Source organism: Sphingomonas sp. GW821-FHT10F11 (assembly GCF_058809095.1).
Window position 1 is genome coordinate 109,857 of record NZ_JBXASH010000007.1, and the last position, 56,191, is coordinate 166,047.

The 56,191-nt window shown below is 66.3% G+C and carries 56 protein-coding genes (1 of these 56 running past the window's edge); 29 read left to right on the forward strand and 27 right to left on the reverse strand.

What is annotated here, in order from left to right; genetic code table 11:
- From AC1RT8_RS19120 to AC1RT8_RS19155, 8 genes are all read left to right on the forward strand, one after another.
- Positions 1–712: the 3' portion of an acyl-CoA dehydrogenase family protein gene (locus tag AC1RT8_RS19120; protein WP_493077487.1), read on the forward strand. 461 nt of this gene lie to the left of the window's left edge; 712 of the gene's 1,173 nt are visible here — the last part of the coding sequence; its start codon lies beyond the left edge, outside the window; its stop codon occupies positions 710–712.
- Positions 713–725: 13 nt separating this feature from the next.
- Positions 726–1,493, forward strand: a complete 768-nt coding sequence (locus AC1RT8_RS19125) for an SDR family NAD(P)-dependent oxidoreductase (RefSeq protein ID WP_493077488.1) — start codon at positions 726–728, stop codon at positions 1,491–1,493.
- Positions 1,494–1,777: 284 nt separating this feature from the next.
- Entirely contained in the window at positions 1,778–2,329 is a 552-nt protein-coding gene (locus tag AC1RT8_RS19130; protein ID WP_493077489.1) for an RNA polymerase sigma factor, read from the forward strand.
- Between the two features lie 9 nt (positions 2,330–2,338).
- On the forward strand, positions 2,339–2,968 hold the full coding sequence (locus AC1RT8_RS19135; protein WP_493077490.1) for an anti-sigma factor family protein: 630 nt from the start codon (positions 2,339–2,341) through the stop codon (positions 2,966–2,968).
- Positions 2,965–4,239, forward strand: a complete 1,275-nt coding sequence (locus AC1RT8_RS19140; RefSeq protein ID WP_493077492.1) for a S8 family peptidase — start codon at positions 2,965–2,967, stop codon at positions 4,237–4,239. Before AC1RT8_RS19135 ends, AC1RT8_RS19140 begins: the two co-directional genes overlap by 4 nt.
- A 7-nt stretch (positions 4,240–4,246) precedes the next feature.
- Complete coding sequence (locus tag AC1RT8_RS19145; protein ID WP_493077494.1) at positions 4,247–4,954, forward strand: TorF family putative porin; 708 nt, start codon at positions 4,247–4,249, stop codon at positions 4,952–4,954.
- Between the two features lie 114 nt (positions 4,955–5,068).
- The gene (locus AC1RT8_RS19150) at positions 5,069–6,355 is read left to right on the forward strand and encodes a nucleotidyltransferase family protein (protein WP_493077496.1); all 1,287 of its coding nucleotides are present in this window, start codon (positions 5,069–5,071) and stop codon (positions 6,353–6,355) included.
- 16 nt (positions 6,356–6,371) lie between these two features.
- The gene (locus AC1RT8_RS19155) at positions 6,372–6,722 is read left to right on the forward strand and encodes a cupredoxin domain-containing protein (RefSeq protein ID WP_493077498.1); all 351 of its coding nucleotides are present in this window, start codon (positions 6,372–6,374) and stop codon (positions 6,720–6,722) included.
- Positions 6,723–6,729: 7 nt separating this feature from the next.
- Here the strand turns inward: AC1RT8_RS19155 and AC1RT8_RS19160 are convergent, their stop codons facing one another.
- Genes AC1RT8_RS19160 through AC1RT8_RS19195 form a run of 8 tightly spaced genes read right to left on the reverse strand, consistent with a single transcriptional unit; the run spans position 6,730 to position 15,164 of the window.
- Positions 6,730–7,473, reverse strand: coding sequence for a TylF/MycF/NovP-related O-methyltransferase (locus AC1RT8_RS19160; RefSeq protein ID WP_493077499.1), 744 nt, complete (start codon positions 7,471–7,473; stop codon positions 6,730–6,732).
- Positions 7,470–8,858: a hypothetical protein gene (locus AC1RT8_RS19165; protein WP_493077500.1), complete on the reverse strand. Its 1,389-nt coding sequence runs from the start codon at positions 8,856–8,858 to the stop codon at positions 7,470–7,472. Before AC1RT8_RS19165 ends, AC1RT8_RS19160 begins: the two co-directional genes overlap by 4 nt.
- A 15-nt stretch (positions 8,859–8,873) precedes the next feature.
- On the reverse strand, positions 8,874–9,974 hold the full coding sequence (locus AC1RT8_RS19170; RefSeq protein ID WP_493077502.1) for an amidohydrolase family protein: 1,101 nt from the start codon (positions 9,972–9,974) through the stop codon (positions 8,874–8,876).
- Position 9,975: 1 nt separating this feature from the next.
- The gene (locus tag AC1RT8_RS19175) at positions 9,976–10,647 is read right to left on the reverse strand and encodes a class I SAM-dependent methyltransferase (protein WP_493077503.1); all 672 of its coding nucleotides are present in this window, start codon (positions 10,645–10,647) and stop codon (positions 9,976–9,978) included.
- A complete protein-coding gene (locus tag AC1RT8_RS19180; RefSeq protein ID WP_493077504.1) occupies positions 10,644–12,152 on the reverse strand; it encodes a B12-binding domain-containing radical SAM protein in 1,509 nt (502 codons plus the stop codon). The genes AC1RT8_RS19175 and AC1RT8_RS19180 overlap by 4 nt, the downstream gene beginning before the upstream one ends.
- Positions 12,149–12,955, reverse strand: a complete 807-nt coding sequence (locus AC1RT8_RS19185) for a class I SAM-dependent methyltransferase (RefSeq protein ID WP_493077506.1) — start codon at positions 12,953–12,955, stop codon at positions 12,149–12,151. Before AC1RT8_RS19185 ends, AC1RT8_RS19180 begins: the two co-directional genes overlap by 4 nt.
- Positions 12,952–13,767, reverse strand: a complete 816-nt coding sequence (locus tag AC1RT8_RS19190) for a class I SAM-dependent DNA methyltransferase (RefSeq protein WP_493077507.1) — start codon at positions 13,765–13,767, stop codon at positions 12,952–12,954. The genes AC1RT8_RS19185 and AC1RT8_RS19190 overlap by 4 nt, the downstream gene beginning before the upstream one ends.
- The gene (locus tag AC1RT8_RS19195) at positions 13,764–15,164 is read right to left on the reverse strand and encodes a B12-binding domain-containing radical SAM protein (protein ID WP_493077509.1); all 1,401 of its coding nucleotides are present in this window, start codon (positions 15,162–15,164) and stop codon (positions 13,764–13,766) included. The genes AC1RT8_RS19190 and AC1RT8_RS19195 overlap by 4 nt, the downstream gene beginning before the upstream one ends.
- A 146-nt stretch (positions 15,165–15,310) precedes the next feature.
- On the opposite strand from AC1RT8_RS19195, the gene AC1RT8_RS19200 reads away from it, so the two are divergent.
- The 16 genes from AC1RT8_RS19200 to AC1RT8_RS19275 all read left to right on the forward strand — a co-directional run bounded on the left by AC1RT8_RS19200 (position 15,311) and on the right by AC1RT8_RS19275 (position 33,529).
- On the forward strand, positions 15,311–16,381 hold the full coding sequence (locus AC1RT8_RS19200) for a hypothetical protein (protein WP_493077511.1): 1,071 nt from the start codon (positions 15,311–15,313) through the stop codon (positions 16,379–16,381).
- Positions 16,378–17,511, forward strand: a complete 1,134-nt coding sequence (locus tag AC1RT8_RS19205) for a glycosyltransferase family 4 protein (RefSeq protein ID WP_493077512.1) — start codon at positions 16,378–16,380, stop codon at positions 17,509–17,511. The genes AC1RT8_RS19200 and AC1RT8_RS19205 overlap by 4 nt, the downstream gene beginning before the upstream one ends.
- Complete coding sequence (locus AC1RT8_RS19210) at positions 17,508–18,668, forward strand: glycosyltransferase family 4 protein (RefSeq protein ID WP_493077513.1); 1,161 nt, start codon at positions 17,508–17,510, stop codon at positions 18,666–18,668. The genes AC1RT8_RS19205 and AC1RT8_RS19210 overlap by 4 nt, the downstream gene beginning before the upstream one ends.
- Positions 18,665–20,065 (forward strand): sugar transferase, encoded by a 1,401-nt coding sequence (locus AC1RT8_RS19215; RefSeq protein WP_493077514.1) that lies wholly within the window; start codon positions 18,665–18,667, stop codon positions 20,063–20,065. The genes AC1RT8_RS19210 and AC1RT8_RS19215 overlap by 4 nt, the downstream gene beginning before the upstream one ends.
- Positions 20,066–20,220: 155 nt before the next feature.
- Positions 20,221–20,478 (forward strand): hypothetical protein, encoded by a 258-nt coding sequence (locus tag AC1RT8_RS19220; RefSeq protein WP_493077515.1) that lies wholly within the window; start codon positions 20,221–20,223, stop codon positions 20,476–20,478.
- A 97-nt stretch (positions 20,479–20,575) separates the two neighbouring features.
- The gene (locus AC1RT8_RS19225) at positions 20,576–22,000 is read left to right on the forward strand and encodes an O-antigen ligase family protein (RefSeq protein WP_493077701.1); all 1,425 of its coding nucleotides are present in this window, start codon (positions 20,576–20,578) and stop codon (positions 21,998–22,000) included.
- Complete coding sequence (locus AC1RT8_RS19230; RefSeq protein WP_493077516.1) at positions 21,997–22,689, forward strand: polysaccharide biosynthesis/export family protein; 693 nt, start codon at positions 21,997–21,999, stop codon at positions 22,687–22,689. Before AC1RT8_RS19225 ends, AC1RT8_RS19230 begins: the two co-directional genes overlap by 4 nt.
- A 45-nt stretch (positions 22,690–22,734) precedes the next feature.
- Positions 22,735–24,939: a GumC family protein gene (locus tag AC1RT8_RS19235; RefSeq protein WP_493077517.1), complete on the forward strand. Its 2,205-nt coding sequence runs from the start codon at positions 22,735–22,737 to the stop codon at positions 24,937–24,939.
- Between the two features lies 1 nt (position 24,940).
- Positions 24,941–26,164: a hypothetical protein gene (locus AC1RT8_RS19240; RefSeq protein ID WP_493077518.1), complete on the forward strand. Its 1,224-nt coding sequence runs from the start codon at positions 24,941–24,943 to the stop codon at positions 26,162–26,164.
- Positions 26,165–26,213: 49 nt separating this feature from the next.
- Positions 26,214–27,335 (forward strand): glycosyltransferase family 4 protein, encoded by a 1,122-nt coding sequence (locus AC1RT8_RS19245; RefSeq protein ID WP_493077520.1) that lies wholly within the window; start codon positions 26,214–26,216, stop codon positions 27,333–27,335.
- The gene (locus AC1RT8_RS19250; protein ID WP_493077522.1) at positions 27,332–28,222 is read left to right on the forward strand and encodes an O-fucosyltransferase family protein; all 891 of its coding nucleotides are present in this window, start codon (positions 27,332–27,334) and stop codon (positions 28,220–28,222) included. The genes AC1RT8_RS19245 and AC1RT8_RS19250 overlap by 4 nt, the downstream gene beginning before the upstream one ends.
- The gene (locus AC1RT8_RS19255; protein ID WP_493077523.1) at positions 28,219–29,484 is read left to right on the forward strand and encodes a hypothetical protein; all 1,266 of its coding nucleotides are present in this window, start codon (positions 28,219–28,221) and stop codon (positions 29,482–29,484) included. Before AC1RT8_RS19250 ends, AC1RT8_RS19255 begins: the two co-directional genes overlap by 4 nt.
- A complete protein-coding gene (locus tag AC1RT8_RS19260; protein ID WP_493077525.1) occupies positions 29,481–30,230 on the forward strand; it encodes a WecB/TagA/CpsF family glycosyltransferase in 750 nt (249 codons plus the stop codon). The genes AC1RT8_RS19255 and AC1RT8_RS19260 overlap by 4 nt, the downstream gene beginning before the upstream one ends.
- Positions 30,227–31,408, forward strand: a complete 1,182-nt coding sequence (locus AC1RT8_RS19265; RefSeq protein WP_493077526.1) for a hypothetical protein — start codon at positions 30,227–30,229, stop codon at positions 31,406–31,408. The genes AC1RT8_RS19260 and AC1RT8_RS19265 overlap by 4 nt, the downstream gene beginning before the upstream one ends.
- Position 31,409: 1 nt before the next feature.
- Entirely contained in the window at positions 31,410–32,576 is a 1,167-nt protein-coding gene (locus AC1RT8_RS19270; RefSeq protein WP_493077527.1) for a glycosyltransferase family 4 protein, read from the forward strand.
- Positions 32,573–33,529, forward strand: a complete 957-nt coding sequence (locus AC1RT8_RS19275) for a PDZ domain-containing protein (protein ID WP_493077529.1) — start codon at positions 32,573–32,575, stop codon at positions 33,527–33,529. The genes AC1RT8_RS19270 and AC1RT8_RS19275 overlap by 4 nt, the downstream gene beginning before the upstream one ends.
- On the opposite strand, the gene AC1RT8_RS19280 is transcribed toward AC1RT8_RS19275, so the two are convergent.
- From AC1RT8_RS19280 to AC1RT8_RS19310, 7 genes are all read right to left on the reverse strand, one after another.
- Positions 33,526–34,242 carry a hypothetical protein gene (locus tag AC1RT8_RS19280; protein WP_493077531.1) on the reverse strand — a complete coding sequence of 239 codons (717 nt, stop codon included), beginning with the start codon at positions 34,240–34,242 and terminating at the stop codon, positions 33,526–33,528. The two genes, AC1RT8_RS19275 and AC1RT8_RS19280, sit on opposite strands and share 4 nt — an antisense overlap.
- Positions 34,243–34,445: 203 nt before the next feature.
- A complete protein-coding gene (locus tag AC1RT8_RS19285) occupies positions 34,446–35,066 on the reverse strand; it encodes a hypothetical protein (protein ID WP_493077532.1) in 621 nt (206 codons plus the stop codon).
- A gap of 17 nt (positions 35,067–35,083) precedes the next feature.
- Complete coding sequence (locus AC1RT8_RS19290; RefSeq protein ID WP_493077534.1) at positions 35,084–36,790, reverse strand: toll/interleukin-1 receptor domain-containing protein; 1,707 nt, start codon at positions 36,788–36,790, stop codon at positions 35,084–35,086.
- Positions 36,791–36,939: 149 nt separating this feature from the next.
- Complete coding sequence (locus AC1RT8_RS19295; protein ID WP_493077535.1) at positions 36,940–37,251, reverse strand: hypothetical protein; 312 nt, start codon at positions 37,249–37,251, stop codon at positions 36,940–36,942.
- 9 nt (positions 37,252–37,260) lie between these two features.
- Positions 37,261–38,673 (reverse strand): MBOAT family O-acyltransferase, encoded by a 1,413-nt coding sequence (locus AC1RT8_RS19300; protein WP_493077536.1) that lies wholly within the window; start codon positions 38,671–38,673, stop codon positions 37,261–37,263.
- A gap of 2 nt (positions 38,674–38,675) precedes the next feature.
- Positions 38,676–39,908, reverse strand: coding sequence for a GDSL-type esterase/lipase family protein (locus tag AC1RT8_RS19305; protein WP_493077537.1), 1,233 nt, complete (start codon positions 39,906–39,908; stop codon positions 38,676–38,678).
- The gene (locus AC1RT8_RS19310; RefSeq protein WP_493077538.1) at positions 39,905–40,873 is read right to left on the reverse strand and encodes an SGNH/GDSL hydrolase family protein; all 969 of its coding nucleotides are present in this window, start codon (positions 40,871–40,873) and stop codon (positions 39,905–39,907) included. The genes AC1RT8_RS19305 and AC1RT8_RS19310 overlap by 4 nt, the downstream gene beginning before the upstream one ends.
- Before the next feature lie 551 nt (positions 40,874–41,424).
- On the opposite strand from AC1RT8_RS19310, the gene AC1RT8_RS19315 reads away from it, so the two are divergent.
- Genes AC1RT8_RS19315 through AC1RT8_RS19325 form a run of 3 tightly spaced genes read left to right on the forward strand, consistent with a single transcriptional unit; the run spans position 41,425 to position 44,810 of the window.
- Positions 41,425–42,930, forward strand: coding sequence for a peptide ABC transporter substrate-binding protein (locus AC1RT8_RS19315; RefSeq protein WP_493077539.1), 1,506 nt, complete (start codon positions 41,425–41,427; stop codon positions 42,928–42,930).
- Positions 42,927–44,372, forward strand: coding sequence for an ABC transporter substrate-binding protein (locus AC1RT8_RS19320; protein WP_493077540.1), 1,446 nt, complete (start codon positions 42,927–42,929; stop codon positions 44,370–44,372). The genes AC1RT8_RS19315 and AC1RT8_RS19320 overlap by 4 nt, the downstream gene beginning before the upstream one ends.
- 27 nt (positions 44,373–44,399) lie before the next feature.
- Positions 44,400–44,810 carry a DUF4112 domain-containing protein gene (locus AC1RT8_RS19325; RefSeq protein WP_493077541.1) on the forward strand — a complete coding sequence of 137 codons (411 nt, stop codon included), beginning with the start codon at positions 44,400–44,402 and terminating at the stop codon, positions 44,808–44,810.
- A gap of 45 nt (positions 44,811–44,855) precedes the next feature.
- Here the strand turns inward: AC1RT8_RS19325 and AC1RT8_RS19330 are convergent, their stop codons facing one another.
- From AC1RT8_RS19330 to nadC, 4 genes are all read right to left on the reverse strand, one after another.
- Positions 44,856–45,566, reverse strand: coding sequence for a ribonuclease T2 family protein (locus AC1RT8_RS19330; protein ID WP_493077542.1), 711 nt, complete (start codon positions 45,564–45,566; stop codon positions 44,856–44,858).
- Positions 45,563–45,979, reverse strand: a complete 417-nt coding sequence (locus AC1RT8_RS19335) for a hypothetical protein (protein WP_493077544.1) — start codon at positions 45,977–45,979, stop codon at positions 45,563–45,565. The genes AC1RT8_RS19330 and AC1RT8_RS19335 overlap by 4 nt, the downstream gene beginning before the upstream one ends.
- Before the next feature lie 53 nt (positions 45,980–46,032).
- The gene (locus tag AC1RT8_RS19340; RefSeq protein ID WP_493077545.1) at positions 46,033–46,413 is read right to left on the reverse strand and encodes a hypothetical protein; all 381 of its coding nucleotides are present in this window, start codon (positions 46,411–46,413) and stop codon (positions 46,033–46,035) included.
- 80 nt (positions 46,414–46,493) lie between these two features.
- Positions 46,494–47,381 carry a carboxylating nicotinate-nucleotide diphosphorylase gene (nadC, locus tag AC1RT8_RS19345; RefSeq protein ID WP_493077703.1) on the reverse strand — a complete coding sequence of 296 codons (888 nt, stop codon included), beginning with the start codon at positions 47,379–47,381 and terminating at the stop codon, positions 46,494–46,496.
- Between the two features lie 144 nt (positions 47,382–47,525).
- Between nadC and AC1RT8_RS19350 the strand changes: the two genes are divergently transcribed.
- On the forward strand, positions 47,526–48,395 hold the full coding sequence (locus AC1RT8_RS19350) for a class I SAM-dependent methyltransferase (protein ID WP_493077547.1): 870 nt from the start codon (positions 47,526–47,528) through the stop codon (positions 48,393–48,395).
- 13 nt (positions 48,396–48,408) lie between these two features.
- Here the strand turns inward: AC1RT8_RS19350 and AC1RT8_RS19355 are convergent, their stop codons facing one another.
- The 6 genes from AC1RT8_RS19355 to AC1RT8_RS19380 all read right to left on the reverse strand — a co-directional run bounded on the left by AC1RT8_RS19355 (position 48,409) and on the right by AC1RT8_RS19380 (position 53,737).
- Positions 48,409–48,924, reverse strand: coding sequence for a cupin domain-containing protein (locus AC1RT8_RS19355; RefSeq protein ID WP_493077549.1), 516 nt, complete (start codon positions 48,922–48,924; stop codon positions 48,409–48,411).
- Between the two features lie 29 nt (positions 48,925–48,953).
- Positions 48,954–49,964: a quinolinate synthase NadA gene (gene nadA / locus AC1RT8_RS19360; protein ID WP_493077551.1), complete on the reverse strand. Its 1,011-nt coding sequence runs from the start codon at positions 49,962–49,964 to the stop codon at positions 48,954–48,956.
- 66 nt (positions 49,965–50,030) lie between these two features.
- Entirely contained in the window at positions 50,031–50,714 is a 684-nt protein-coding gene (locus AC1RT8_RS19365) for a DUF4230 domain-containing protein (protein ID WP_493077553.1), read from the reverse strand.
- The gene (locus AC1RT8_RS19370; protein WP_493077555.1) at positions 50,711–51,568 is read right to left on the reverse strand and encodes an MBL fold metallo-hydrolase; all 858 of its coding nucleotides are present in this window, start codon (positions 51,566–51,568) and stop codon (positions 50,711–50,713) included. The genes AC1RT8_RS19365 and AC1RT8_RS19370 overlap by 4 nt, the downstream gene beginning before the upstream one ends.
- A 193-nt stretch (positions 51,569–51,761) precedes the next feature.
- Positions 51,762–53,372, reverse strand: coding sequence for a M56 family metallopeptidase (locus tag AC1RT8_RS19375; RefSeq protein WP_493077557.1), 1,611 nt, complete (start codon positions 53,370–53,372; stop codon positions 51,762–51,764).
- A complete protein-coding gene (locus AC1RT8_RS19380) occupies positions 53,369–53,737 on the reverse strand; it encodes a BlaI/MecI/CopY family transcriptional regulator (RefSeq protein ID WP_372852358.1) in 369 nt (122 codons plus the stop codon). The genes AC1RT8_RS19375 and AC1RT8_RS19380 overlap by 4 nt, the downstream gene beginning before the upstream one ends.
- A gap of 136 nt (positions 53,738–53,873) precedes the next feature.
- Between AC1RT8_RS19380 and AC1RT8_RS19385 the strand changes: the two genes are divergently transcribed.
- Positions 53,874–54,788, forward strand: a complete 915-nt coding sequence (locus tag AC1RT8_RS19385) for an SMP-30/gluconolactonase/LRE family protein (protein ID WP_493077559.1) — start codon at positions 53,874–53,876, stop codon at positions 54,786–54,788.
- Position 54,789: 1 nt separating this feature from the next.
- Here AC1RT8_RS19385 and AC1RT8_RS19390 read toward each other — a convergent pair whose 3' ends face one another.
- Positions 54,790–55,701 (reverse strand): glycoside hydrolase family 25 protein, encoded by a 912-nt coding sequence (locus tag AC1RT8_RS19390; protein ID WP_493077561.1) that lies wholly within the window; start codon positions 55,699–55,701, stop codon positions 54,790–54,792.
- A 2-nt stretch (positions 55,702–55,703) separates the two neighbouring features.
- On the reverse strand, positions 55,704–56,114 hold the full coding sequence (locus AC1RT8_RS19395; RefSeq protein ID WP_493077562.1) for a hypothetical protein: 411 nt from the start codon (positions 56,112–56,114) through the stop codon (positions 55,704–55,706).
- Positions 56,115–56,191: the final 77 nt, after the last annotated feature.

Here is a 56,191-nt window from a genome sequence, read left to right on the forward strand (position 1 = left end):
TCACTGGGTGATCCACGGCCGCAAGGCCTTCATCACCGGCGCCGACGGCGCGGCGGTCGGCATCGTCATGGCGAAGACCGAGCATGGCGCGACCCTGTTCCTGGTCGACCTGCCCGATCCCGCGATCCGCATCGAACGCGTGCTCGATACGATCGACAGCTCGATGCCCGGTGGCCATTCGATCGTCGCGATCCATGGACTGCGCGTGCCCGCCGATCAGATATTGGGCGAGCCCGACCAGGGGTTCCGCTATGCTCAGGTCCGGCTGGCGCCCGCACGGCTGACTCATTGCATGCGCTGGCATGGCGGTGCCTCCCGCGCCAACGAGATCGCCACGGCCTATGCCTGTCGGCGCCAGGCCTTTGGCAAACCGCTGATCGATCATGAGGGCGTCGGCTTCATGCTGGCCGAGAATCTGATCGACCTGAAACAGGCCGAGTTGATGATCGACTGGTGCGCCGGCGTGCTCGACGGCGGCGCGCCCGGCACGACCGAAAGCTCGATGACCAAGGTCGCCGTCTCGGAAGCGCTGATGCGCGTCGCCGATCGCTGCGTCCAGGTGATGGGCGGCACGGGGGTCTCGGGCGATACGATCGTCGAGCAGATCTTCCGCGAGATCCGCGCCTTCCGCATCTATGACGGCCCGACCGAGGTGCATAAATGGAGCCTCGCCAAAAAGATCAAGCGCGACGCCACCGCGGCGCAGGGCTGACGGGAGGATGGAGATGGGCAGGTTGAGCGGACGCGTCGCTTTGGTCACCGGAGCGTCGTCCGGGCTCGGCGCCCGCTTCGCCCGAATTCTCGCCGGCGCCGGTGCCAGGGTCGTGCTCGGCGCGCGGCGCGCGGCCCAGCTCGCCGATGTCGTGCAGGCGATCGAAGCGGCCGGCGGCGAGGCACTGGCGGTGCCGATGGATGTCACCGACGAGGCCTCGGTCATCGCCGCTTATGACGCCGCCGCCGCCCGGTTCGGCCCGGTCGACACCGCGATCGCCAATGCCGGGATGAATGTCGCGGGCCCGGCACTCGATATCGATGCCGGTGCAATCGATGCGGTGATGGGGGTCAACGTTCGAGGCGTGTTCCTGACGGCGCGCGAGGGCGCGCGGCGGATGATCGCGGCGGGATCGTCCGATACGGGGCGCGGCCGGATCGTGATTATTTCCTCGATCACTGCCACCATGATCTCGCCCGGACTCGGGCTTTATGCCGCCTCCAAGGCGGCATCGCTCCAGCTCGGGCGGACGCTGGCGCGCGATTGGGCGCGCAGCGGCGTCAACGTCAACATCCTCTGCCCAGGCTATATCGAAACCGATCTCAACGGAGACTGGTTCCGCACCGATGCCGGCGCCCGCCAGATCGCCAAATGGCCGCGACGGCGGCTGATGGGAGAAGATTCGCTGGACAGCGCACTGATCTATCTTTGCTCGGATCAGTGCGCCTTTGTCACCGGGTCAGTGATCACCGTCGACGACGGCCAGTCGCTCGCCACATGAGCGCCGGACCCAGGCAAATCGATTGAATCGGACGGATCCGATTGCTTCGCTGGCGCCACTGGGAGGTGTTGCCCACAGGGCAGGCTTCATTCCAAGTGCCGGATCAAGACGACTTTCCCATCTCAATTCAGGCAAACGGATGCCCGGCAAATAGCACGAGCCGTCAGAGCTTGTGGACAGCATGAACCTCGCGGCGGATATGGAGCACTAACGCGCGTCGGGAAATGGAAAAGTAGGTCTTGAACGGGCGGGGTACAGCGGCAAACCCGACGGGATCGGGGAACTTGGCAGACCAGGCGGAATTGCGGCTGCTGGCGCTCGTCCGCGCCGGCGATGTCGCGGCCTTCGAAGAGCTTTACCGGGTCTATCATCCGCGGCTGACGCGTTTCCTGCTGCGTTTCATCCGGCGGCCACAGCTGGCCGAAGAGGTGTTGAACGACACGATGATGGTGGTGTGGGAACGGGCCGACTCGTTCCACGGCGCCAGCAAGCTGTCGACATGGATTTTCGGCATCGCCTATCGCAAGGCGATGAAAGGGGTGCATCGTCAGGACGAGCCGGTCGAGGATCGCGATCTCGACGCGCTCGCCAGCGAGGCGGACAGCCCCGAGGACGTGATGGGCCAGAACAGGGCGCAGATACTGCTCAAACTGGCCATGAAGGAATTGTCGCCCGATCACCGGACGGTTCTCGATCTCACTTATTACCACGAAATGGGATATCGTGAGATCGCACAGATCATGGATTGTCCGGTCGACACGGTGAAGACGCGGATGTTTCACGCGCGCCGCCATCTCAAACGACGGCTGGCGGGCGAATTGGCGGATTGGGTCTAGGACAGGATCATGGGCGAGATCATTCGATTGCAGGACGAACTGCATGCCAAGACACAGGGGCTGCTGCCCTGGTACGTCAACGGCACACTCGACGCGGCCGAGCGTGAGGCGGTCGACGCGCATCTTGCGCAATGCGCCGAGTGCGCCGCCGACCTGCAGCGTGAGCACGCGCTTTCGGCGCAGATCGCCGAACTGGGTATCGACACCGATCATGGCTGGAGCGCAATGCGTGAACGGATGACGCGGTTGCCGCCGCGTGCCAGCGCGCCGGTCAGGTTGTTGCGCCGCCCGGTGTCGTTCGGGTGGGCGATCGGCGCGCAACTCGCCGCCGCGGCGCTGATCGTCGCGGTGCTGTTGCCGGCCCGGCACGAGGCTCCGGCCCCGGCCTATCAGGTGCTCGGCGCGGCTCCGACGGCCAAAGCCGGCAACATCATCGTCCAGTTCGAGCCAGAGGTCACCACCAGCCAGGTGCAGGCAGCACTCGCCAGCGCCGATGCGCGGATCGTCGACGGGCCGACCGTGACGGGCGCTTATGTACTGCACGTCGCCGAGGCGCAGCGCACCGCCGCGCTGACGCGGCTGCGCGGCACGTCAGGCATGGTACTGGCCGAGCCGATCGACGAGAACCCACGGCCATGAGCCATCGCGCAATCCCCCATGCACTCATCGCAGCCCTGCTCCTGCCCTGTTGCGCGCTGGCATTGTCGCCGGCGCGAGCACAACAGGCCCCGCCGCCGGCCGTGTCGGCCGACGCGCGGCAGATCCTCGTCATGCTGCGGCTATCGCCCCCCCATATCCGCCCCAATTCCGGCTATGGCGGCACTTATGGGGACAGCATGTCGCGCGCCGCGCGACGCCGCACCGCACAACGCATCGCCCGTCGCGAGGGCTTCGAACTTATCGATGGCTGGCCGATGCCGCTGGTCGGCGTCGATTGCTACGTGATGCGCGTGCCGGCGTCGATCAGCGTCGAGGCTGCGGTCGCCCGCGTGTCGAAGGACCGTGCAGTGGTCTGGTCGCAACCGATGCAGATCTATCAGACGCGTGGCGGCGGCGCGGTGCATGGCGGCGACCCGCTTGCCGCCGCGCAACCTGCGACGCTGGCCTGGCGGCTCGGCGATCTGCACCGCGTCGCCACCGGGCGTGGCGTGACCGTCGCGGTGATCGACAGCAAGATCGAGACCAGCCACCCCGACCTCGCGGGGCAGTTCGTCACGACGCAGGATTTCGTCGTCAACGGCCCCTTGCCGTCCGAGCAGCACGGGACCGGCGTCGCCGGCGTGATCGCGGCGAGGGCGGACAATGGTGTTGGCATCGCCGGCGTCGCGCCTGGCGCAAGGCTGATGGCGTTACGCGCCTGCTGGCAGACGGGAAGCGCTGCTGCCGGCCCGACCCTGTGCGACACGCTGAGCCTCGCCAAGGCGCTGCAATATGCCATCGACCATAATGCCCAGGTCATCAACCTCAGCCTCAGCGGCCCGCCTGACATACTGCTCGCCAAGCTTGTCGACCTCGCGCTGGCGCGCAAGGCGATCGTCGTCGCCGCCTATGATCCTGCTCTCGCGCGCGGTGGTTTCCCGGCACTCGAAGCGGGCGTGATCGCGGTCGGTGACGAATCTTTGCAGTCGCTCCCGGCGTTGGTCTACGGTGCGCCGGGCCGCGACATCCCGACGACGCAGCCCGGAGGGAAATGGTATCTCGTCAATGGCAGCTCCTATTCGGCGGCTCATGTCAGCGGGCTCGTTGCCCTGCTTCGCGAGCGGCGCCGAGCGGCTAGTCCCCAGTCGCTGGCGGCATCGCGCCCGCATGGTGGCACGATCGACGCCTGCGCCTCGCTGCTGGGTCCCTTCAACGGCTGCGACTGCTCCTGCACCCTGGCCCGTGAATTGGGGCACAGCGCGCGCAAATAGGGCGGATGTGGCGACTCGCCCGACATGGCCTGCGCTCGTCGCTGCGCTGGGCATCTTCCTTGGCCCTGCCGCCCATGGACAGGTCGCGGGAAACATATCGGTCGAGAGCGACGATCGTTTCCGCGGCCGCTCGCTCAGCAACGGCCAGCCGGTGGCGACGTTCAGCATCGGCTATGATCACCCCAGCGGCATCTATGTCGACGCCGCGGCGGTCGCGCAGCTCGTCGGCGACGAGGCCGGCCTGACGCGGTTGCAGGGCGATATCGGCTATGCGGTACGGCTCGATCCCGCGCTGTCGCTAGATGTCGGCGTGCAGCGCACGCAGTTCACCTCGCGCTATTCCGGCGCACGCACTGCCCACTATACCGAGATCTTCGTCGGGCTGACCCGCCACCGCGTCTCCGCGCGAGTCTATTATGCGCCCGACTATTTCCGGCCCGGCACGAGAACGCTGTACGGCGAGGTCGATGTGGCGATCGTCCGCAGCGAGAAATGGCATCTTTCGGCCCATGCCGGCCGACTCTTCTACCTCGAGCTCGCCCCCGCCTATTCGCGCTTTCGCGATCAATACGACTGGCGGCTGAGCCTGGCGCGCGAGCTTCACGGGTTCGAACTGCACGCCGCGCTGTCCGGCGGAGGCCCGAGCGCCGATTTCTACGACGGCGACGCGCATGCGCGCACGGCATTGGTCGTTGGGGTCAGCCACGTTTTCTGACGGTTGAACCGGAACGGCCGGCAACGGGACCTACGCAGGTTACCGCCAGCCGCACCGGGAGATCATCCGCATGCCCCGCCCGATCGCCGCGCGCTCGTTCGCCGATCACGACGCGTGATCGCGGGCTTGGCATCCCTGGTGGAAGCGTCCGGGCCGGTCGGGCTGGAGTTGGACGCGTTCGACCTGCCGCGCGATGCGGTGCGCGAGCGCTTGGCTCTCGCCGCACGGCGGGGCCATCCGGCATGGCTATGGCCGGAGCTAGCCGTCGCCGACTGGCAGGTCGGCGTCGCCAGCATCGCGGACGCGATCACTGCGGTCCTCGCCGGGCGAAAAGCAAGGATCATGGGCGCACCGATGGCGATCGGCATCGCGGCCTACAGCTCCGGGACGGGGCCGCTGCTCGGCCTATGGCTCGAACGCGGGTTGCTCGCTGCCGACGAGGGCGTCGCCGCCTTGTTGTGGCTGCACCTGAGTCACAACCGGCTGCGCATGGCCACTCTGACCGACGAAACCGGGCGCTTGACGACAGCGCTGGTCGCGCGGGGCGTACGACCGACCTTGCTCAAGGGACTGCACACCGCGCGATGCTATTTCCCCGAGGCGGGCGCACGGCCGATGTCCGATGTGGATCTGCTTGTCGCACCGGTGGAAGAGGCCGAAACAGCAGCGGTTCTAGCGCAGCTCGGCTATGTTGCCGGACCGCCCGGCCGGGGCATCCCGGCACAGCGCGATTGGCGCAGGCCCGAGACGAACGACCTGCCGCAATCGTTGAGCGTCGTACATTATCGCGACCCCTGGTCGGTCGACGTGCAGACATCGCTCAACCGGCGCTATGCGCCCGGCGCGCAGATTGCCCGGCTCGATGACGTATGGAACCCCATGCCCGGCGGCGCGGCGGCGCTGCCGCAGCCCCTGCTGCTGCTGCATCTCGCGGTCCATGCCGGTTGCGGGTTCCAGAATCTCAACCTCATTCGACTGATCGAGCTCATCCTGGTCATTCGCCACGATACGGGAAGCGGTGCGCTGAGCTGGCCCGCCTTTGTCGACACCGCACGATCGGCCGGCGCGCTCGGCATGGCTTATGCGGCGTTGCAGATGTGCGACCGCCTTGCCCCGGAGACGGTGCCGGCCAACGTCCTCACCGCCTGCAACGAGGAGGCGCCTATGCGCTTGCGCAAGCTGGTTGCGCGCCTGACCCCGGCGACGGCCCATCGGGTCGCGCGCCAGTCCTATGCCGAGAAGTTCATCTGGCAACGCTCGGGCATTGGGTTGGCGCGGCAGCTGCTCGTCGAGATCGTTCCTACCAATGCCGGGACCTTGGGCGACATCGCCAGAATCTATCGCGCGCGGGCGATGAAACTGCTGCGCCGCGTATCGCCCTCATCCGCCATCCCCAACTGACAAACTGGAGCTCAACATGAAGACGATGTTCAAGGTTGCCGCCGGCCACGCTGCATTCGCCGCCGTCGCGCTCTCCTCGCTCGCGCTGGCCGGCACCGCGCCGGCCGCACCGGCGGCCCAGTCCTATACCATCACCATGGCCAATATGAGCTATGGCCGGATTCCCACCGGCCTGAAGGTCGGCGACACGATCATCTGGGTCAATCGCGACACCGTGCTGCATACCGCCACGGCGCGCGATCACAGTTTCGACCTGCGGATCGCACCGGGCAAGAGCGCAAAGCTGACGCTGCAAAAGCCGGGCAACATCGCCTTTTTCTGCACCTTGCACGTGGCGATGCGTGGCACGCTGATCGTCGCGCCCTAAGCGGCGATCAGTCGCCCTGCCTGATCGCCATGACCTGATTCCAGGGCAGCACGAAGATCGTGTCGCGCCGGCCGGCGAACCAGGCCTGGACGGTGCGCCGGACGGCGGCATCGGCATAGTCATCAATGAGAAGGATGCCGCCGGCGACCATGCGGAGATGAAAGAAATCCAGCGCATCGGTGATGCCGCGCGGCAAATCGAGATCGACATGCACGAAGGCGAAACGCTCGCCTTCGGAGCCTTGGGTCGACGCGGGAAACACACCGGGGTGGAATGAAACGCCACGATAGCCGGCGAGCAGGCGCGCTACCTGGTCCTGGCGGGCGTGCAGTGCCCCGAAGTGACGGCGCACCTCACTCTCGTCCGGCGCGGGTTCGCCACTTGCCGGTTGCTGCAGCGTCTCGAACGCATCAAACAGATGAAGCGGCGTATCACCCTTGGCCGCGCAGATCAGCCGCGCGCTGCCGCCCATGAACACCCCGGCCTCGGCCATCACACCACCCATTGCCGCAGCCGCACGGACGCACAGCATGAGATGCAATGCAGTGGCATCGTGCATCAACAGCGGAACGAGCGCCCGCGTGGCGTGGATCGTCGCAAGATCGGCCCGGCCACCGGCATCGAGATTGGCCAGCATCGCGCCGCGCCGCGCCAGCAACGCACGGACCGCCTGTGCCCATGTCCGATAATAAAGCAGCGGGCGCGGAATCTGCGCGAGTCCGCCGGCCGCCACCTTTGCGCTCGATTTCACCAGAGCCTGAAGCGCAGGCCGAACTGCACGACGTTCTGATGCTCGGTCGCCGGAAGGCCGATGTCCGTGCGTACGCCGCGATCGCTGCGCACGTGCAGCGCCTCCGCAAAGCCGGTCACATTGTTGCTGATCGTCCAGCGCGCGGCGGCGGTCAGCGCCCAGCCATTCTCGCTTTCACGCGGCGACATCTCGCTGCCCATCTCATGCGTGCCGAACGCCTCGATCCGGCCAGTGATGGCGACCTTGTCGATCTGGTGCGTGACCAGAATATAGGCCGACTGGAAGCGGGTATGTACCCACACCTGCCCGTTGGTCTTGAAGCCCATCTGAGTCGCACCGGTCATGCCCTGCATCAGCACGCGAGTCCTGGAATCGAGTTCAGCGGTCAGGCCTGCGTTCAAGAAGCGTGTGCGCCAGCCCCATTGGCCGGTCGGCTCGAACGCCTGCGGGTCGCCGCGATTGTCGTAATAGAAGACGTTGACCGTGAACGGCGTTGGTGGACGCCACTCGAGCCGCGCGTAATAGCCGACGCGATGATCGATATCGATCAGCGAGCGCGTCTCCGATTGCTGCAGCAGCCGGATGAACGGGTTGAGCGGCGGCAGTTGGAAGTGGCCGAACGCGGTCGCCTTCACGTCGTGCAACGCCCAGCCGCGAAACGACAGCAGGGTGCCCGAGGTATCGTTGAAGCCGAACAGGCCGGCGGTCGCCGAAACCTGATGCTCACCGAGACTGAGCGACGCCGTCGCCTCGGTGCCGATCACCTTGACCTCCTCGCCGACCCAGCTGTTAATTGCGGAAGGAGTGATGGTGTACACGGTGCTCCACGCGCCGCCGGTCGCATGTTCGAGCGAGATCTCCGGCCAGTAGAGTCCAGCCTTGGCCGAGAATCGCAGCTTGCCGCTACTCGGCGGATTGAAGGTGACGAAGGATTCGAGCAGGTCGAAGTCATTCTCCTGGTCGCGTTGCCACGCGCCCGACACGGTCGCGCTGAGCGAATTGGTGAAGCGTGGCTGCCAGATCAGATCTGCTTCCACGGGTAGCGGCCGGACGCGGAAATCGCCATTCGACCCGCCGGAAAATCGCGTCTTGCCGAGCCCGCCATCGACAAATGAACGTGAGCCGTCCGCCCCGACCAGCCGGGCATCGAGCAGGACCGTGATCGTGTTCTTCGAGAAGATATCGGTGCCTGAGTCCGACGGCGAATCCGGCGGACTGCCATCCGGTGCCGGCGGCGTGGCCGATGCCGGCGGTTGCGCCTGATCAACCGGCCCGGCCGGGGCGGTTTCAGGGGCTGGCGTGGTTTGCGACCATGCCGGTACTGCCCAGGCGGCACTCAGCGCGAGGCAAGAGGCGTGGACGATATGGCGGCGATCTTTTCGCATGTCTCGATCCCTTGTTCAGTGCAGGTGGCCGCTGGTTGCGGCCAGCGTGCCCGTTTCATTGTCGTCGTGAGCGGCTTCGCTCTCGTCATGGGCTTCGCCCCAAACCCACCGGCGCAGTGCGTCGCGTCGCAACGGACGGCAGCCCGGGAAAAGCGGCGCGAGAATCTCGGCGAAAGCGGTGCTGGCAACACGCGGCTGACCGCCGATCATCACCAACTGGACATCGGCGGCACTCGCCGTACCGAGCGGCCGCGACATTATAAGCAGGTCGGCCGCGCTGTCTGGTGCGAGATCGGGTGCCGGCAGACCCAGCCGCCGCGCCGCAGTCGCCCCGACCGCAGCGGCGAGCCCGCTATCGCCCAGCAAACCAAGGCGGCGTGCGATACGGAGTTCGTCGAGCAGATCGCCTGCGCCGGTCAGCAGCGCGTCGCTGCCGAGCAGCACATCGACACCGCCAGCGAATAATTCCGCCGGCGCGGTGCGGCCGAACAGGAAGAGATTGGAGGACGGGCACCAGCACAACGCCGCGCCGGCCGCCCGCCAGCGCGCGATCCCGTCGGCGTCCGTGCCGACTCCGTGCACGCCGATCAGGTCGGCACCGAGCACGCCGGCGCGATCGAGCGTGCGGACTTCATCCGCGGCTGCGGCGTCGACGCCCTCAGCGACATGCAGGCAAAAGGTCGCATCCCTGGAGGCGTCGGGAAGACCGGACATGCCGAGTGAATCCGCGTTGGCGATGCGGGCGACGCGGATCGGGAAATCCGCATCGAAATCGCCTTCCCAGCGATCGTGATGGACGACGGTCGTGACCCCGGCGAACAGGTTCTTCCAGGCACCTTCGAGCAAGGCGGCACGCCGCGGCCACAGCCGGCCGAGCGCGATCTCTCGGGCGTGGCGGCGCTGGATGTCCTCCGCCCAGCGATAGGCATTGGCATAGGGCGGGTTGCCGAGCCGGCCATAGTGGTTGCGATGGAGATGGTCGTGCGCGTTGATCAGCCCGGGGCGGACGATCGCGTCGCGGCAATCGAGCGTTGCGTCGAAGCGGCCCTCGGCTTCCACGATCACGCCGCCCTCGATCGCGACACGGCGATGGTCGTCGATGAGCAGCAGGCGCATCTCAACCCTCCCGCAGAAAGGCGAGCGCGAGCACAACCGGCAAGCCGACATGCTCATCGTATAGAGCGAGGCGATCGGCGCGGTCGTAGAAAGGCCGCACCGCCAGGCCGATGGCTGCCTCGCGAATTTCCACCAGATGAAGGCCGGCCATGGCCGCCGCCGCGCGGTGGTCGGTCAGCGCATGTACATGATGCTCGACCTCATGAACCACGCCATCGCTGCGGAACGTGCGGCGGTGGCCCGCGTCATGGGCGCGGGGGTGGAAGTCGCTGACGATCGCCATACCGCCGGGCACGGTAACGCGCGCCAGTTCGGCATAGACCGGGACGCAATCGGGCAGGTGGCCAATCACCAGCCGGCACCAAGTGATGTCGAACGCCGCGCCGGGGAGTGGCAGTGCGCGCACGTCGCCGACCAGCAAGCTGATCGCCGGATCGTTTGCGACATCGCCCGCGTCGAGCATTTCCGGCGACAGATCGACGCCGACCATCGACGCCGCACCGGTGCCGCGCAGGCGCCGCCCGGTGCCGCATCCCGCATCGAGCAATCGCCGGCCGCGCAATGGCGGTGTCATCGCGTCGACGAGCCCGCACTCCAGCGCGGTGATCGCCGTCTCCGAAACATAGGTCGGCGCCCACAGCCGATAGGCCTCACGGGCAGCAAGCGCGGTCATGCGGCACCGGCCGGGCGCAAATGGCCATAGGCCTGGCGGTCGTCGGGCGTGTGCTGCGCCAGCCGCCGCACATGGCGCAGCAGTTGCGGGTCGGCATAGTCCCCCGCCGCCCATCGCCGGCGCGCGAGCCATTGGCCAACCAGCTTGCCCCAGGGCCGGGTGCGGCGATCATGGACCGAGGGGAAACGGCTCTTGAGGATCAGCTCGAAATTCTCGACCTGTGCCTTCAGCCGCCGGTCCATCCAAGGCGTGTCGGGATTTTCATGGGTCATCCAGTCGACCCATTCCGGTGTGATCCAGTCCTCGAGCGATGCGGGCGTGCCAGTCAGCGGATCGACATTGCCGTAGGTCGCGTCGCGCTGCGGCGTGGGCGTGTAGAAATAGCTGATCAGTTCCATCGCCGGATTGATCGCCTTCAACTCACGGATGAAGTTCAGCGTCCTGGCGATCTCCGCTTCCGGCGAATCCGGATCGCCGAACACGAAGGAGAATTCCGGGATGATGCCATGGACGCGAGTGCGCGCGGCGACGGTCCTGATCTGATCGGTGGTGATGCCCTTGTTCATCTTGCGCAGCACCTCGTCGGAACCCGATTCCGCGCCGCAGAAGATCATCGTCAGGCCGGCCGCCTTGAGCGCACGCCAGGTGTCGTCGGAAAAACGCACCAGCGCGTCGACCCGCGCCTCGCACCACCAGCGGATGCCGAGCGGCAAAAACGCGGTCGCGATCTCGCGCGCCTGCGTCTCGCTCAGGAAGAAGTTGTTGTCGTAGAAATGGACCGAATCCATCCCGTGATGGCGCACGAGATGCGCGAGATGCTCGGCGGTACGCGCCGGCGGCTGAACCTTTTCGCGGCGCCCGAAAACCGAGATAACGCCGCAGAAGCTGCACGCATAGGGACAGCCAATCGACGCTTGATAGACCCCCGAGCGCCGGCCGAGAAAGGTCGGGTGGAGATAATCGTCGACGTCGATCTTGTGATAGGGCGGGTCGGGTAGCTCGGCCGGGCCGAGCCATTGGCGCTCCGGGCCGATATGATGTGTTCCGTCTGCCTCGCGGAAAGCAAGGCCGGGAACGTCATGCGGATCAAGCGTGCCATCGAGCACCGCGAGCAGCTCGACGAAGGTCTGCTCACCCTGACCACGGATCAGCCAGTCGATATAAGGCGCGTTGAGCACCGGCGCGGGATAGAGGCTGCCGAAATTGCCGCCCCACACGATCGCGATGTCGGGATGCCGTTGCTTGAGCGCCCGCGACAGCGGCACGGCGCTGACCAGTTGCGGCCCGGGCATCGCCGTCAACGCAATGAGCCGCACCGGATCGGGGCCGTCGGCATGCGCGGCGACGATCGCACCGATTTCGGCCAACGGATCGATCCCCGGGCGGTTACCGTCGACGATCGCCCATTCGATCTCGCTGGGCAAAGCGGCACCGACTGCCATCAGGCTGAGCGGAAAGCGGCGATTCCCGGGTCGCGTGGCGCGCGGATTGACGAAGACGATCATGCGACGCGCGCCGTCCACAGGTCGAAGCGCGATGGGCGTCGCTGGCCGCGTAGCCGCGCGAGCAGCGGACGCGCCTCGTACCACAAGGGGTAACGGACGCGCCGGCGATGCCAGGTCAGGCCCAGCGAAGACGAGGCGGCGGCAAGCCGCTCGGCGGTGAGATATTCGATGAACGGCAAGGCCAGCAGCGAATCGGCACGGGCGCCGAAGCGGTTCGCCGCCTGGGCATGTTTTTCGGCGACCATCGCCATGCCGTCCGCAGCCCTGGCATAAAAGGGCGAGTCGAGGATGGCGATTTCGCCGCCGGGTCGCACCGCGCGCACCGCCTCGCGCAAGGCCGCCGCGAGATCTGTCGCATAATGCAGCGCGGCGTTGAACACCGCGAGGTCGGCAGCGCCGTCGGCGACCGGCAGCATATCGAACGAGGCGGACACGCAAGCGAACTGGGCGCGCCGTTGCAATGCCACCGCCGCGCCGAGCCCGTCGACGTCGTCGTCGCGGATATCGATCGCGACGCAGTTGTCCCCTGCGAGCGCAAGACGGTAGCTGAGCCAGCCATTGCCGGCGCCGAGATCGAGCACATGGAGCGACCGCCCGGCAGCGCGGCGCAGCGGCACAACCACTCGCGCGACGAACGCATCGAAACTGCGTGCCCGCACCGACCATTGCCTGGCCCAGCGCCCGCGCGTCACATAAGGCAGGCCGATCAGGTCGTCGCCACTATAGCCGCGCCCTTCGGCAGCGCGGTGCGCGCCATAATCATGGCGGAAGCGGTCGAGCGCCTCGGATTGCGCCGCGCTCATGGCGCCGCGACTTCAGGACGACGCTCGAACGCGTACAGCACATGGTCGCCGAAAACCCACATGGGCCTGGCGATCACACGATCGATCCGTTCGAGGAAGGCGACCAGGCGGGGGTGCGAGGAAATCCATGGTTCAGCGGCGCTGGGCGGCACCAGCACGCCGATGCCGGTCGTGCGGACCAGCCGGAACCACGGGTCGAGCGCACGCACCACGTCACGTCGACGATGGTAGCGCACCGTGAAATGTCGCCCGCCCAGCGTTGCCGGCACGGCACTACGGCGACGGCGGCGCAGCATGTTGGCAAAACGACCGCGCAGCCCCTCGGCCAATATTTCGCCCGGGCAGCTGCAACCGAACACCACCAGAAGCGCCTTGCCGCCCGGTTCAACCAGGCGCGCGAGCGCCTGCCCGACCGGTGCGAGATCGGTGACACAATTGAGCGCAGCGAAATTGGAAAAGGCGCCATCGAAGCGTTCGCCCCGCGCTGCGAGCTGGTCGAGTTGCTCGGCGGCGAAGGTTTCCGCCGCCGCATCTCCAAGCTTCGCCTGCGCCGCGCGTACCATTGCTGGCGAGGCATCGGTCAGCAGCACGTTACGGCGCCGCGCCGTCAGCCAGGCGGCATCGACACCGGTGCCGCCGCCGATGTCCAGCAGCCGGGCACCAGTCGGAAAGGCGTCGATCAGCGCGGCACGCACGGCACTGCGTTGCGCTGCGACGCTCAGCCAGTTGCCGAAGCGCGTGTCGAAGCTCTCCGCGATCGCGTCGAACGCCGCGCCGGCCGGGGTCAGCTCGATACTGGCGAGGCTGGTCATGCCGGCATCGTCACACGCAGCGGCGTTGGCGAGCGATATGCTGTCGCCTGCCGTGCAAGGTCTCGCCACACGCCCTCGTCGATCCCACCGTTCGCGGCGTCGGCGTGCAACGCGTCGCGCACCATCCGGTAGAAGGTGGTGACGAAGGTGCCCTGGAACAGCATTGCCAGCTCTTCGGTGTCGCGCCAGTTGCGCCGCGTGCCGAGCTCGGCGACGACGCGATCGTGGAACAAGGTGCCGGGCAGCGGGTAGGAAACCGACACGCCGATATCGTCCGGCGCTTCATCCCGGACGAGATCGCGGGTCAGCACGATATCGTCCCACTCCTCGCCAGGATAACCAAGCTGCAGGAACCAGCCCACACGGATGCCGTGCTGGCGTAGCGTGCGCGTGGCGAGCCGCGCGGTTTCGACGCGCGTGCCCTTGTCCATCGCATCCAGGATACGCTGCGAGCCCGATTCAATGCCGAGCCAGACCTCTTCCGCTCCGGCCGCTCGCAGCGCCTCGGCGACCGGCGGATCGATCAGATTGGCGCGCGACTGCATCATGAACGGGATGCGCGCATCGCGCCGCTTCAGTTCGCCGGCAAAGTCAGCGATCCACTGCACGGTCATGCCGAAAATGTCGTCGGCGAACCAGATATGATCGGGCGCGACTTCGGCCTTGAGTCGCTCCAGCTCGGTCGCGACGGCAGCCGGGGAACGTTGGGTATAACGCCGCCCGAAGGTCGGTTTGGCGCACCAGTTGCATTGATAGGGGCAGCCACGCGAAGCGGCGACATTCCATGACAGATAGCCATGGGCGGCATTCCAGCAGGTGCGATAGGCAGCGACATCGGTGAGGTCCCAGGCCGGCAACGGCAGGGCATCGAGATTCTCCAACCGCGCGCGCGGGCGGGTCGCGCGGTGGCCGGTGACCGGGTCCGCGATCGTCAGGCCGGTCACCTGATCGAGTGAGTCGTCGCCGCGCTGGAAACAGGCGACGAGATCGGTGACGCCGAGTTCGCCTTCGCCCGCAATCACGGCGTCGGCACCGGCGGCGAGATAAAGCTCGGGATGATCCGAGGCGTCGGGTCCATTGACCGCCACGCGGCAGCCGTGACGCCGCGCGGTCGCGATCATGTCGAGCGCATCACCGCGTCGCACCTCGGTGCACATCTTGGTGAGGAAGTTGAAATTGTCCTCGATCAGCAGGACGATCGCCGGCTGGACGCGATCGAGCGCAGCGGCAAACGCGGCGGTGTCCGGTTCGAACGTGGCGTCGAACAACGCGACCGCATGACCTTCCTCGCGCAGGATCGCGGCCGCCAGCAACGTCGCAAGCGGCGGATAGGGTTTCTGCCGACCGGACTGTTTCGGATCCCGTTGCAGGAAGAAGGAATGAGCAATGAGGATCACGTTGCACCCCGCCTGCGTCGCCAGCCGCGCCCGGCGCCAGACTCGACGAGCGCCCAGTCGGCAGCAGGCCGACCCCGGTTAGTGCGGAGCGGCCACGGCGTGGTTCAAAGGCGATGGCTTTTTTCACACCAGGCCGGGTTCTTCCGATGAACCTTTCATCCGTGGCGCGCCACCAACGGGAGGAATGGCCGCGCATGGAGGGCGTCATCGAGGCAGCGTGGACAGGGGAGCGTATCGTTACCGGCGCGCTCGACCGCGCGCCGGTCGGGGCGCTGCGGCCGACGGTGCATGCCCGGCCCAAGGCCGACGCCGAACAGATCGCGCATTTCTCCTTGTTCGGCGTCTCGTTCGCGGTGCGCAGCAACACGTGCGCCTTGCTCGACACCCTGGCCGGGCTGTGCGACGCGCCGCCGGTATCGAACGGCCACGAAGCCCGGCAACTCGACTTGACACTCACCGTCGACCCGGCACTGACCCGATCGGCAATATCATCACCGCCGCGCGTCGATACCGCGCGCCTGGAGATCGACGGTGCAGACTTCGTGGTGCGCGCCGACGCGGCACTCGGCCGGGGATCGTGCCGCGTCTCGCCTCTCCTGTGTAATGACGTCGACCGGCTGTGCGGCGCGGTGCTCGAGCCGCTCCTGCTGTTTCTGGTCGCGCGGCGTGGCCGAGCACCGCTGCATGCGGCAGGTTTCGTTGCGGGCGACCTCGCACTGCTGCTCGCCGGCCCGAGCGGCGCGGGCAAGAGCTGCCTGACGCTCGCCGCGCAGCGCGCCGGTTTCGCGCCGCTATCCGATGACATCGTGTTCGTCGAGGCCGGTCCGGACCCGCGCGTGTGGGGCCTGCCACGCCCGATCCATCTGTTTCCCTACGATGCGCCTTCATCCGAAGGCCCCGTCCGCCTGCGCAATGGCAAGCTGAAAACTGCGGTCGTGCTCGGTGGCAATCCGGCGCCGCGCCATGCCGACAAAGCCGCATTGTGCCTGCTGCATTTCGGTGAGGCAGCCGCATTGCAACGGCTCGACTCCGTGGAAGCGGTGCGCGCCTTCTCCGCGCTCGAGCCCGGCTTCGATTTGCTCGCCGACGAGATCGCCGCCGCCGTCGCGGCACTGACGCAGAATGGCGGCTGGTCGCTGACCCTGTCCGACCGGCCCGACGACGCGATCGCGCTGCTCGCCGACAATCTCCCCTTGTTGCGCGGGGCGACACGGTGACCTTGCGGATCGTCCAGGTGAATTGCGTAATCGATGAGAGCAGGCGCGCGCCAGCCGACCTGCTCGCCGCATGGCCGACCCTGTCCGCCTCGGCGGATGCGGCCGCGCACGCCGGTGCCGATGTCACCGTTCTCCAGGCGAGCCGAGTCCCAGGTGAATATCGCGAACGCGGCGTTACCTACCGATTCGTCGCAGAGCCGCGGTGGCAGCGTGGCAATGGCTCGGGGATCATGCCCTGGCGCATCGGCGCGGCGATCCGCCGCGTGCGGCCCGATGTGGTGCATTTCAACGGGCTCGATTTCCCCTTCCACGTCCGCGCTGCCTGTTCGGCGGGTGCGCCGGTGCTGGTACAGGACCATGCCAGTCGGGCTGAGGGGCGCAGCGCACGCTTGCGCGCCTGGGGGCATGAGAAGATCGCCGGTGTCGCCTTCACCTCGCGCGCGCAGGCCGAACCCTTTCTGCGCCGGCGCCAATTGCCCAGTTCGGCCCAGCTGTTCGAAGTGCCCGAATCGTCGAGCCATTTCACACCGGGCGACCGCGACGCGGCGCGGGGCGCCTGCGGGATATATGGCGCGCCGGCGCTGCTGTGGATCGGGCATCTCGACGCCAACAAGGATCCGTTGACGATGCTGCACGGGGTGCGCACCGCCCTCGCTACTCTCCCCGATCTGCATGTGTGGTGCGCCTTTACCGGTATCGGCCTGTTCGGCGAAATCGAGGCGTTGCTACGCGCGGACCCAAGGCTCGCGGGGCATATCCATCTCCTCGGCACGGTGCCGCACCCCGCGATCGAAACCTTGTGTCGAGCGGCCGATCTGTTCGTTTCAACCAGCCGGCGCGAAGGCTCGGGCTATGCGCTGATCGAGGCACTGGCGTGCGGCATGACGCCGGTGCTCAGCGACATCCCCTCCTTTCGCACGCTGACCGGCGACGGTGCGCTCGGCGCGCTGGTGCCGGTTGGCGATGCCGACGCGCTGGCCGCAGCGATCATCGACCAGGCGCAACGCCCACGCGATGCCGCGCGTGCGGCGGTGCGCGCCCATTTCCAGCGACATCTCGCCTTCGACGCGATCGGCGCGCAACTGATGGCCGCCTATCGCGCGATCGCAACATCGACGACGCGGCCATGAAGATCGCGATCCTCACCCCGGGCGGAGTCGACCGAAGCGGCACCGAGCGAGTCATCCCCTGTCTGCTGTGGCTGATCGAGCGCCTCGTGCGCGCGGGCGACGAAGTTCACGTCTTCGCGTTCGGCCAGGAAGCGACCCCCGGTAGCTGGCCGTTGCTCGGCGCGACGGTGCACAATGCCGGAAGCAGTCGTTCGTATCGGACGCTGCTGTCGGCACTGCGCGACGAACATCGGCACGGGTGCTTCGACATGCTGCACGCCTTCTGGGCGGTACCGTCAGGCTTTGTCGGGGCGCTCGCGTCGCGCTTGCTCGGCGTGCCGATGATCCTGACATTACCCGGCCAGGACATTGGCCATCTCGGCCATGGTCCGGATCGCACGCGCGCGACGCTTGCCGCTCGCCTCAAACTGCGCGTCGCGCTCCGGGCAGCCAGCGCGATCACCGTGCCAAGCGTCGCGATGAGCCGCCAGGCCGTCGCCGCCGGCATCACCGCGGAGCCGGTAACGCTCGGCGTCGCGCTCGACCGCTGGCCGCTGCGACCGCCGCGTCGCCGCGACCGGGCCAGCCCGATCCGTTTGCTGCACGTCGCCAGCCTCAATGCGGTGAAGGATCAGGCGACCTTGCTCGGCGCGATGACCAGACTGCGAGATCTCGGCGTGCCGTTTGAACTCGACATCATCGGCTGCGACACATTGGGCGGCACGATCCAGCAACGGAGCGCAGCGCAAGGGCTCGCAGCACAAGTGCGCTTTCATGACGCCCTCCCCCATGATCGGCTGCGTCCATGGTTCGAGCGCGCCGATCTCCTGGTGATGAGCTCGCGTCACGAAGCAGGGCCGATGGTCACACTGGAAGCGGCGATTGCCGGCGTGCCGACGGTCGGCACCACGGTCGGCCATATCGCCGACTACGCGCCCGACGCGGCGCGCGCCGTGCCGGTCGGCGACGTCGTCACCCTGGCCGATGCGATCGTGGGGCTGAGTGAAGACGAGAGCCAAAGGATTGGCCTCGCCCGCGCCGCGCAGGGCCGCGCCCTCAACCAGGATGCCGATTACACGGCAGCACGATTCCGTGCGCTTTATGCCGGCGCTGCGAAGCCCTACCCACGCGAGGCTCCAGCCACACGCCACCGCGCCATCGCGGGAGGCGTGGTATGAACTATTTGTCGTTTGCCGCTCATGAGCAGAATGCGCTGCACGCTGACGCCCCGGTCATCAATGACAAGCGTCCACTGCGACTGCGCTGCGGCATCCTGCTGATCGGATTCGATCTGGTTGCGATCCTCGTCGCCGTGGTGGCAGCGACGGTGCTCCGTTTCGGCACCGGCTTCGGGTTCGAGTTCGGGCGGCTGTTGTCGGTGATCGTGCCGATCTATCTCGTCGTCGCCGCCAACGGCCATGCCTTCCAGCTCGGCGAGGCCGTGCACGACGCGATGCCGAAGGGGCGCAACCGTGCGCTGATGTCATTCATCATCGCGATGGGCCTTATCCTCGGCGCGGCCTTCTACCTCGGCGCCGGGCCGAGCCTGTCGCGGTTCGCGCTCGCGCTGTCGACCTTGTTCGGCCTGCTGAGCCTTGCCGCCGCGCGCCGAGTGTTCGCACGATTCTCGCGGCGCTGGTTCCCCTGTTCGATCCTGCACGAAACCATCATCATGGATGGCGTACCGGTGCCGGCAGGCCCCGACAGCGTCATACTCGATGCAGCGTTGCTCGGTCTGTTGCCGCGCCGCGACGATCCGACGATGCTCGACAGGCTCGGGCGGCGCATCGCCGGCACCGACCGGGTGATCATCGCCTGCCCACCCGAGCGACGTCGGCTCTGGTCGGAAGCGCTGCGCGGCGCCGGGGTGAATGTCGAGATCATCATGCCCGAGCTCGATGCGATGCACGCGCTCGGCATCAATAGCTATGGCGGCCACACCACAACCATGGTGTCGCTCGGCCATCTCAGCCAGAGTGACCGCGGACTCAAGCGCTCGCTCGATCTGGCGATCGTCTTCATCACATTGCCGGTGACGTTGTTGCTGATGTCCCTGGCCGCGCTGGCGGTGCGCCTCGAAAGCCCGGGACCGGTATTGTTCGTGCAGCGTCGCATCGGCCAGGGCAACCGGCTGTTCGCGATGTACAAGTTTCGCAGCATGCGTAGCGAAGCGAGCGACCGTGACGGTGCCGTCTCGACGCTGCGCGGCGACGATCGCGTGACCCGGGTCGGCCGTTTCATCCGGCGCACCAGCCTCGACGAGCTGCCGCAATTGTTCAACGTGCTGCGTGGCGAGATGAGCATCGTCGGCCCACGCCCCCATGCCCTCGAATCGCGCGCCGAAGACGCGTTGTTCTGGGATCTAGAGCAGCATTACTGGGACCGCCATGCGGTCAAGCCGGGAATGACAGGGCTGGCCCAAGTGCGAGGGTATCGCGGCTCCATCCGCCACGCCGATGAACTGGCGAGCCGCGTGGACTCCGATCTTGCATATCTACAATCCTGGTCGATCTGGCGGGACATCGCCATCATCGGCCGGACTTTCCGCGTGTTGGTCCATGACAACGCGTTCTGATTCACCAATATCCTGGCCCGTCCGCCGCTCGCGGGCCAATGGATCGAACGATCGGGCGCGCATCACATGGAGTCATGTCGACTCCAGTTCAGCGGCTGTAATTGCCTTCGACTCGGTCGTCAGGCATATTCACCGCGATTTTACGGAGGTCTGGGATGAAGATACGGATCATCACTCTGGGCGCGGCGGCACTGGCGCTGTGTTCCTCGTCGATCGCTTTTGCAGCAGGAGCGGTGCGTGCCACCCAAGCGCGACCGATCACCAAGACGGCGCTCAAGGTCAGTCGTGCCACGCCGAAGCTGCAGGATACGAACAAGGATGGCAGAACGATTCCGATCGTGCTCGGTGCGGCAGTGGGTCTCGGCGCGCTGGTCTATCTCGCGACGAAGCAGGATTCGAACGCCAGCCGCTAAACACTGACGTTCGGCCAAATCGGGGCGCGACGACCAGGCCGTCGCGCCCTTTTTGCTGTACTCCATCGAGCTGCGCGGCGGGAGGCAGCCGGTGTTGATGCGCTCGCTCAGCCGCGCCGTGCAACACGACACGGAGGTCGCCGGCGCCAACGCAGCGCGGATGGCCGCACTGCTTCTGGCGAGCGCGGTGTTGTTCGGCGGCCAGAGCGTTTTCCTTACCTTCGTGCAGGTGATTCCCCAGGCGCTTAGCGTGATGGCACTCGCCTATGGCGCGCTGCACTGGCGGACACTGGTGGCGACGGCCGGTGCCCGCGCGATGCTGGCGATCGCCGGCGCGACGCTTGTGCTGATCGTCATCCAGCTGGTCCCCCTGCCTTATGCGCTGTGGTCGGCGCTCCCGGGTCGGGCGGTTGGCGTCGCGATGCTCGCCGCCGGACCTGGCGGCAGGCCATGGCACCCGCTCAGCCAGGACCCGCAGGCGACTCTGCAATCCGCCTTCATGCTGCTTCCCGCCGCCGGCATGCTGGTCGTCGGGTTGATGCTCGATCGCGCGGCGCTCCGCGGCCTGCTCCTGCTGCTCGTCGTGCTGGCCACCCTGTCGCTGCTACTCGGCTGGTTGCAGCTGATCGCCGGGATCGACAGCAGCCTGTATTTCTACGGCGACCAGCGCGAGCTGGTTTCAACCGGGTTGTTCTCCAACCGCAATCATCAGGCGGATTTGCTGAGCCTCGGCGCGCTCGCGGCGGGCATCGCGCTCTATTTCCTCGCGCCGGCCCGGGAGCGGCTCAGGCGCCACCAGTTCGTGCTCGCCTGCGCTGCCGTGATCCTGTTCGGTGTCGGCGTCGCCGCCACGGGATCACGTATGGGCGCGAGCCTGTTCGTGCCGGGCGCGGTCATCGCGATCGCCCTGTCGTTGGCGGAGCGCCGCCCCGGGCGACGCGTACGACACAGGTTACCACTGGTCGCGTTGGCCGCGATCGCGACGATCGCGATCGGCTGGCTGCTCGTCGGGCAACCGTTCGAACGGCTCAGTGCGAACCAGGACCTCCGATATGCGATCTGGCCCGATGCATGGTATCTCGCGCGGAGCCTGTGGCCGTACGGGAGCGGCTTCGGCACCTTTACGCTGGCCTATCAACAAGTAGAGGGGCTGGGCCACGTCACGCCGCTGCTCGTCAACGCAGCGCATGACGATTATCTGCAATTGCTGATCGAGGGCGGTGCTGCCGCGCTGGCGCTGGTGGCCGCTTTCCTGGTCTGGCTCGGGCTGCAAGTCCGCCGCCTTCTGCGCGCACCTTCCGGCCGTGCCGGCTGGTTCGCCCTTGCAGGCCTGACCTTGCTGCTGATCCATTCGGCCGTGGACTATCCGCTGCGTACCGAAGGGCTCTCCACTATCTTCGTCCTGCTGTGCCTGGTGCTCAACTCGGCCAGCCACACCACCCCCGCCATGCGCGATGCAGCGGCAGATGCCGACGGCATCGACCGGGCGCGACACATCACGGAAGCGGAGCATCGAGGATGAAATCCAAGCCTCTTGTCGCCGGACTGCTGCCGCTGGCCCTTGCGGCCTGCGCATCGACTTCAGCCGGCTCCCCGTCGCGCGAAGCCTATGTCCACTTCCCTGCCCCCAACCCCGAAGCCAGTGTGCAGGATTATCGCATCGGGCCGGGCGACACGCTCAGCATCAACACTTTCCAAGAAAAGGACCTGACGCTCGATCATGTCGAAGTCGATGCGAGCGGCAACATCCTGTTGCCGTTGATCGGCAGCGTACACGCGGCTGGGCTGAGCTCGGGCGCGCTGGCGACCGAGGTCCAGACGCGGCTGGCGCGGCGCTATCTGCGCGATCCGCAAGTCTCGATCATCGTCGTCTCCGCCGTGTCGCAAAAAGTCACGGTCGAGGGTTCGGTAATACAGGCGGGCGTGTTCGAGCTGAAGGGCGAGGTAACGCTGTTGCAGGCGCTCGCCTTGGCCAAGGGCCCCAATCGCACCGCACGGCTCGGTCGGGTGGTGATCTTCCGGACGATCGACAACCAGCGCCAGTACGCAGTGTTCGACATCAATCAGATTCGTCGGGGCGCGATGCCCGACCCGCAAATCATCGGCAACGACCTCGTCGTGGTGCCCTTCTCGACCGGCAAGGGGGCTTTTCGCGATCTGCTCGTCGCCTTGCCCGTGCTCGGGGTGTTCTCCGCCTTTAACAACTTCTGAGCCCGATCGGGCAGCAAGCGGGATCGAATGTTCAGGAACCTCACTTTGGCAGCGGACGGACAGGCAAGCGACATCGCCGTTGCCCCGTCGGCCACACCGGAGCCACATGGCATTGGGAAACGCGACATCGACGTCGAGCGGATCAAGCAGGTGTTGCGGCGTAATCGCTGGCTGATCCTGGGTTGCCTGCTCGTCTTCCTGCTCGGTGCGATCCTGATCACAGCGATCGTGACGCCGATCTTTCGCGCCACGGCCTCGTTGCAGCTCGAGCAGCAATCGACCCGAGTCCTCAAGAGTGACGAACTCCAGCCGGGTGAAGCGAGCATCGCCGACTCCGAGCGCTTCCTGCAGACCCAGCTCGACATCCTCGACAGCCGGTCGCTGGCGATCCGCGTCGGTGACCGGTTGCAGCTCTTCCGCGGCACCGCGTTCCTTGATGCGATGGGCGTGAAGATCGCAGCCAAGGGCACGCCGGCCGAACAGGCGCGCAAGCAGCGCGAGATCGCCATCAAGACATTGCACAGCAACCTGGATCTCTCCCTGCCGCATTTCTCGCGCGTCGTGTCCATCTCCTTCCGCAGTCGTGATCGCGCGCTGTCGGCGCGTGTCGCCAATGCCTATGCCGAGGCGTTGATCACCGACAATCTTGAGCGACGCTTCCGCGCATCCTCCTATGCGCGCGATTTTCTTGAAGGGCAGCTCGGCCAGGCCAAGACCAAACTTGAGGCATCGGAGCGCGCCGTGATCCTCTACGCGCGCCTGGCCGGACTGATCGATACCGGACCAGCGCTTGGCGCGCCGGGCGAGCGCGCGCGTTCACTGGTCACCTCGAGCCTGGTGACGATGAACGACACGCTGACCGCGGCGACGGCCGAGCGCCTCCGTTCGCAGCAGCGCTGGGAACGGAGCCGCACCGTCTCGCCGATGCAGCTACCTGAGGTCCTTGGCAACCAGGCGATCCAGGAGTTGATGCGCTCCCGCGCCGAGCTCGCCTCCGATTACCAGAAGGAACTGGAAACCCGCCTGCCGGACCATCCGACGGTACGCCAGGCCAAGGCACAGCTCGACGAGACCGACGGCCAGATCGCCCGGCTCGCCGCATCGATCCGCGACTCGATCCGCGAAACCTACGAAGTCGCGGCGCGCCAGGAACAAGCGGTGCAACGTGACCTGCAAGGGCTACGGTCGAACACGCTCGCCGAACAGGATCGCAGCGTCCAATACGGTATCCTCCGCCGCGAAGTGGATACCAACCGCGAGATGTATGATGCGCTGCTGCAGCGCTACAAGGAGGTTGGCGCCGCCGCCAATGTCACCGCCAACAACATCACGATGGTCGACACCGCCGAGCCGGCGCTGACGCCGACATGGCCCAAGCCTTTCCTCAACCTGGCGTTGTCGCTGTTGCTCGGGATCGTCGCTGCAACTGGCCTGGTGTTTCTGCGCGAGGCGCTCGACGACGCGATACGCACGCCCGACGATGTCGAGGGCAAGCTCGGCCTGCCGCTGCTCGGCACCGTACCGCGCATCGCGGCAGCGCCGATCGAGGTGCTGGGAAATCAGCGCTCCAATCTGTCCGAGGCATATTCCTCGCTTCGCACCGCACTCGAATTCGCCGGCGATGGCGGCGCGCCGCGCCGTCTGCTGATTACCTCGAGCCAGAGCGGTGAGGGCAAGAGCACCACCTCCTACGCGATCGCGCGCAGCTTCGCCTCCGTCGGCAAGCGCGTCCTGCTGGTCGATGGCGATCTGCGCCAGCCCTCGCTCGCGCGTCTCCTCGGGGTCGAACCGGGCCCGGGCTTTTCGAACATCCTCAACGGCACGGCGAAACTGGCCGATCATGTCATCGAGCTGGATGTATCCAATCTCGGCTTCCTGTCGGCCGGATCGCTGCCGCCCAACCCGGCCGATCTCTATGGCCGGGCTCAGGCGCGTGCCGTGATCGAACATTTTTCCGATCGCTATGACCTGGTGGTGATCGACGGCCCGCCGGTGCTCGGCCTGGCCGACGCGCCGCTGCTCGCCGGCGCGGTCGATGGCGTCGTCTTCCTGGTCGACACCAGCCAGTCGCACCGCGGTCGCGCCCGCGCAGCGCTGGGGCGACTGCAAAGCACGCGCGGCAAGGTGCTCGGCATCGTGCTGACGATGTTCAATCCGCGCGCGGCCGGTTACGGCAATTATGGGTACAGCTACGAATATGGCGTGCGGCCGCGGCGCTGGCTCCCGCAACTGGTGTCGGATCGGTTCTGACATGCCGGGGCGCAATCTCGCACGCGGCCTGGTAGCGGTGCTTGCGGCAGGCCTGTTGTGGCTCGTGCTGGCGAACGGCGTCGCGGCGGGCATGTCGCTGGGCGGTAATCATGCCGGAGCGGCGAGTCTTGCGCCCGATGCCGAACGTCTGTCGCTGCGGGCCCAACAGCTCTATTTCGAGAAGGATTATGGCGGAGCGCTCGCGCTCGCGCGTCAGGCCTTGCGTCTGTCGCCGATCCAGACCCGTGCGATCCGCGTCGTCGGCATGGCTGAACTGGCACTGGGCCATGAGGAAGCCGGCCTCCGCGCGATGAACGCCGCGGCGCTGGGCGGATGGCGCGACAACCCGACTCAGCTCTGGACCATGCAGATGGCGCTGTACGGTGGCGACGAAGACACTGCGATGCAGCGCGCCGATGCGCTGGTACGCCGTGCAACGGTACCCGATCAGGTGTTTGCTGCGTTCCGCGCGATGGCGGGCGACGACGCGTTTCGACGCAGCCTGATCGGCCGGCTCACCGACCAGCCGGACTGGCGCGAACTGATGTTCCTCGATCTACGGCGCAGCGCGGCGGCCGAACTGCCCGGCGTGATCGCGCTGATCGGCGAGATCGACCGGACATCCCAGCCGGTCAGCGACCGCGAGCTTTTTCCGTTGGTCGAGCGGCTGCTCGAACTGGGGCAGATCGGACCGGCCTTCGATCTATGGCATGCAAGAGCGCCACGCGCCGGGCGCCAGTCGGGCAACCAGGTCTATGACGGCGGTTTCGCGGTGGCGCTCGCGCGGCGTAGCGCACCTGCCATGCCGCGCTTCGAATGGGCAATCGACCCCGATGCGACCGGCCTGGCAACGGTCGAGCCGGGGCCCGATGGATCGGGCGCAGTGCTGCGGGCGCGAAGCGACGCCGGGGTCGCAGCAACGCTGGCGACCGAGACGCTGGCGCTGGCGCCGGGAGGCTATGCGTTGACCATGGACATCGCTGCTCAGAGCGAACCAGACATCGCCGGTTTCGCGATCGTCGTCCGCTGCCCAGAAAACGCTCTCGACCTGACGAAACGGGTTCCATATCTTCGGGCCCTTGGCAGCGACCGGCTGCACCTCGCTACCGCAATCGACGTTCCCACCGGCTGTGCGCGTCAAGAACTCGTGATCCGCGCACGCGGCGGCACACCGGTTGGTGCGACGATCGAGATCGACAATGTCGCGATCCGGCCAGCGGGATGACGGAATGCCCCGCCTGTCCTCGCGCGGATTCGATTCGCGGAGCGGTGCGATGAGCGCATGCCGTGCGATTGATGCCGTCGAGTTGAACAATATGGTGACGCCGTACACGCGGCGGCTGTTCGATCGGTTGAGCGCCGATGGTCTCGGCTTCGCAGTGGTGTCGTGCACACGCAGCGAGCGCAATCGGCACTGGCACTTCGCCGGCGAGAGCGGCTTTCCGCACGAGGTGCTGCGCGGATATTCGGTCGAGGTCGGGCCGCGCCGCTTTGCGTACCTCAATCATGGCATCTTTCGCACACTGTCACGGTTCAAACCCGATCTGCTGGTGCTGAACGGCTTTTATCCTTCGATGCTGCTCGGCCTTGCCTGGGCCCGGCTGACCCGCACGCCGGTTGCGCTGCGCGTCGATGGCGGGGTGCGCGACATGCCGATGAGCGCCTATCATCGGCTGTTCCGCCCGCTGGTGCTGCGCCAATGCCGTGCCGTGCTGACCTGCGGCGCCAAAGGCGCGGCATTCTTCCGCGCCGCAGGCATCGACGAGCGACGCATCTTTCATATGCCGCTGGTGCCGGCCTGGGATGGCCCGAGCGATGTGCCGGACATGGCATCGCGAGGCCATGACCTGCTCTGGGTCGCCGAGATCAGCAACGCGGTGAAGAACGCCAGCTTCTTCGCGGAGGTCGCGACGCGGCTCAACCAGATGCGACCGGGTTTGCGCGTCCGGGTGGTCGGCACGGGACCCGATCAGCAAGCGATGATCGCGGCGCTGACCGAATCAGGCGTCGCCTTGCAGCACGATGAGGCGGTGCCGTGGGACGAGATGCTGCCCGTGTTCTGCGACGCCCGGCTGATGCTGCTGCCGTCGCGGCGCGAACCCTGGGGGCTGGTGTGTAACGAAGCGATGCAGTGCGGCACGCCATGCCTGGTCTCACCCTTTGTGGGGGCCGCCGACGATCTGGTGATCGACGAGGTGACCGGGCGGGTGTTGCCGTTGGACGTGGAGCAATGGGCACAGGCGGCCTCGCGATTGCTCGATGATCCGGCAGCGTGGCATCGCCTGTCGGAGGCTGGGCGGGCTGCGATGGCCCGGCGCGGGTTGGACGCGTCGGCCACGGCCTATCGCGCGATGGTCGCGTTCGCGTCCCATGCCGATGCCGGGCGGCTGTCATGATCTACCCATCGCTTCCCGCGCCGCTCGATCTCGGCCATCTGCGTATCAACGGCGCCGGACTGGGCAATTGCCTGTTCGCCTATTGCCGCGCGGTGCTGCTCGCCGACCGCGAGAGCCGCCGCGTGATCGCCCCGGCGTGGCGGTCGCTGGCGCTCAACGCCAAGCTGCGCGGCGACGGCGGAATTCGGCGCTATCACACGATGCTCCGCCCGCACGCCGACGAACTCGCCGGTGTCGCCAAAGCCGCGGCGCTTGCGGCACTACTGCCGCGCGCCGAACATCGCATGGCGCGCGCCGACAGCTCGCCGCCTGCCACCAGTCGACCATTGATCGTCCTGCGCAGCGATGATTTCAGCTTTACCGACCTCCGCCCGCATCGTGCACGCTTGCGCCGCCGACTGGTCGAGATCATGCGCCATCCGCCGCTCCAGGCGCTCGATTGGGGCGCCGGGCAATATGTCGCCGTCCATGTCCGGCTCGGTGATTTCGATCCGTCATCGACGGGTCGACCGGACGAGCGCCACGCAGCCAATACGCGTCTGCCGCTCGCCTGGTATCTGGCCGTCATCCGGCGACTGCACGCGTTACGACCGCAATTGCCGGTCAGGATCTTCTCGGATGGCAGCGATGCCGAGCTGAGGCCGCTACTCGCGCTCAGCCATGCCAGTCGGGGGCGTTCGAGCGACGATGTCAACGAACTACTCGCGATGGCGGGCGCCACGCTGTTCGTCGGCTCGCATTCGACATTCTCGCGCTGGGCGGTGTTCCTCGGCAACATGCCGGCGATCTGGCATGCCCCGTCCGAACGGCGCGACAGCCCGGCCGATGCCGCCGTTCCCGTTTATCACATCGCAGATGCCGCCACGCTAACGGAGCTGGCGGCATGAGCGCGTTCTTCGCTGATCGGGAACGGCGCAAGCTGGGGTGGTCGCTTGGCGCCAATCTGCTGACGCGCATCTCCAGCCTGGCGATGGTCTTCCTCATCCTGCCGCTGCTGATCGCGGGCCTCGGGCCGGAACGCTATGCCGCACTATTCGCCGCGCTCGCTGTCGGCGTGCTGGCCAGTATTCCGATGGGCGGCACCGGCATACTCGGCGTGCGATTGATCGGCGACGCCGCCTCGCGCGGCGACCGCGCGGGCGAAGCGGCGGCTTTTCTCGGCTTGGCCATCGTCAATTTCTCGCTCGCCTTCGGCCTGATCATACTGACCGTCATCTTCATGATCGGGCGCGGCAATAGCCCGGCCCTGGTTTGCGTGGCGCTGCTGCCGATCGTTCAGGCAGCGTGCAACGGCACGTTCGACAATGCCCGGCTGGCCTATAACGAGCATTATTGGACCGCCGGGCTGGGGCTCGGGTTGCAGCTCTTCTGGTACGCGCTGCTGCTGCTCGCCCCGCCCTTCCGGCATCACGTGCTGCTCGCCGCGACCGTTTTCCACGCGCCGACGACGGTCGCGAGCATCGCCAATGGCGCGTTGTTGCTGCGCGCGCGGTCCTATCTGCTGCGCGGACGTGCCGTCGATCCCCGCAAGATGTTGCGTACCGGCGCGTCGTTCGGCGCGGCAGAGGGGCTGCTGATGGGCGCGCTCAGCGTCGTGGTGATCTACCTCCAGGCAACCTCCACCGCATCGGTCACCGCGTGGTTCGCCACTCAGAACCGGCTGTTCCAGATGTGCCTGACACCGTTGATGATGGTCCTGATGCCGCTCGGCGGCTTCGTCCGGTTGAAATGGGCCGACGCTGGCGACCGCCGCCAGCGTGACGCGATCAAGGCGGCCTATGCGGCCGGGGCGGTGGCGTTGATCGGCATTGCCGGCGGGTTGAGCGTCATCGGGCCATTCTACGCGCAACACTGGCTGCATCTCTCCCCACCGGCCGGTGGCTGGCTGCTCATGCCGTTATTCGCGCTGTTCGGCGCGATCACCTTCTACCGCTGCTTCGCGGCGATCGCCTATCTCGTGCTCGACGGAGTCTGGCTCGCGCACCGGGTCATCGCGGCGGTGCTGGCCGCCGGGTTCGCCTGGCTGGTCGCGACGCGTTTTTTGCCGCCGGTGCAAAGTTTCGGCGTGTTCGCCGCAGTGACGACGATCCTGATCGTCGCCGCCTTGTCGCGAAGTGCGCGTCATACGCTTGCCGGACGCCCGGCGTGACAGCGCAGACGAGCACCGACATTCTCGGCACGCCGATCGCCGTCACCGATCTCGCGGGCGCGACGGCCCATCTGCTGCAACGCGCGGCGGCACGACGTGGCGGTTACGTCTGCCTGCGTGACGTGCATGGCCTCATGCTGGCGCGGCACGACCCCGAGTTCCTCGAAATTCATCGCGACTCGGCAATGAACCTGCCCGACGGTTTGCCGCTGGTTCATATTGCCCGTCTGCGTGGCCATCGCGCGACGGGCCGTGTCGCCGGCGCCGATCTGGTCGAGGCTCTGGCCGATGCCGGGCGCGGCACCGCATTGCGGCATTATTTCTATGGCGGCAAACCAGGTGTTGCCGAGAAAATGGCCGCCACATTGACCCGTCGCTTTCCCGGCATCGTCGTGGCTGGCTACACCTCGCCACCGTTCGGCGAGATCGACGAGGCGGCCATGGCGCAAGCGCTCGCCGCAATCGTCGCTGCCCGCGCCGATGTGGTCTGGGTCGGCCTGAGCACGCCAAAACAGGAACGCTGGATGCACCGCTATCACCAGGCGCTTCCCGGCATGACGCTGATCGGAGTCGGCGCGGCATTCGATTTCATCACCGGCGAGGTCAGGCGTGCGCCACGCTGGATGCAGCGCGCGACGCTTGAATGGCTGCACCGGCTGATTTCAGAACCGCGCCGACTGTGGCGTCGCTATCTCGTATTGGCGCCGCGCTTCGTCTGGCTGATCCTGACCGAGCGGAGGAAATGAACGCGCTGACTGTCATGGAGCCGATCGCGGCGCCGTCACCCGTCACCTCCGGGATCGGGCGGCCGTTGCTCAATTTCTGGGTGTTCGGCGCGCCCTATCTGGTTTCCGTCATCATCTTCTTCGTGATGATCGCGAATGACAATCGCATCTATGCGCCGATCTTGCCGGCGGTCGCGACCGCGGCAATGGCGGCGATCACTATTTTGATCGCGGGCCGCCTGCCGGAGATCAACCGACACGTGGTGATGTTCATGGTGGTCTATGGCGCCATCGGTGTGTTAAGCGTGCTGCTCAACCAGAACAACGACGCCTTCGCACTGCGCAAAATCGGCCTGCCACTGGTGTGCATGGCTCCGGGAATCTTTCGCTTCTACGCCACCGGGCGACAGCTGCTTGCGTTCCTCGCCGCGCTGGCCGTCGTGGCGCTGATCTTCACCACCCAGACCGGCGACGTTGAGGCGGGCGGCCTCCTGTCGACCGACTCGCCTTATGAATCGATCCTGAGCGTCACGTTCGGCGCGTTCGCAGTATGGCTGGTGGCCTTTTCGCGCCTTGGGCTGGCGGCACTCGCTGGCATCGCCTGCGCGTTCTTCTTCAAGCGCAACGCGATGGGCGCCGCGCTTGTCGTCACGATGCTCCTGCTCCCCGTGCAATGGCTATGGCGCGATCGGGCAGTGCCGGTGTTGCGACGCATCCTGCTCGGCACGATGGCGACGATGGCATTGCTCGCCTTTTACCTTAGCGACCTGTTCAGCTTCATCGCGACGAATTTCGTGCGTGATTATGACGCCGCCTATATCAGCGTCGGCCGAGCAGCGATCTATGATCTGATCATCCATGATTACGCGCGCAGCAGTTTGCGCGAGCAATTGCTCGGACATGGTGCCGGCGCGGTCGAGACATTGGTCACCACGGCTCGCACGCTGCCCGTGGGGCCGTTGTTGGCGCATGACGAATATCTCAGCTGGCTCTACGATTTTGGCCTGGTCGGGCTGGTCGTCCTGCTCGTCATGCTCGTCCGCCTCGGCCGCAGCGGCAACGCGGCAGTCGCCGTGCTGTTGTTCATGTCCATCGCCATGACGGCGGAGAATTTCTTTCTCATCTCGTTCAACTGCCTCGCTGTGTTCGCGCTGATCTCCACGCACATGATCTCCTCTCGCCGCGCCGGCGACGGATAGAATGCGCATCATCGTGCTCCACAACCGGTACCAGACACCGGGAGGCGAAGATGTCGTGGTCGCAGCCGAAGTCGCGCTGTTGCGGGCGCGCGGCCATGCAGTGACGCTGATCGAGGTCGACAATACCGCGATCGCCGGGCCGATCGCCAAGGCACGCGCCGCCTTCGGCACACCCTATCGTCCGGCTCGACGCACTTGGGCGCGACATCTGGTCGAACGTGCCGGCGCCCACATCGTCCATGTCCACAACTTCTTTCCGCTGCTCTCGCCCAGCGTGATCGACGGTGCGCGCGAGGCCGGAGCGGCAGTCGTCCAGACCTTGCACAATTATCGCGCGATCTGCGCCAACGGCGTGCTGATGCGCGACGGTGCGGTGTGCGAACGCTGTGTCGGCCGGGTCGGCTGGCCCGCGCTACGCCACCGCTGCTATCGCGGCTCGGTCGTCGGCTCGGCGGCCGTCGTGGCGATGCAGCAGTTGATCCGTCGCGGCGACATCTGGGATCGGCCCGGTACGCGGCTGATCGCCTTGACCGAGTTCGCGCGCACGAAACTGATCGAGGGCGGACTGCCGCGCGATCGGCTCGTCATCAAACCGAACTTCGTCGAATCGGTGGCCCGGGCCGACCTCCCGATCACGCGTGACGGCATCTTGTTTGTCGGGCGCCTTGTCCGGGAAAAAGGCGTCGATACGCTACTGAATGCGGCGCGCCTCCTGCCGCACCATCGCTTCACGGTCATCGGCGGTACCGAGGATGGCCGTTGGCGCGCCGCGGCGCCGACTAATGTCACTTTCACTGGCGCCTTGCCGGCCCAGGTCACCCGCGACCGCATCGCGCGCGCCGCGCTGCTGGCGATTCCGTCGCTGTTGTTCGAAGGTTTCCCGATGACCTTGCTCGAGGCGTTCGCCCGTGCGACTCCGGTCGTCGCGTCGCGCATCGGCTCGCTGGCGGAACTGATCGAGGATGGTGTGACCGGTCGCCTGTTCCCCCCGGGCGATCCAGCGGCGTTGGCAAGGACGATCGAGGCGATGCTGGCCGATCCCAACACCACTAAGCAGATGGGCGAAACCGCTCGCGACCGCGCCGACAAATGCTACGATCCCTCGACCAACGCTGCAATGCTGGAAGCGATCTATGCCGAGGCCCTCGCCGAGGCGACGCGGCGTTGAGCCGATCCCCGCTCCACCTGCTGCTCGCTCTGGTGGCAACCGCAGCCAGCGCCACCGACAAGGTTCCATCGGCCACCAACGACCTGTTGACGCTGCAGCGCCTCGATCAGCGCGTTGCCGATATCGGTTACCGGCTGACCCTTGCCGCAACGCCCTTTTGTCGCGAACGGATGATGCTCTCGGGTGTCGTCCTGCACGGCAGCGAGGAATATGGGCCAGAGAGCCGAGACGATGCGCGACGGACGTTTGGGCTCGACGACTCGCTGGCGGTGCTAGCCGTCGCGCGCGACAGCCCGGCGGAAGCTGCGGGCCTGCGCGTGGGTGACGCGATTCTCGCGGTCGATGGCCGCGAGGTACCGTCGCCGGTAACCGGGTTGGTCCCGACCGCGCGGGTCGAACTGATCACGCGGGCGATCGAGCACAGCACGGCGACAACACTCGACTTTGCCATTCGGCGCGGTGGCGCGCATCGGCGGATCGTCTTCGTGCCCGAGCAAGGCTGCGTCACGCACTTCTGGGTGCGCCCGTCATCCCGTCTCGCTGCGGAGGCTGACGGACATGATGTCGAGATCACCAGTCGCTATGTCGAGCGCGCCACCGATGATGCCGCGCTCGCCATCGTGCTGGCGCACGAGTTGGCGCACAATATCCTCGCCCATCGCCAGCGGCTCGCCCGGCTCGGCATGCATCGCGGTTTCGGCCGATATTTCGGACGCAGCGCCAGGCTGAGCCGCGAGGCGGAGCTGGAAGCGGATCGGCTGAGCGTACCGATCATCGGTTGTGCCGGCTATTCGCTCGATGACGCGCTGGCATTCCGCGAGCGATTGTGGCGCGATCCGCTCGCTGATGCGCTGTTGCGCGCGCCGGATCATCCCGCCGCGCGTCAGCGGCTCGATGCGATCCGCCAGGCGATCGCCGCGTTTCGCGCCGACCCCGCGCCGTGCCGGGGTTAGATTCCCTCACGGATCAGTTGATGATCGGGCAGCGCCGCAACCTTCGCATCAAGCGTCGCATAGGCTTCGCGTATCCGCCCGACAAGATCGGGATCAAGATCCGTGGCGGAACGCTCGACCCGTCCGGGTAGCGTCACATCGAACCCTACAAAGTCGCCGAGCATGGCACGCCGGTCCCACAGCGCGTCATATTTCAGGCTCAGCATATCGGCGCCGCGCAGCGCCAGCCAGGCGTCGATCTGCTCTTCGAGGCGCAGCACGTCGCACTCGAGGATCGCGTCCAATCCCGCGCGGCTGTGCATATGCCGCAGATGCTCGGCAATCCACGCCTCGCCCTCGGTCACCCGACAGCGCAGCACCGACAGCACGACGTCGGACGGACGGCCGAACAGGAACAGGATGCGCATCGGCTGATCGAGCGCGAGTTCGTACGGAAAATCATGCGTCTTGTAGATCCGGCCCGACGCGAGCCGCGCGCCCTTCAAGTCCCAACGCATCGCGCTTACGCGGCGCCAGTCGGTCGGGTGATAATCCCCCAGCAAGGCACGCGCGCGGCTACGGATCAGCGCGTCCCATAACAGGCTCGAGCCGACGCGACCGATGCTCGCACACAGGATGGGCGGCGTCCGCTCCGCATCGCCAGTCGCGCGCGCGAAGCGAAGCGACCGTACCGGCCGTTTCAGCAAAACGCCGAAGCGCCTGATCTCGCTCATCAGCCATCTGTCCCTACCCAGCGAGCACGAGCCAGTGTCAAGCTTCCGGGGCACCAAATCAATGCGTCACGAGCGTTCAGCGGTTTCGCAATGGAGGGTCATGGATACGGCCAGCCGCGATGATGCTTTCCGGGACGCCAACCCACTCTTATCGGGCGGCCAGCACGACGCTTTGGTCGCGCCAGCCGCAAACCTTTTTGTTGTCAGTCGTCTCCGTCATTCTCCACCTTGGGATCAATATTGACGTCGGTATAACCGTTGCCGCTGTTTTTCATGCGAACGCCGAGACCATATTGCTGGACCATGCCGGGGCCGCCCTTGGGCACGCCCTGCAGGATCACGCTGACAGCCATATGGCTGTTCTCGAAACCCGTGACCCATTCGGCCTGATAGATGAGGTCGGCATCGCCGTCCGCCTTCACCACACCATTCGCGAACTCGTGCGGACCGGTCTTCACCACGAGGAACTCCGCCTGTTTGTCGAACATCTCGAAGATCACCAGGGCGTCGTTCGAGCTATTGAGCTTCAGGTTGAGATCATAGCCGAGGGTGCCGCCGGGCACATGGGGAGCGGTCGACGCGGCAAGGATATGGGCCTGAGCCAGATCGCCCTGCCTGATCGGCAACGGCAGGTCGAGCCGCCGCACCTGGATGTTGAACGATTTGGGATTGCAGTCGATGATGCGCACGACGAACACGATGTCGAACGAATCCGATCCCGGCCATTTCGTCAGCGGCACGGGATCGGGGAAGAACATGATCCGCGTCATGAGGTCGGTATCCTTCGCCGAGACTGCGCGGGGGATGATGTCGATATCGGGCATGACGATTTCCTTCCTTATCAGTGAATTGATACGCTGGACTCACGACTGCGAAGGTCATCGCAGAGCCGTTTCTGGTCGCCCCTGGCCGACGTCACACCAGGATCGGCACAATATCGAAGCGCGGAAACCGTGATTGCCCGGTCCCCTGGCACCCCCGCCGATCCACGGTCGAAAAGGCTGGAAAGGCGGATCGTCACGGATGCCAACTGCCGTGCGACCGCCTGATTTTCCGGATCGCGTAGCGCGAGAATGCCTATTGCAGCCCTTGCGCCCCTCAGGCGTTCAACGGCCGATGTCCGACGACCAAGTACGACGTCCAGTCGAGCCAGCCCAACCGATGATCCGACCAAGTCCCGCTGGAGCTTGGCATTTTTCGGATCCGCCGCAGCAAGCCGTTCGAGCAATACCCGTTCCTTCAATCGCTCGGCATAGGCCTGATCCGTATGGCCGAGATCCCGCACGGAATCCGCCAGCCAGCCATGCGCGTCCGCAAGCGCGCGCAACACGCCCGCATCATCCGGAGCAAGCTCCATTGCGCTTTCGAAATAATCGATCGAGCGCGCGAAGGCCGATCGAGCGAGATCGAATCTTTTCTCCGTCCTGAAGGCGAGTGTCCCAAGGTTGCTCTCCGCATAGCCCCCTTCCATTTGCCAATCCTTCTTGCGCGGGTCGGCAACGATCAACTGACGTGCCAGGTCGGCATATCGCTCGAAATGCCGACGCGCCGCAGCCGCGTCGCCGGCATTCAGCGCCGCATAACCGACCCAATATTCGCTTTGCGCATGCGCATAGATGCGGCTGACATCATGAGGGCTTTGGGCTAGCAGCATCGCGGTGGTGCGGTGCGCCTCGCCAAACTTGACGAATGCGACCTGATGGCGCCCGGCATCGTCGTCGTCCTCGCCCATCGCAAGGAGAATGCGCGACCGACGCATCAAGCTGTCCGGCGGCAGACGCGAGAGATCGCCCTGCGACGCATAATAAGTCATCGCGCGCCGGTTGGTCTGCTCCATCACATCGAGCCTGCCGACACCACGGAGCTTCTCTCGCAGATCCGTCAACATGAACTCGATCAGCCCTTCCGCCTGGTTGCGCTCGCTCACCGCCTGTGCCCGCGACACCAGGGCGAATGCGGTGATTGCGATCATCATTAACGTGATGGCTACCGCGCCGAGCGTGATCGCCATCACGCGCCGCAACCTTCGCTGCGCATCGCGCTGGACCAGCGCGTCGAGCGGCACGCCGGCCAGGCCGGCCACGATCTTCAGAAAGGCGAGACGCTCTCCGTCTCCGTTCGGACGGAAGTCCGCGGCAAGAGGCTCGATGCCACCCACGACCAACGCTTCGGGCATCGCAGCGCTGGGCTCCCCGCCCGCCAGAGCGACCAGAATCGGAGCCCTTGGATGAAGCTCTCGGAACAACTCGATCTCGCGCGTGACCCAATGCGAACCCACCGCGTCGGGCGATGCGACCACGATCAGGGCCGACGACGCCGCGATCGCCTCACGCACCGCCGCTGACAAGTCCTCCGCGGCGGATAAATCGTCGCGATCGCGAAAGATCGGCCCGATCCGCCCCTGCCCTTGTCCCGGCAACGGAGCGACCCGATCCGCCAGTCTTCGGGGAAGCCGATAGGCTTCGAGTCTTCTCTGGAGTCGCGCGGCAAAGGCCGTGTCGGCATGGCAATAGCTCACGAAAGCCCGAAACGGCCTGACCGAGTCCATAAGATGCCCCCCACATAGTCCCCGTCAGGGAGCATGCGCCGACTGCCGGGGCCGCCAAGGGAAAATAGCCCCGATTCGGTTTAATCGATCGGAGCATCGGGCGATGGGCATTGCGCCAGAAAATCCGGGAAATCAGCCCATTACGGTCGCTATGCCGCTCCGACCCCATCTTCCTGCGACCAGTGCGCCTCTTCGATTTTCTTCCAAATCCGATGCATCGTCGCGCGAAGCGCCCCCAGGCCGACGCGGTCGGTGGTTTCGCGCCAGCGATCCGCCCGATCGAGCAACTGCGCGACGCGCGGCCCGGGCGTCTGTTCGGCACCCCAGCTCGTCATCGCATTGGCATTGGTCAGCGCCAGCGACAGAGCCGCCACGCCGATGGCGATCGCCGTCCAACGCAGGGCATTTTCTTGCCCGGCCGGGCCGGGCAGGTCGACGGGGAATTGCTGCGTCCTGGACATGTTCTGCACCTAGAAGCGGTAATAGATGAACGGCGCGACGCCCTCGAAACGCATCGCGTCGATGACGAGGATCAGCGCGGCCAGGCCGACACCGACCAGCGGTGCAGGCATGGTGCGGATACGGATGGCCATGCCGCCCATCCACCGTGTCGGTACGGCATGGATTGCCAGGCCGAGGCCTATCAACAGCACGATCAACGGCGAGGCGGTGAAGCCGGCCGGGCTGCCGAACGGGTCGAGCATCCCGCCAAGATACACCATCGCATCGGCGAAACTCGCCGCTCGGAAGAAGATCCAGCCGAGCAGAACGACATGGAAGGTGAGCAGCAGCTTCGCCCAGACCGGGAGCGGTGGCCAGTGCTTCGGCGCGTGGTCGGCCCAGAAGCGCTCCACCGCAAGCGCGCCACCATGCAGCCCGCCCCAGATGACGAAGGTCCAGCTCGCGCCATGCCAAAGGCCGCCGAGCAGCATCGTCAGCATCAGGTTGCGATAGGTGGCGATCTTTCCGCCACGGCTGCCGCCCAGCGCTTCGATATAGAGATAGTCGCGCAGCCATTGCGACAGGGTGATGTGCCAGCGCCGCCAGAAGTCCTGCAGCGACGTCGCGCGATAGGGCTGGTCAAAATTGCGCGGGAAACGATAGCCGAGCAGCGCCGCGAGCCCGATCGCCATGTCGGTATAGGCGGAGAAGTCGCAATAGATCTGCACCGCATAGCCATAGGCCGCGAAAACCAGGTCCAGCGCCGAGTGCGAGGCGGGATCGGCGAACACCGGATCGACGAAGCCGACAGCGAGCTCCGAGGCGATCACCGTCTTCTTGAACAGGCCCCACACGATCAGCAGCAATGCCATCGAAACCATCGAGCGATCGAGCTTCGGCCGTGACTGGAACTGCGGCACGAGATCGGCCGCGCGGACGATCGGCCCGGCGACGAGATGCGGGAAGAAGGACATCAGCAGCAATATGTCGAGCAGCGCCGCTGGTTGGACGCGCCGGCGATAGACATCGACGACATAGCTGATGCCCTGGAAGGTGAAGAAGGAGATGCCGATCGGCAGGATCACGCGCAGCATCGGCAAGTCGCGCTCGAAGCCGATCGCGGCGAGCGTGGCGCCGACTTGTTCGGTGAAGAAGTCGAAATATTTGAAGAAGCCGAGGATGATCAGATTGGCCGCGACGCCGCAGAGCAGGAGCAGCTTGCGCCGATCGGCGAAACGATCGCTCGCCAGCCCGGCCGCGACCGCCCAGTTCATCAGCGCCGAGAAGATCAGCAGCGGCACGAACCGCCAGTCCCATGCGCCGTAAAAGACCCAGCTCGCCACGAGCAGCAGGATCTTGCGCCACTCGTTGGAGCGCACCGACCAGACCAGGGTGAAGACGAGGAGGAAGAAAACGCCGAAGGTGAGCGTCGGAAACAGCATGGTTATTCCGCGGACGCGGCTCCCCTGTCGAGGTCGGCCTGGAGGCGCCGTGCGATCTCCAGTCCGCCCGCGGTGTTGAAATGGACATAGTCGCCGCGCATCAGCGGCATTTCGCGCCGGACCCAGTTGCCGGCGGCACAGGGGCCGCCCATCCGTGCCTGCCAATCCCACCAGGCTAGGCCCATCTCGGTCGCCACGCGGCGCTGGGTGTCGCGCACTGCGGTCAGAGCGGGCGGCGCGAACAGGACGGGCCGCTCGCCCGCGCCGTCACACCCGATCAGCGCGCCAGACGCATTGCCGCGAAGCGCGGGCTGGCGGCTGAGCGAGTCCGGCGCGCCGAGCAGCAGCATGGGCACATTGCCCGAAAGCAGGCGTAGCCGGGTGATCTGCGAGCGCAACACCGCCTCGAACGCGACCGGATCGAAATGCGGCGCGAATCCCTCGTTCGTGCCGAAGGCGAGGATGATCAGGTCGGGCCGGTAAGCCTTCAGCTCTTCCGCGACGACCGCATCGTCGGTCCGCGCGAAATGGGCGAGCTGCGATCCGACCACGCCAAGATTGGACAACGCAATGCCGCCATCGTCGCGGAAGGTCGCCCAGGAGGTGATCGTGAGGGAGCGGCTGTCGGCGATGATCTCGACCGACGCGCGCGGCGTGGCCGAGCGGATCGTCCGGCAGATCGGCCGTTGCGACGGGGCCGTGAAGTCCAGCCGGCCCCGATCCGCTCCATCGAACCGGACGGCCACGCCGCCAGCATCGGGCCCGCCAAGGGCGCAGAGCACGAACCGGTCGAACGCCATATCCGGCGCGGCATTCAGCGCCATGCTCGCGCCGGCGCGCATCGCGGTCATGCTGAAGCCGGAAAGCCCGAGCAACGGCCGCGGCGCAACCCCCTTGCCGAAGGTCGCGCCGATCGCCCAGCTGGGCGACATGGAGGCGGTAACGCCGCGCGCGATATAGCCGTCATAAGGGCGGCCCGGCGGCAGCACGCCCCTGCCCCCGCCGCCGAACCGCGCCTGCAACAGGTCGCGCCACGCGCCGGTCACCGCGTCGCCGGCAGTATGGCTGTCGCCGATCTGCAGGATATGGACCGGCTCACCCCCCTTCGCGCCCCGCGCGGCCTCGAGCTTGGCGAAATAGGGCGCCAATGCCTCGGGGTTGCACAGCGGCCCGGCGCAGGTCGACGCGACCGCAGACGCCGAGAGCGCGGCCAGGGTCAGCACGGCAAGCCTCACTTCGCCGCTTCCCCGCCCCCGGTTGCGGGCGTGCCGGCGACGGTGCGGGCAGCATCGGCATAGTTGCGGATTCGGCCGGCCAGCCCGCGCGTAATCCAGAGATAGCCGGTCATCGACATATGCACGCCGTCCGCCGCGCGGATCAGGGTGCGCTTGCCGGATTTCGGATCGTTGAGATAAGTCGCGAAATTACCCTGAGCGTCGGAAGCGACGGGGCGGGTATCGATGAACGGCACGCCGAGCTTGGCCATCCGTTCCGCATAGAAATCGTTGATCGCCATGACGTCGGCATCGAGCGATTCCTTGCCGATGCGCGGCAGGCCTACCCAATAGACCATCGCGTGATGCCGGCGCATCAGCGCGACATAGCGATCGAGACGGCCGCCGACTTCCTGCTGCCAGAGCGGCCCCATGAATTTGGCATATTTGCCCTGTGGCGTAATGATCCCCTGCGCATCATTGGCACCGAAGGAGATGATCGCAATGTCGAGCGGCGCGTCGCCAAGCTGTTCCGCGGCGTGGGTTTCCAGGTTCAGGCTCTTGTAGCGGGTGAAGCCGGTGGCCGGCTGGCTATACTTCACGACCTCATAGCCCGCCTTATTGGGCAGCTGCTGCGCAAGCCCCCACCACACCCCGTCGCCGAAGCTGTCGCCGAACACGCCGACCCTGATCCGGTTGCCGGTCGCAACCGTCTTCACCAATTGCTGGAACGGCGCGGCATATTGGCGGATCAGCGCGTCCTCCGCCTGGGCCGATACCGGCATTGGCCGATACAGGGCGGGTCGGGGCGACGCTGCGGCCGCCGCTGAAGCGCTACTGCCCGCCTGGAAGGTCCAGCCGATCGCCGCCCCCACCGCGGTGCCCAGCAGGAGCACCGCCGTCCGGTCGAGCAGGATGCGCAACGAGGGACGACTTGACGAAGATATCAGGTCGATATGGCGCGCAGCATCCTGCGGCGCTTGCACTATACCTTGCAACACGGCGTTCATACTTTCAGCGGAGGCATATATTCTAACGTATGACGCACTCATGCGCCTACAGTCCTCATCTTGTCTATAGACTCACACGAAACGGCAGAATTTTACGGCACGTAGGCAACTTTGTACGTGGTCACTACAATAAAATACGCATAGTATTACTTGAATATTTCTTCGAGAAATCGGAACCAACCGGTATCACAGGTGATAGTGGCGATATTCCGAATAATCATGCGGACTGGACCGGACAATTTTCATGGACAGAATAGATACGAATTTCAGTCCGATCTTCGTCCGCAGTAGCATCGCCAAAAAGAGTGATGCTCTTCATCAAGCCTCACAGTGAACGCCGTGGATTCCATCTGGATTCGCTGATCGAATTCGGCCGGAGCGGCTATTGTCTCCTTCTGTTCCGGCAGAGACCACAGGCCGGTGGAAGCCGGACGCGCAAGACGATAGGAACAGGTGTGGTTTCCCCCTCGCCTCTCCAGGATCGCCCCGGTCGCAGGCCTCAACGGAGGCCTTGTCGTCTTCTGGTCATGGCCATTTGCGTCGCCGTGCTGATCGGCGGCTGCAGCCGGAAGGAGCAGGGGGCGCATACCGGCCTGGTCCGGCTGTCGGACGACGAGGTCAAGAATCTCGACCCCCAGAAGATCTCCGACCTCACCTCGCTTCGCGTCGCCGAAGACCAGTTCGAGGGGTTGACCCGGCATCGCGGCGACGGGCAGGCCGAACTGGGTCTGGCGAACGCGATGCGCTGCGCCGCGGACGCGCTTTCCTGCCGCTTCACCCTGCGGCCCGGCCTGCGCTTCTCGGACGGCACGCCGATCACCGCCACCACCTTCGCAGCGGGTTTTGCCCGGCTGCGCGATCCAAAGACCACCGCGCCCAATGCCAAGCTGTTTGAGGGCATCAAGACCATCGCAGCCGACGATCCGGCGACCGTCGCCGTCACCTTGCACCGTCCCCTACCCTGGCTCGCCGAACTGCTCGCCCAGCCGGCGCTGGCGGCGCTCCCGATTCACCGGATCGCCGCGGCGGGTGACCGCTGGACCAGTGACCGGCCGCTCGTCACCTCGGGCGCATACCGGCTGACCGGCTGGCGGCTCGGCGACCGGCTGACGCTCGCCCGCAATCCATCCTGGCATGATCGCCCCGCCCCCACGCCGGTCATCGTCTGGCAACCGGCCGAGGACAAGCTGGCAGCGCTCCGGCGCTTTCGCGGGCGAGAGGCGGATACGATCAGCGACATTCCGGGGAGCCGGATAGAATGGGTGCGCCAGCATCTGCCGGGCGCGGCGCGGATCGCGCCCTATGCCGGCACCTATTATCTCGCCTTCAACACGCGGAAGCCGCCGTTCGACGATGTCCGAGTCCGCCGCGCGCTGTCGATCGCGATCGACCGTGACTGGATCGCAACCCGGCTGATGGGCACCGGCGAGACCGGTGCCCTCGGCCTGGTGCCGCCGGTGCTTGGCGGCCGCGACCCCGACCTCTTCGCCGCGGCTGACCGTCCGGGCGCGATCCGGCACCTGCTCGCGGCGGCGGGATATGGCCCCAAACACCCGCTCGTCTTCGATGTCCGGTTCAACAGCGGCGGCGACCACCGGCGGATCGCGGTGGCGCTGGCGGCGATGTGGCGGCCATACGGCGTGGAGGCGCGGCTGCTCAACAGCGAGGCGGCGCTGCATTTCGCTGCGCTGCGGCTCGGCGATTTCCAACTCGCCCGGTCCGGCTGGATCGCCGATGTGCCGCGATCGGAGAATTTCCTGGCGGTGCATCTGAGCGGCGCGGGCCCGGTCAATTATTCGGGTTTTGCCGATGCCGAATATGACCGGCTGATCGCTCAGGCGCTCGACACGGTCGATCCGGCCGCGCGCGCCGCGCTGCTGCGGACCGCGGAGGAGCGCCTGCTGCGCGCCGCGCCGATCCTGCCGATCTATCACTATGTCAGCCGCTCGCTGGTGGCGCCCGACGTTCGGGGATGGCAGGATAACGCGATGAACATCCATCCCAGCCGCCTGCTGTACCGGGATCCGCGATGAAATACGGGGTGCTGCTCCTGGCTGCCCTCCTGGTGGCGGGCTGCGGCCGGCGGTCCGATGCGGGGCCGGTGGTGGTCAGCGCGATCGGCGGGGCGCCTACGCCCGCCGATTCGTCGCAAGGACCGCTCGACACGCCTTCTCGCCTGTTGATGGACTCCACCGCGCAGGGGCTGGTCCGCTTCGACGCCAGCGGGCAGATCGAACCCGGCGTTGCCGAGCGCTGGATCGTGATCGACGACGGCATGAGCTATATCTTCCGCCTGCGCGAGGCAGAATGGAGCGATGGCCGGCCGGTACGTGCAGAGGAGGTCGTGACGATCCTCCGCCGCCAGGTCGGCGCCCGGTCGCGCAACCCACTGCTGCCCTTTCTGAGCGCGATCGACGAGATCGTCGAGATGACGCCGCAGGTGATCGAGATACGGCTGAAGCGGCCGCGCCCCGACCTGCTCAAGCTGTTCGCCCAGCCAGAACTCGCTCTGTTCCGCACCCGCCCGCCCGGCGGCAGCGGCCCGTTCCGCATCACCGAGAGCCATCGCGACGGCGCGATGCTGCGCCCGGCGTTCGATCCGGCCCGCTCGCCCGACGACGAAGCCGCCGAACCGGGCCCCGAGCAGAATGTGCGGCTGATCGGAGAGCGCGCCGCGCGCGCCATCGCGCGCTTTGCCGCGCGCGATTCGGACATGGTCACCGGCGGCACCTTCGCCGATTGGCCGCTGCTCGCCACCGCCGAGATCGCGCCGGCCAACCAACGGCTCGATCCCGCAGCCGGGCTGTTCGGCCTGGCAATCGCCAGCCGCAAGGGATTCCTGGCCGAGGCAGCGAACCGCGCCGTGGTCGCCCGCTCGGTGGATCGCCAGGCGATCGTCGGCGCTTTCGCCCCCGCCTGGAACGCGACCGCCCAACTCCTGCCCGACCGGCTCGATTCGGCGGCAGCCCCCACCCCAGGCTGGGTCGCCTCCGCCACCGATACGACGCCGGCGATCGAGCGCGTGCGCGCCTGGCGTGCGGCGCATGACGGGCCGTTGATGCTCCGCATCGCGCTCCCGCGCGGGCCGGGCTCGACCATCCTGTACGGCATCGTTGCGGCCGGGCTTCAGCGGATCGGCATCGACACGCAGCGGGTGGCGATCGACGCCGATGCCGATCTGCGCCTGATCGACACGGTCGCCCCTTATGACAGCGCGCGCTGGTATCTCGCCACCGCCTGCCAGCCCTGCGGCGCTGAGGCACAGGCAGCGGTGGAGGCGGCCCGCGACGCCCCGACGCTGGTGCTGCGCGCGGCCCGGATCGCCGACGCGGATGCCGCGGTGGCGGCCGATATCGCTTATATTCCCATCGCACGGCCACTACGCTGGTCGCTCGTCGCGTTGCGGCTGGGGCAGTGGCAGGGGAACTCGCGCGCCTGGCACCCGTTGAATCACCTGCGTAACGACACCAAATGAGGTGACATGGCCAATCGAGCGACCCGAATGAGTCCCGAACCCCTCGGCAAGATCGCGGGCAGCCTGACCGGCAGCGACGCCGCGTCGGTGCGCAAGCGCATCGTGGCGATGGAGCATCTGCTCGAAGGCCTGTTCACCATCCCCGGCATCAACCGCAAGGTCGGGCTTGACGTGATCCTGGATATCGTCCCGATCGGCGGCGGCGCCATCGCCGCGCTGATGGGCGCCTGGATGGCGTGGGAGGCCCGCAATCTGGGCATGTCCAAGTCGCAGGTCGCGCGCATGGCCGGCAATATCGGCGTGGACTTCCTGCTCGGTCTGATCCCCTGGGTCGGCGCGGTGCCCGATTTCTTCTTCCGGTCGAACACCCGCAACCTGCGGATCATCAAACGCCATCTCGACAAGCACCACCCCTCGACGGCGGTGATCGATCAATAAGGACGTACGGATCGCGCTTCAGCGGGATCCGCGCCAGATTTTCCCTCAGCGGGAACCGCGCCAGATTTTCAATGCCGCCGTCGTCGGCAGGCCCCCGCTGCCCGGCTTGCAGCGTTCATAGGCGAAGCGTTTGTCGAGACAGATCCACAGCTCGTCGAGCCACCCCTGGCGATTGGCGGTCACCCGGATCGCGGCTGCCGGCAAGCCGGGATTCGCCTTCGCCATGGCCGCCGCGAACCCAGCCGCCGTGAGGGTATCGCGTGAGAGCGCGTCCATGTCCGGATAACGCAGCTTCGCATACAGCCCGGTCGAGCGCGCGAAATAGTCGGCCGGCGTCGTACGCATACAAGTGCCGTGCTTGGCCCATTCATGCTGCAGCAGTTGCACGGAGGGCGTCGCGCAGAGATGCTTGCGGATCACCTGACGCGGCAGGATCGCGGTCGCGGTGCAATATTGCGGCCATTCCTTGCCCACCCCGTCCGGCCACAGCCCGTGCAGGGTGAAGCCGAAGCGATTGCCGCTGCCGCATTCGAGCCGGGCCGAGGCATTGCGGGCATTGTCGTGGCAATATTGCGGGGCCCAGGTGATGGCGAGCGTATAGCCGCCGATCGGCAGCACACGCTTCGGCTCACTGCGGCTCGGCAGGTCCGGGCGCGGACGCGTAAGGCTGGCGGGAATCGCGCATTGATAGGCCTGGGCCTGGGCGACGCCCGGAACGGCGGCGAGCAGGGCGGCGATGACGAGCGCCGGCTTCATGCGACCGCTCCCGCCTTCGCGCCGAACCAGGGCCTGGCGTCGGGGCGGAAGAGCATCGCGACCGCATAGGCCTGGAGTACGGTCGAGAACAGGCCGAGCAGGCCGCTCAGCCCAAGCGAATAATGCCCGGTCGGAATGGCATAGAGAGTCCAGACCAAAGCCAGAGCGACGAAGATGGAAACGATCCATTTGGCGATCCCGCTGCCCTTGCGCGCGACGAAGAACCACAGGAGCAGGGCAATGCCGAACCCGATCGCGGTCGTCAGCGGCAGGGTGGCGTTGCCGAACATCTGGGGCGTCAGCAGCGCCCGCTCCTCCCGCTCCGACCAGGACAGGATCGTATTGACCACATCGACGCCGATCGCGGCGAGATAGAAGCGTTCGAACTGGATGATCGAATTCGGCCTGCTCATCGATGCGTTCCCCCGGTTGACTAGACGCCGGGCGAGCCCGGACCCGATAGTGTTCAGAAATTCTCCGCCCCCTTCTCGCCGAACCAGACGGGTGTGTCAGGACGGAAAAGGAACCAGATCGCGGCGATCTGCAGGATCGGCTGGACGATGCTCAGCATCGCGTGGACCGGATCCCGAGACCCGATCCACAAAAGGGTGATCGCGGCGGCGATCGCGCCAAAGGCGACGAGAACCGTCGCAATCCACTTCGCGATCGCGCTGCCCCGCCGCGCGATGAAATACCAGAGCAGCAGCGGTATCGCGAAACCGATCGCCGTGGATACCGGCAGATACCAGCGGCCGAGCCCGATCGTCAGGAACCTCAGAAGCGGCCAGGCGAGTGTGATACTAACGACGTTGAGCAAGAACGCAGCGAGATAGAAGCGCTCGAACATCACTATCGATCGTGGTCGCCCCACCGATTCGCCCCCTCCGCCTGTCGGCAGTTTAGTCCTCTTTTGTTCTCACGCAACCGTCAGGCGGCAGCAGTGAAATCGAGCCCGATATCGGCAGCCGGGGCCGACTGGGTCAGCCGCCCGACACTGACGAAGGTGACGCCGGTTTCGGCGATCGCGCGGATCGTGTCGAGCCGTACGCCGCCCGACGCCTCGGTCGGCACGCGCCCGCCGATCAGCGTGACGGCACCGCGCAGCATCGGCGGATCCATATTGTCGAGCAGCAGGTGCGTGGCGCCGGCCGCCAGCGCCGGCTCGATCTGGTCGATCGAGTCGACCTCCACGATGATCCGCGCGATCCCCGCGATCTTCGCGCGCCGCACTGCCTCACCGATGCCGCCGGCGACCGCGACATGATTGTCCTTGATCATCGCCGCGTCCCACAGGCCCATGCGGTGGTTGGTCGCCCCGCCCATGCGCGTCGCATATTTCTCCAGCAGGCGCAGGCCGGGAATGGTCTTGCGCGTGTCGAGCAAAATGGCGCCCGTGCCGAGGATCTTGTCGACATAGCTGCGCGTCAGCGTGGCGATACCCGACAGATGCTGGACGGTGTTGAGCGCCGAGCGTTCCGCCGTCAGCATCGCCCGGGCACTGCCTGCCAGGCGCATCAGGTCGGTGCCCGCCGGGACCCGGTCGCCCTCCTGGACCAGCCGCTCGATCCGCACATCCGGATCGAGCGCGCGGAAGAACGCCTCGGCGATCGGCAGCCCCGCGACGACGATCGCGTCGCGGCTGTCCATCACGCCGGTGAAGCGCGCATCGGCCGGGATGACGGCGGTGGAGGTGATGTCGCCGGCATCGCCAAGGTCCTCGGCCAGTGTGGCGGCGACAAAGGCCGGCAGGTCGAAGCCGGGCAAGATCCAGTCAGTCAGACCGTCCTGCTGTGCCGGAGAAAGAGTGTCCGACATCATCATCCGCTCCGCAACTGCCATGGTTCAGCATTGTCCACACCCGGGGGCGAAGGCAAGCGTCCAGCGGCCATGGGATGGATAACCGACCATTAACCATCGCTGCCTATCGTCCAAGCGACAAAGAGGGCGGAGACATTCAGCATGGCGCACGGCGCATTCATCGAACCCAATCAGGCACTGGAAGGCCTCGCCAATCCGGCAGAGGCGCTGAACATCCAGATTCATTCGGGGTTTCGCGCGGCCAAGCATGCCCGGCACCTGAAGGGCCATAACCGTATCTTCGACCAGATCGTGGCGCGGCTTTCCAGGCTCGACCTTCCTTACGAGGATCAGTGCTCGACCGAATATTATTTCGACCTTGTACGCACGCTACGCGATTTCAACGGCGAGTTCGATCGCTTGGTCGAAGTCGGCGTCTTCATGGGCGGTTCGTCCGGGATTTTCGCGGGCTGTATCGGCCCCTTCGATATCGACCTGGATATGGTCGATATCAGCGCCGACTATCTGCAATTCGCCTATGAGCGTGTCCGTCGCATGTACCCGGAAAGCACCGGCCGCATCCGCCTGTTTCACGGCGACCTACCCTCCTATGTTCGAGCGGTGATGCTCGAAGAGCCCGTGCGCGCCATCGTCCATCATGACGGCGCGCATGACTTCAACCAGGTCGTACGTGACATGGCCGCGCTGTCGTTCGTGCGCGAACAGCTCGTCGCGATCATCGCGCAGGACACGCATCTGCGCGGCACGGTACACCACATGAACTTCGTCGACATGGCGATGTACGCGGTGTTCGGCCTCGATCTGAACTATGCCCCGATCGGCAAGCGCTATCCCGACATGGATTCGCGCACCGCGCCAAACCAGTATCAGGGCAACTACTTCATGCCCGATGCCGCGGAAGGATTCGTGCTGCCGATGGCAGTCAACGAATTCCACTATCCCCATCCGGATCTATCGATCGACGATTTCCTGCCGACGCCGACGCTCAAGCTCCTGGCTGCGGCAAGCTAGAGAACACGGACGCTTATTCTTCCTGGAGGAGATGCCCTTCGATCGCGACGGGGATCGCCTCGATCAGCACGAACACGACACGGCAGGGCTCGGTGCCGGGATTGCGCCAGAGATGGCTCGTCCCGCGCTGGACGACGATATCTCCGGTCTCGAGATGCTCCACCTCGCCGCCGTCGAGTTGCAGCTCGATCTCGCCGTCGAGGATGATGGCGTAGTCGATCGACCAACTCCGGTGCATCCGCGATTTGCGGCCCGGCAGGAAATCCACGACGCGGATCATCGAGCCGCCCTCGTCGCCCGGCATCCGGTCGCCATCGCTGTCGTCGTTGAGATTGGCAGGGACTTCGGGCGTCGACCAGACCTGGGCCAGTGCCGCCTCGCCTCCGCTGCTGGTGACCGGACGCAACGTGTCGATGCTACGCAGGATCGACCAGCCGGCATCGTCATGCCCGGTCACGATCCGGCGGAACGGCGTGGTCACGGCCGGCCCGTCGTTCAGGTCCTTCGCCTTTTTCTTGCGGAAGAACATGGTCCTACCTCCCCTCCGCGCCAACGGCCTCAGTCGCCGGTCACCTTCACCGGGCCGAGATCGCCCAAGCCGACCGTCGCGCTCGCCATGGACAGCATTGCGTCGAGGCTCTTCTTGGCGCGGAGGCGAAGGCTTTCCTCGATCTCGATGCGCGGCTCGAGATCGCGTAGCGCGACATAGAGCTTCTCCATCGTGTTGAGCGCCATGTACGGGCAGATGTTGCAGTTGCAGTTGCCGTCGGCACCCGGCGCGCCGATGAAATTCTTGTCCGGCACCGCCTTCTGCATCTGGTGGATGATGTGCGGCTCAGTGGCGACGATCAGCGTGTCGCCCTCCATCGCCAGTGCATATTCCAGGATGCCACGGGTCGAACCAACATAATCGGCATGGTCGAGGATGTAAGGCGGGCATTCCGGATGGGCGACGACGGGTGCGCCGGGGTGCTGAAGCTGGAGCTTGAGCAGCTCGGTCTCGCTGAACGCCTCGTGCACGATGCACACGCCAGGCCAGAGCAGCATGTCGCGACCGGTCTTGCGCGCGAGATAGCCGCCGAGATTCTTGTCCGGGCCAAAGATGATCTTCTGGCTCGCCGGGATCTGGGAAAGGATCTTCTCGGCCGAAGAACTGGTGACGATGATGTCGCTGAGCGCCTTCACCTCGCAGGAGGAGTTGATGTAGGTCAGCGCGATGTGATCGGGATGCGCGGCGCGGAAGGCAGCGAACTGCTCGGGCGGGCAGCTATCCTCCAGGCTGCATCCGGCGTTCATGTCGGGCAGCACCACGATCTTCTCGGGCGACAGGATCTTCGCGGTCTCGGCCATGAAGCGCACGCCGCAAAAGGCGATGACATCGGCATCGGTCGCCTCGGCCTTGCGGCTGAGATCGAGACTGTCGCCGACGAAATCGGCCAGATCCTGGATTTCCGGCTTCTGGTAATAATGGGCGAGGATGACCGCGTTGCGTTCCTTGCGCAGCCGGTCGATCTCGGCCCTCAGGTCGAGCCCCGTCAAACTACCACCAATTCCCTTGCGCGCGTCCATCTGTCACTCCTTGTACCCCCGCGAAGGCGGGGGTCCAGCCTGGGCTCCCGCCTTCGCGGGAGCACATTATCGCTTATTCCTCAGAACCTGATCGAGCGAGCGGGTGGTGTCCCATACCTCGCTATTGTCCTTTGCCTCGTCGGCGAAGCGCACCTTCACCGTCACGTCCATGCCCGCCGCCTTTAACGGCATGGCGAAACTGCGCTCCACCGCCCTGCGAGTCGCATCACGGGCGAGGTTCAGCGGCACCGCCTCATGCGCCTGGCGCACCAGCTCCTGCTGTCCGGCGCGGCGGTTCGCGTCCTGCAGCTTCGTATCGGCATCGGTGAAGGCCGACAGGATGCCGCCCTCACCATATTCGCGCATCTGGGTGAGATCGATCTGCGGCGGGGAAACCTCGACCGGGGGAAGTACCACGCCGAGCGTGCGCGTGCCCGCGTCCCAGGTCACATCCTTCTGCTGCAGCTTGGCGAGATCGACCTCATAGCGGACCATGCCGGGCATGATCAGCGTCTTCTTCGCGCTCAACCCGAACTGCGACTGGGTCGAGGTGGTCACCGCCACGAACCGCGCGGCAAAGGCCGACAACCGGTTCTGCTCCTTCAGCCCCTGAAGCGAGGCGCTGGCGATCGTCACCGGATCGGGGCCTTTCATCTTGCCGCTGACATAATAGCCGAGCGCCCAGAAACCGCCCGCGATGAACAGGGCGATCAGCGCCAGCGCACCGGCGAACTTGCCGAGGAACTTCATGCGGCCATCTCCCAATCGTCTCCTTGCTGGGAAACAACGCCCCGGTCGCGCAGATCGATCAGATGGGCAAGCACGGATCGCTCCGCCGCGGGGAAGAGCCGGGGGTCGATGCCGACATACATGCGCTCGACCATCGCCGGGATCGCCCGGGGCTCGGCGCGGAGCAGGCGCAGGATCTGACCCTCGCGCTGCTTGCGGTGGCCGATCATGCCGCGAACCAGACGGCGCGGATTCTCCACCGGATCGCCATGCGCGGGATAATAGATGCGGTCGTCGCGGTGCATCAGCTTGTCGAGGCTGGCCATGTACGCCGCCATGTCGCCATCGGGCGGCGAGACGATGGTGGTGGACCAGCCCATCACATGATCGCCCGAGAACAGCGCCCTGGTTTCGGGCAGCGCGAAGGCGAGATGGTTCGAGGTATGGCCCGGCGTGGCGACCGCGGTGAGCGTCCAGCCCACGCCCGACACCGACTCCCCATCGGCCAGCACGCGATCCGGAGCGTAATCGCCATCGAACGACGCGTCGGCGCGGGGGCCGAGATCCTCGAGCGCGAGCGGCGCGCAGCCGATGATCGGCGCGCCGGTCGCCGCCTTCAGCGCACGCGAGGCAGGGCTGTGGTCGCGGTGGGTATGGGTGATGACGATGGCGGTGACCGGGCGACCCGCGATCGCGCGGATCAACGCCTCGACATGGCCCGCGTCGTCGGGCCCCGGATCGATCACGGCGAGGTCGCTCGTGCCGACCAGATGGGTCTGGGTACCGGTAAAGGTGAAGGGCGACGGATTGGGCGCGAGGATGCGGGTGACGAGCGGTTCGAGCTGCTCGGCGACGCCTGGTAGTTGCTCGCTCATGCTGTGCAGATGGCCGCTCCGGGCCGATGGCGCAAGCCTGTCCCTGCTTGGCGGAGGGAGAGCCTGGCTTGGGCCGGCGCTCCGGTATCGCAGTGGCGAGGGCCTTCCCGCCGTTGCCAGGAAGAAGGGCCCTCACCCTGCCCTCTCCCGGGTGACGGGAGAGGGAAAAGAGGAAGGAAAGCGGTTTCGTTCCTCAGTTCGGCTTGGCCATATCGGCTTCCATGTCGCGGATCGCTTCGTCGATCGCCTTGATCGCTTCGTTGCGCGCGACCTCGCCCATCGCCTGGTCGGCGCGCATGCGGGCCTGGGCGCTGCGCAGGCCTTCCAGCGCGGAGCGATAGGCGTCGCGCTCGATTTCCCTGCTGTTGGCCGCCACCGCTGCGCCTTCGCGCGCCGCCCGCTCGATACGGTTGGTGCAGATGATGATGACGCGCTTGTCGCCCTTCTTCTGGTTCATCACCATCTGACGCTCGCCGTCGCCGGGGCAGTTGCGCGACGAGATTTCGGGAATCTCGGGGATCGCAGGCATTCCGGCAAAGTCCTCGCTCATCATCTTGCCGTCCTTGTCGCGGCGGACGATGCGCACGACCTTCCGCTTGGTGACCTTGCCGTCGGGCGAGACGGTAGTGGTGGCGCCATCCTCGTCATCGCTCCAAACCGGCGGCGCGGGGGGAGCGGGCGGCATCGGCGGCGCGACCGGCGCGGCGCCGGCCTCCTGAACCGGCATGGGCGCGGGCACGGCCCCGACCGCTGGAACCGGCGCGACCGCAGGAACAGGCGCCGGTGCCGGAACGGGCGCCGGGGCGACGAGCGGCGCCATGGCGGCGATCGGGTCCAGTTCGGCAAGCCGCATGCCCGTCGCCTTCTCCATGCCCGAGCGGACGCGCTCCGCGGCCTGGGTGCCGGAGGCGGTGACGCCCAGCCCGGCCACGGTCAGCATCGCGACCGCGGCACAGCCGCTGACGAGGCGCAGGCGCGACGTCTTGTTGGTGGTCAGCATTCTCAGTCTCCCTTTCAGATCCTCTATGGTGTGCAGGTGGCAGGCGGCCGACACGGCGCCGCCGTGCGCCGCCTTGACGATCGCGCAGGCATAGGTGTGCCGCATCATCGGGTTCTTGCCGGCAAGGACGCGGGCGTCGTTGGCGATCTCCTGGTCGGCGCGGAAGGCACGGAAGGCACGCCAGGCGATCGGGTTGAACCAGTGAAGCGCGAGCACGACTAGCGCGATCCAGTTGGCGATCAGGTCACCGCGATGGTGATGACCAAGCTCATGGGCGAGCGCGAGATCGCGCTCCTCCAGATCATAGCGCTCGGTAAAGTCGCGCGGAAAGGCGACGTAACGGCGCCAGATGCCGAAGGCGAGCGGGCCGCTCGCTGCATCGGTCTCGATCAGCTGGATGCCGCCCTCGATCTCCGTCTCGCGCGCGGTCTGATCGAGCATGCGGCGGACGAAGCGGGCGTGCACCATCGTGTGCCAGCCAATGAACGCCGCCGCACCCAGCACCCATAGCGAGACCAATATGGGGCCAAGCGAGGGATTTTGGGCGACGGGCGCGGCGGCGTCTCCGCCGAGCGGTTCGATCACATAGACCGTGATCTGCTCGCTCGCACGGATCACCGGCGCGACTGCGATCTCGCGCCAGGACTGCGGAAGTGGTGGCAGGAACAGCCTGAGCGCGGGCAGCGCCCAGAGCGCATAGGCGATGTCCGGCCCGAAGGCGCGACGCACCGGGCCGCGGAGCAGCAGCACCGCGACCATCAGCACGGCTGAGGCGATCAGCGCCTCGATCGCCCACGCGATCACGACTTGAGGCCTTTGAGCAGCGCCTCGATTTCGGCGATGTCCTCATTGGTCAGCGCGTCGCGCTCGGCGAGGTGCGCGACCAGCGGGGTCAGCTTGCCGCCGAACAGCCGGTCCATCAGGCGGCGGGATTCGCCCTCGACATAGTCGCCGCGCGCGACGAGCGGACGATAGAGGTAGCGGCGGCCATCCTCCTGGTGTCCGATGATGTTCTTGGCGAGCAACCGGCCGAGCAGGGTCTTCACCGTATTGGCCGACCAGTCGCGCTCCGGCGGGATGCGTTCGGCTACGTCCTGGGCAGTCAGGGGCGACTCATCCCAGAGCACCTCCATCACCGCATGCTCGGCATCGCTGATCCGTTCGCTCACGACTCGCTCCCCGTAATGACCACAGTTGTAATCGCCGCGATTACATCTGTAGTCAATTGGCTGAACGGTCGATGAATGATGCCGCTCGACAGGTCGGTGCGGCATCGGCAAGCTCTCCTGAAAACAGGAGAGGCAGATGAGCCAGTTCACCACCGTTGCCACCGGGTTGCGCTTTCCCGAAGGCCCTGTGGCGATGCCCGACGGCAGCGTGATCCTGGTCGAGATCGCCGCGGGGCGCATCACCCGGGTGAAGCCCGATGGATCGACCGAGACGGTGGCCGAGCCGGGCGGCGGGCCGAACGGGCTGGCGATGGGGCCGGACGGCAAGCTTTATTGCTGCAACAATGGCGGCTTCACCTATGTCGAGCGCGGCGGGCTGCTGATCCCGCACGGCCAGCCCGACGATTATTCCGGCGGACGGATCGAGCGGATCGATCTCGCCACCGGCGCGGTCGAGACGCTCTACAAGGACGGCGATTTCGGCTGCGTGCCGCGCGGGCCGAACGACATCGTGTTCGACGCCCATGGCGGCTTCTGGTTCACCGACCATGGCAAGAACCGCCAGCGCGAGCGCGACATCACCGGCATCTTCTATGCGAAGGCCGATGGCAGCTATCTGGAGGAAGTGGTCTTCCCCAGCGAGAACCCCAACGGCATCGGCCTCTCGCCCGACGGCACCACGCTCTATGCGGCGGAGACCTATACCTGCCGGCTGATGGCTTTCCATGTCACCGCGCCGGGCAAGATCGATGCGACCCCGGGGCTCGGCGGCGCGGGCATCCCGCTCCATCGGCCCGCCGGCTACAAGTTCTTCGACTCGCTCGGGGTCGAGGAGGGCGGCAATATCTGCGTGGCGACGATCGGCGAGAGCGGGATCAGCGTGATCTCGCCGGCGGGCGCGCCGGTCGAGTTCGTTCCTACGCCGGATCCTTTCACCACCAATATCTGCTGGGCCGGGCCGGGCCGGCGCACGGCGTACATCACCCTGTCAGGCACCGGGCAGCTCGTCCGCATGGACTGGCCGCGCCCGGGGCTGAAACTGGCTTACTGACTCAGGTCGCCCATTGCGCCGCGAGCTGGGCCGCCGTGCCGTTGAAGTGATCGAGGTCGAGCGACCCCGCCGCATTGCCGGGGATGCCCGGAATGTTCGCGACCTTCTCGGCATATTGCCACAGCCAATAGGTTGCCCAGCTCTTCTGCACCACCGCGGTCGGGCCATATTGCGCGAGCCACAGCCGGTGCGCGCCGAAGAAGGGATCGACACGAGTGCCGAGATCGGCCTTGGCCAGCTCCCCGCTGTAGATCACCGCCTTCCGCCCCAATTTCTGCTCGATCAGGGTCAGGAATTCGCGCGCGTTATCCAGCGTCATCTGGTTGCCGTTGGTGCGCTCGTAATCGAGCGCGACGAGGGTCTTGTCGTCGGGTTTGGCCCAGGCGAGGAAATTATCGACCTGTTGCTTGGCCGGCGCCGCCGTGCCCCAATGATAGGCGCCCCACAACATGCCCGCCGCGAGCGCCTTGGGGCGCCGGTCGTCATAGAGGTCATCCCGGCCGGTGCCGCCGGTCGTCGCCTTGTGGATGATCCCGCGAACCCCGGCGGCAAAAGCCTGGGGAAAGCTGGTCACCACATCGCCGTGATAGAGATCGAGGACGAGCGGCACCGCCGGCGGGAACGGTATCGCCGCGGCGGGTGTGACCGGCGTGCCGGTCTGCGGCACGGTCGAGGGCGCTGGCCCCGGCTTGAAGGGGCCGCAGCCACCGCTCCAGGCAAAGGCATCCTCGGCGACCTTGTACCAGAGCGGATTGCCCTCGACGGAGTCGCCCGCGACGATCGCGGAGACGGCCAGCGTGGTGCCCGCTTGCGCCTTGCGCAGGACCGGCGCGGTCGTCGATGGCGCGCCCTGGCGGAGATTGACGGTGGAGGTCGTCTGCACCTGCCCGGTGACGAGGATCTGAGCGACCATGATCAGCCCACCGATCCGTCGGCCGCGGGCGGCGTTCCCCCGGCATCCGGCCCTCCCGCATCCGGCGTCGTGGCAATCGTCACCGCGACCTCCTGCCGGGACATGAAGCCTTCGACAAAGTCGGCGCCCGAATAGCCCGCCGCCATCAGCATGAAGATCTGCTGGGTGCTGACATGAGCGAGGTCGGTGATCAGGCTCACCGCCGCCAGCGCGCCGGCGATGAAGCCGATACCGAACGATATCCAGATCCGGCTCGGCTCGATCAGGTCGCTGGTGCTGGCAGGTGTGCCGTTCGCGGCGTCGTTCAGCTTCTTGATGCCGACGATCGCGCGGATGCCCTGGCCGAGCGCTCCCATGGCGCCGCCAAGTCCGATGATCTGCAACCAGCTGACCGCATCGAGCGTAGTGGACATCGGCCTCTCCCCTCAAATCTTCAGGTGCGACTGCTCAGGCAACCATGCTTGAGGAATAAGGCCGCCCCAACAAGCGC

Bases quoted from the DNA above. Each gene is read 5' to 3' on its own strand.
- AC1RT8_RS19295 (WP_493077535.1), bottom strand. From the start codon at position 37,251: ATGTCCAGGACGCAGCAATTCCCCGTCGACCTGCCCGGCCCGGCCGGG.
- AC1RT8_RS19220 (WP_493077515.1), top strand. From the start codon at position 20,221: ATGAAGATACGGATCATCACTCTGGGCGCGGCGGCACTGGCGCTGTGT.
- AC1RT8_RS19165 (WP_493077500.1), bottom strand. From the start codon at position 8,858: ATGCGAAAAGATCGCCGCCATATCGTCCACGCCTCTTGCCTCGCGCTG.
- AC1RT8_RS19290 (WP_493077534.1), bottom strand. From the start codon at position 36,790: ATGGACTCGGTCAGGCCGTTTCGGGCTTTCGTGAGCTATTGCCATGCC.
- AC1RT8_RS19300 (WP_493077536.1), bottom strand. From the start codon at position 38,673: ATGCTGTTTCCGACGCTCACCTTCGGCGTTTTCTTCCTCCTCGTCTTC.
- AC1RT8_RS19350 (WP_493077547.1), top strand. From the start codon at position 47,526: ATGGCGCACGGCGCATTCATCGAACCCAATCAGGCACTGGAAGGCCTC.
- AC1RT8_RS19340 (WP_493077545.1), bottom strand. From the start codon at position 46,413: ATGTTCGAGCGCTTCTATCTCGCTGCGTTCTTGCTCAACGTCGTTAGT.
- AC1RT8_RS19335 (WP_493077544.1), bottom strand. From the start codon at position 45,979: ATGAGCAGGCCGAATTCGATCATCCAGTTCGAACGCTTCTATCTCGCC.
- AC1RT8_RS19225 (WP_493077701.1), top strand. From the start codon at position 20,576: ATGCGCTCGCTCAGCCGCGCCGTGCAACACGACACGGAGGTCGCCGGC.
- AC1RT8_RS19125 (WP_493077488.1), top strand. From the start codon at position 726: ATGGGCAGGTTGAGCGGACGCGTCGCTTTGGTCACCGGAGCGTCGTCC.
- AC1RT8_RS19315 (WP_493077539.1), top strand. From the start codon at position 41,425: ATGGCCATTTGCGTCGCCGTGCTGATCGGCGGCTGCAGCCGGAAGGAG.
- AC1RT8_RS19185 (WP_493077506.1), bottom strand. From the start codon at position 12,955: ATGAGCGCGGCGCAATCCGAGGCGCTCGACCGCTTCCGCCATGATTAT.
- AC1RT8_RS19170 (WP_493077502.1), bottom strand. From the start codon at position 9,974: ATGCGCCTGCTGCTCATCGACGACCATCGCCGTGTCGCGATCGAGGGC.
- AC1RT8_RS19155 (WP_493077498.1), top strand. From the start codon at position 6,372: ATGAAGACGATGTTCAAGGTTGCCGCCGGCCACGCTGCATTCGCCGCC.
- nadA (WP_493077551.1), bottom strand. From the start codon at position 49,964: ATGGACGCGCGCAAGGGAATTGGTGGTAGTTTGACGGGGCTCGACCTG.
- AC1RT8_RS19355 (WP_493077549.1), bottom strand. From the start codon at position 48,924: ATGTTCTTCCGCAAGAAAAAGGCGAAGGACCTGAACGACGGGCCGGCC.
- AC1RT8_RS19280 (WP_493077531.1), bottom strand. From the start codon at position 34,242: ATGAGCGAGATCAGGCGCTTCGGCGTTTTGCTGAAACGGCCGGTACGG.
- AC1RT8_RS19385 (WP_493077559.1), top strand. From the start codon at position 53,874: ATGAGCCAGTTCACCACCGTTGCCACCGGGTTGCGCTTTCCCGAAGGC.
- AC1RT8_RS19180 (WP_493077504.1), bottom strand. From the start codon at position 12,152: ATGATCGTCTTCGTCAATCCGCGCGCCACGCGACCCGGGAATCGCCGC.
- nadC (WP_493077703.1), bottom strand. From the start codon at position 47,381: ATGTCGGACACTCTTTCTCCGGCACAGCAGGACGGTCTGACTGACTGG.
- AC1RT8_RS19265 (WP_493077526.1), top strand. From the start codon at position 30,227: ATGAACGCGCTGACTGTCATGGAGCCGATCGCGGCGCCGTCACCCGTC.
- AC1RT8_RS19240 (WP_493077518.1), top strand. From the start codon at position 24,941: ATGCCGGGGCGCAATCTCGCACGCGGCCTGGTAGCGGTGCTTGCGGCA.
- AC1RT8_RS19250 (WP_493077522.1), top strand. From the start codon at position 27,332: ATGATCTACCCATCGCTTCCCGCGCCGCTCGATCTCGGCCATCTGCGT.
- AC1RT8_RS19270 (WP_493077527.1), top strand. From the start codon at position 31,410: ATGCGCATCATCGTGCTCCACAACCGGTACCAGACACCGGGAGGCGAA.
- AC1RT8_RS19135 (WP_493077490.1), top strand. From the start codon at position 2,339: ATGGGCGAGATCATTCGATTGCAGGACGAACTGCATGCCAAGACACAG.
- AC1RT8_RS19325 (WP_493077541.1), top strand. From the start codon at position 44,400: ATGAGTCCCGAACCCCTCGGCAAGATCGCGGGCAGCCTGACCGGCAGC.
- AC1RT8_RS19285 (WP_493077532.1), bottom strand. From the start codon at position 35,066: ATGCCCGATATCGACATCATCCCCCGCGCAGTCTCGGCGAAGGATACC.
- AC1RT8_RS19330 (WP_493077542.1), bottom strand. From the start codon at position 45,566: ATGAAGCCGGCGCTCGTCATCGCCGCCCTGCTCGCCGCCGTTCCGGGC.
- AC1RT8_RS19320 (WP_493077540.1), top strand. From the start codon at position 42,927: ATGAAATACGGGGTGCTGCTCCTGGCTGCCCTCCTGGTGGCGGGCTGC.
- AC1RT8_RS19140 (WP_493077492.1), top strand. From the start codon at position 2,965: ATGAGCCATCGCGCAATCCCCCATGCACTCATCGCAGCCCTGCTCCTG.
- AC1RT8_RS19255 (WP_493077523.1), top strand. From the start codon at position 28,219: ATGAGCGCGTTCTTCGCTGATCGGGAACGGCGCAAGCTGGGGTGGTCG.
- AC1RT8_RS19370 (WP_493077555.1), bottom strand. From the start codon at position 51,568: ATGAGCGAGCAACTACCAGGCGTCGCCGAGCAGCTCGAACCGCTCGTC.
- AC1RT8_RS19230 (WP_493077516.1), top strand. From the start codon at position 21,997: ATGAAATCCAAGCCTCTTGTCGCCGGACTGCTGCCGCTGGCCCTTGCG.
- AC1RT8_RS19245 (WP_493077520.1), top strand. From the start codon at position 26,214: ATGAGCGCATGCCGTGCGATTGATGCCGTCGAGTTGAACAATATGGTG.
- AC1RT8_RS19200 (WP_493077511.1), top strand. From the start codon at position 15,311: ATGAACCTTTCATCCGTGGCGCGCCACCAACGGGAGGAATGGCCGCGC.
- AC1RT8_RS19190 (WP_493077507.1), bottom strand. From the start codon at position 13,767: ATGACCAGCCTCGCCAGTATCGAGCTGACCCCGGCCGGCGCGGCGTTC.
- AC1RT8_RS19215 (WP_493077514.1), top strand. From the start codon at position 18,665: ATGAACTATTTGTCGTTTGCCGCTCATGAGCAGAATGCGCTGCACGCT.
- AC1RT8_RS19210 (WP_493077513.1), top strand. From the start codon at position 17,508: ATGAAGATCGCGATCCTCACCCCGGGCGGAGTCGACCGAAGCGGCACC.
- AC1RT8_RS19365 (WP_493077553.1), bottom strand. From the start codon at position 50,714: ATGAAGTTCCTCGGCAAGTTCGCCGGTGCGCTGGCGCTGATCGCCCTG.
- AC1RT8_RS19390 (WP_493077561.1), bottom strand. From the start codon at position 55,701: ATGGTCGCTCAGATCCTCGTCACCGGGCAGGTGCAGACGACCTCCACC.
- AC1RT8_RS19175 (WP_493077503.1), bottom strand. From the start codon at position 10,647: ATGACCGCGCTTGCTGCCCGTGAGGCCTATCGGCTGTGGGCGCCGACC.
- AC1RT8_RS19395 (WP_493077562.1), bottom strand. From the start codon at position 56,114: ATGTCCACTACGCTCGATGCGGTCAGCTGGTTGCAGATCATCGGACTT.